Source organism: Flammeovirga sp. OC4, from assembly GCF_000812565.1.
Taxonomy (GTDB): Bacteria; Bacteroidota; Bacteroidia; order Cytophagales; family Flammeovirgaceae; genus Flammeovirga.
In genome coordinates this window covers 57,672-104,146 of record NZ_JTAM01000029.1, presented here as the reverse complement: position 1 = coordinate 104,146, position 46,475 = coordinate 57,672, and the positions used below count along the sequence as shown (strand labels likewise).

The window sequence follows — 46,475 nt, the reverse complement described above, 5'->3', positions numbered from 1 at the left end:
TATCCGAAAAAATGTTGCAAATCCAGTTTTTTATAATCGTCATAAACTTCTATGACTAGTTTTGGGAATCCTGAAAAGTGATTAATTCCCTTTGTCAAAATATTCATACTAGGTCTTTGATGAGCATATACAACCCAACCGGAATATAAACAAAGAACAGATATACAAAGAATTACTAAACTAGTAATATATAATACTTTTTTCATTAATATTTAAACATATAACTTTCTCTAAAAGATTAGTTTCCCTATTTATAGGATCATTTTCACAAATTGTATTTTTTGAAATTTCATGTTCTAATAAATATCCAAGTAACCTTTTCCATATTTTTTTTCAAGTCCTTCTTTTATTTCTAATATTCTCTCAGGAATTGGTTCAGCAGAATAATCAACACCTTCTTTCTTTAAGTAATTTACCAATTCCATTTTCATTTGATATCTCTTAGAATCAAGAGGAAAAAGCATTTGTCTTAAAGCCCATGTTATACCATGATCAAACTTATAAATCTTTTTGACATCGACTTTTTGTTCCATTACTAAATAATTAACAATATCTATCTTATTCCTAGATAATGCATGATTCAAAGGGGAACGAGGGGAAGTTCCATTTTCTTTATAATAGTTTGGATCTGCTCCTGCATCAATCAATAACTTCACTTTATCCAAACCAGTATCACAAGCCATAATAAGAGGAGTTCTTAAACCTCTAATAGAATCTGCTAATTCATAATGAACATTAGCTCCGTTTTCTAAATACAAAAGAATAAACCGATTATCTTCTTTAATCTTACATGCCGTTGTAAAAGCTGAATCCCCATCATAGGAAGATGTTATATTTACATCAGCTCCTGCATCCACTAATGCCCTACAAGCATTGTAATAACCATTTAGAGTTGAAAAAGATAGTAAAGTTTGCCCGTAAAATGGCTCTTGACAGTCAATTAGATTACCGGACAAACCTTTTAATTGATACAACACTTTGTCATAATCGTCAGATGCTAATGTTTTTGCTACTTTATATACTGGAGTATCCTTAAAAATTTTTACATTTCTAGCAGACACTTTACCTAAAGGATTTAAAGCCTTGTTCAAAAAATAACTCATAGCCTTGTCTTTAAACTTTTCCATGGAAATTTGAGAACATGATGTCATACTTAAAATTAAAGAAAATACTACTATTTTTTTTACCATAGTCTTCTGTACAATAGTTACATATTAAACTTTCGTAAATACCAATTTTGTCTTCATCATTACATAATTAGTGTTTACTACGGTTTAATTTGTAGTAAATAAAAAAAATTAAAATATGTCTATTTTAGATAAAAAACTAATAAGTCTGAGATTCGAGCTCATATCTACCATCCTTATAGAATATATATATCCTTGTAGCGGGCCAACCTGTAGCTTCTCTTCGTGCCCCTTGAATTTTTCGATCCCCCATTCTATCGGTCGACCATCTAAACTGACGCTCTACTTTAGCATATAACCTATCACTGATGATAATACTCTGACATTCTCTTATTTGTTTTTTTTCTGAATCTGAAAGATTTTCTCTTTCTTCTTTTAACTCATCATCATAAATTAAAATAACATCACCTCTAAATTCTTCAAAAACAGGGGTTACATCTGAAGTATACTTATAACGATCTTCAATTATTGCAGTGATGTACCATCTCTCATTGCCAACACTATCATGAAATATTCTTAACTCGACTATACCCTTGTCATTTCTAAATAGACCATTCATCACAAAACTTGATATTGTCTCTTTCATCAACCTTCTTGTAGTCGTATCTTCATGAATAAAATGAACTGACTGACAAGGTGTTATAGATACATCTTTTCCCTCCCTTTGGAGAGGCTTTTTACATCCATAAATACTAAATAATAGTATAAAGGCTATGTTAACAATCTGTTGCTTCTTCATTTTTATGACAATTTTTATTTACTGTATTTAATACTCCATTACCATTATATTCTTCAAAAGAGCCATCAGCTCTGATAATATAATAATGATCCATACCACAAATCATTTTGAGTAAAGGGTAATTCGTAACCGCTTGTGGTAGTACTGGGTAAATTTTTGAGAATAGACATTGTAGTTGTACATATAATATTACCAAAAAGTAGAAATATGAAATATACTCGTTTCATACATATAGTTAATTTAAGTTTGTTAAAATTTATATTAGTTTTAGGTACCTCTAATAATTTGCGATGACAAACCTATACGTTTGAACACGGCCAGAAAGGGAGTTAAATTGTTAATTTTAAATTTACCCCCCTATAATTTTAAATCACTCCTCTTTCAATACATTGAAAACTAAGTTTTGGGTTATTTTTTTTAGTTTTTAGAAATCGGGAGATTTCTGCTGATCTGTAGGACATGAATGACGCTAAAGCTTAACATTCGCACCAGTGGACTTTCTTCCCAATTCGTTTTGTAGTGCTTTCATCAACCTTGAAGGGAAAAAGTATGAAGAATTTCATGTATTGAGATATTAAAAATGATTTTCTTATTTGAGCCTTAATGAGTTTAAAATCAGTTAAGTGAAAGAAATAAAATATAGTTTTTACGCTCAAAAGCCACTATCGCTTCACATTTGCGATAGTGGCTTTCGTATTCTAGGTAGAAACCGCTAAGAACTTCCTTCTTTTATAGTTTAAGACCAATCACCGTAATATCGTCTCTTTGATCCTCATCACCTTGATGTCTCTGTAATAAGTGTTCCAGCTGTTCTTTCTGTTTAGACATTTCTAATTTAGAGGTGCCTTGAAGAATGCCTTCAAAAAGTTTCTTTCCGATTTTCTTTCTCAAATGATTATTTTGATCAATATAGCCATCCGTTGAGAGGTAGATTTTATCTCCTTTTTGAAGCTGAATGGAATGTGATGTAAATTTCTTCTCTTTTTTCTTCTTACTTCTACCGCCAATAGAAATATTGTCGCCCTTTAACGAGATCAATTGATTTTCCTTCGCTTTATAGAAATAAACCGTGCTCTTCGCTCCTGTAAATGTCACTTCTGTTGCACCTTCAGCATCAGAAACAACCTTTAAAAGGGATAGGTCCATTCCATCATCAATATCTGAATTTTCCTGTTGGAGGTAATCAATGATAGAAGCATTCAGTTTTGTAAGAATCTCTACAGTGTCATATTCTTTGTGTTCTTTGATGATTTTATTAAGAATTGAAATTCCCAACATTGACATAAAACCACCCGGAACTCCATGACCTGTACAGTCTACAGAAGCGACAAAAGTTGTGTTATCCTCTGGGATTGTCATCCAATAAAAGTCACCCGAAACAATATCTTTAGGCTTGAAAATAATGAAGTGATCCGCAAAGGCTCTTTGAAGCTTTTTAGCACTTGGAAGTAAAGCAAACTGCATTGTTTTGGCATAGCGTATACTATCCGTCATGCGTTTGTTCTTTATTTTCATGTCTGAGTTGATCGACTTCACTTGCTTAATCAAATCAGATACTTCTTCATTTTTGGTATTGAGCTCGTCATTTCTTTCTGAAATTAAATCATTTGTTTCAGAAAGGTAATCTCTTTGTTGCTGTAACTCCTCCGCTTGTTGTTGTAGTTCTTCAGATTGTTGAAGTAGCTCCTCGGACTTCTCATAAATCTCCTTCGTTCTTTCTGTTACTCTTCTTTCAAGCACCATCTCCCTCAGCTTAAAGCGTCTTACTCTCCATCGGTAAATGAAAAATAACGCTACAAAAAATAGGACGGCAAATAAGAGTTGTATTTCTAGTCTTTCATAAAAAGAAGCTAATTTTTTGAATTCTAGCCTTACGGGCTTTTTCAGCCAAACGTTGTCCTGATTCCCCGCTGAAATCACAAAAGTATAGTCTTCAGGAGGTAGATTGGTATATATTGCATTTTGATTTTCTTCTGCATAAATCCAATCCTCATCAAATCCTTCTAACTTATATTTGTAGGTAATTCCTTCTGGATGCAATAAACTAATTCCTTCATAAGCAATCTCCAATCGAGTATTTCCTTCAGGGATTTCAAGATGGTCAACAGTATGAGTCACTGCCTCTCCATTGACCATCACTTTATTGATGATTACCGTTGGAGGTGTTTTTTCGACAATGATATCATTACAATTCACAATGCTCACGCCATCATAAGTATGAAACCAAATTTCGCCATTCTTTCTAACCAAACTTCTTCCATTCGCCATCACACTTTTGGATTTCATACCGTCTTTGGTGCTATACAGTTTTAGCTTCACCTTGTCAAGGTTTCCTCTATACACTTGATTCAGTTCATCAATTTTCAAAGTATATATACCTACATTACAGCTTATCCAGAAAAGGTTGTTTTTACGGTCTTCGATGATATTAAAAACAGAGGTAATTTCGCCTTCAATTTTTCTATGGTAGCTAAAAACTTTATCTCCTTCCACTCTGAAAATACCGTTATTCGTACCATACCAAATCACACCACGATGATCTTGCATTACTTTAAAAACAGGCTCAGAATTGAGTTGATGTAACTTTGTGAAATTATAGAATTTTCCGTTTTTATACGTTGTAACTCCTCCTTTTGTACATATCCACAACTTCTTTTGATTATCCTCAAAAATAGATAGGATAAAATTATTTGTGAGTCCATCTTGTGTGGTGAAGGTTTTAAAGCGACCATCTTTCTGAAGGATGTTGAGGCCGTCAATTGTACCTACCCAAATATTGCCATAGGCATCTTCAAAAGTAAAACGAGCATAATTATTTGATAGTCCATCTTTCTTGGTATAATGAGTTACTTTTTGATAACGATCTATTTTTGTTAGTCCTCTTTTAGAGGCAATCCATGTATTCTCTTTACTATCAACAAATACATCTTTTACACTTTTCGTTTTCAATTGACTGTTGAACCAGTGAGGGGTAAAAGTATTATTTTGATAAACAGTAATACCTCCATTTGTTGCCAAGAGAATCTCATCATTTGAGACACCTTCAGAGATAGAGTATACAAAATTCCCTGTAAGCCCTTGTTCTACACCATAACTTGTAAACTGCCCTAAGTTCAATCGATAAGCACCATGCTGATAAGTACCTACCCAATAGTTGCCTTCATGATCTTCGAGGATACTACATACGATATGTTTTCCAATTTCTTTATTCTTTGAAAAAGAGCTAATAAATTGATTAAAATATCGGGCAATACCATGATCTGTACCAATCCATAATGCCCCTTTAGAATCTTCAAATAAAGCTGTAATGTTTTTAGATGGAAGTTGATCTATTTGACCGAAGCTACTTACTTTAAGTTCTTTGTTCAGCTTTTTTAGATAACCACTACCACCAATCCAAAGGCTTTCATTTTGATCCAAAACCAAGGCTTTGATGTTTTTTATTTTCTTATTGTTATAATCAAATTTCTTTGCGTCGATGTCATACCTAAACAATCCGCTCTTTTTAGTACCAATCCACAATTTACCCGATTGATCTATTTTTAAATCTGATATTGAAGCTTTCTTTAGTACAGAAGGGATACCACTTGAAATAATTTTATTTTTTTCGATATCAAAATAGCATAAGCCCGCAGGAGTACCAATCCATAAATTTCCTTTTCGATCTTCTACAATTTCGTGGATCTCATTATGAATCAGCCCTTCTTTTTCAGTAAAAACTTCCCACTGATGATTACTATATTTAATCAAGCCTGCCTGAGACCCAAACCATCTTGCATTTTTGGTTTCCAGCATGTAGGTAAAACTATGTGTTGTCAACCCATCAGTATTGCCTTGATTGAGTACATGCATAGATACTCCATTATACCTAACGAGTCCATTGTAGGTACTTAACCATAAATATTTATCAGAGGTTTGGTATAAATGTAAAACGCCGTTGGTCGGCAAACCATCTTCAGAGGTCAAAGCCTCAAAGCTGTATTGAGAAAGTTCTTTTTCGTTCAGCTTAGCAAAAAGTAGATTACTTATTAGTAGTAATAAGGTTACAAGAATTGGTCTAAAAATTACCATTATTTAGTCAATAGAAATATGCGAACAAATTGTCGTAATTTTATAAGTGAACCACTCATAATAATTACACTTGTGTAAAAAAATAGAAATGTATGTTATAAAGTTGCAAAAGATATGTAGAAGTACACTAATCTATAAATGAATATTAACAAACGTATTGTTTATCAACGGTTTCATGATGTATAACATTGAGCATTTATTGCTTTTAATACTTTGAAGGAGGTGAAATTTTTCGTGAAAGTCAAATCAACCTTTCTACAAGATTTCTTTGATCTTCTTTCAAGCAGCCCTCTTCTTTATTTGTATCCTAACACAAAAACGAAGTAAAAAAGCTATAAATACTCCCAAAAAATGGGGATAAATGAGTAATTGAACTTAGAGTGAAAATATTTTCCCCTACTCTACAGCTGCTTTAAAATATATTAGAGTATTATTCATTTAAATCAATATTCTATCACAATGGCAAACAGACTAGCAGTAGTATTAGGTGTTTTTCTTTTTCCTTTTTTGGCGTACGGACAAGGTTTCAAAGATGTAAAAATGCATTATGTCACTTTTGAGAAAGGGGAAGCAAACCCACTGAAACCTCTCCCTTTTGAAACTACAGACGAAAACGTAAAATGGGGGCATGAGATTGTACTTTACCCTAACATAGAGCATCAAACTATAGAAGGAATTGGCGGCGCTTTTAATGAGATTGGAGGTGAAGCACTTTTAAGCCTACCCAAAGAGCAACAAGAAGAAGTAATGCAAAACTTATTTGCTTCTGACAAAGCTGGCTTTACATTTTGTAGAACAGCGATTGGTGCAAGTGATTTTGGAATTGATGCTTACAGCTATTCTGAAAAAGCAGATGATTATAAAATGAAGTATTTCTCCATTGAACGAGATCAGAAATATGTACTTCCTTATCTTCAAAAAGCGTTTGAAATTAATCCGAACTTGACGCTTTTTGGTTCTCCTTGGAGTCCTCCGGCATGGATGAAAGAAAATAACTCTATGGTGGGACTTACAGAGAAAAATAATTACTTAAAAACAGACAAAAAAATCTATAAAGCGTACGCTAATTATTTTGTAAAATACATCAAAGCTTATCAACAAAATGGTGTGAGGATTGATAGAATTTGTGTACAAAATGAAAATGATGCAAATACAAAATATCCTAGCTGTACCATGCCTCCTGCTCAGATGCTTGATTTAGCCACTAATTACATTATTCCTACTTTCAAAAAAGAAAATATTGATGCTGAAGTATATGCAGGTACATTGAGAACTGCTATTAAAGCTGATATTTTGGAACTTCTTTCTTTGGAGGGTGTTGATCAATTGGCTGGCGTTGGTATTCAATATACTTCACCTAATATCATTACTGATGCTGTAAGAATGCAGCCTAATTTAAAGATGTTCCATACAGAAGGTCACTGTTATAATGGTAAAAACACTGTAGAACAAGGGGCACATCGATTGGAAGAAGTTGCTGATTATATCAACAGTGGTTTAACCAACTTCTGCTATTGGAATATGATTTTGAATGAAACCACTGAAAGCGGGTGGGATTGGCCTCAAAACTCATTGATCAATATTGATAGAGAAAAGAAAACGATCCAATACAATCCTGATTATAACGCTATGTATATCATCAGTCACTTCATAAAGCCGGGTGATGTACGAATTGCTTCCAACAGCAAGAAGCCTTTGTTAACTGTAAAAGATAAGGAAGGCAACTTAAAAGTATTGATTCATAATACAGACAATAAGGATGCGGTCTATCAAATTCATTTGAATGGTGAAAAGAAAAAGGTAGTACTGCCTAAAAATAGTATTACGGCAATGGTCATAAGAACACAAGCATAATAATAAGGGAAGAGATAATTGATAACATCTCTTCCCTTTTTAATGTACCTTATAAATTAATGTTGCTATAAGACTTATATATTATCTCTTTAAACTTCCTTCTTCTTCATTTTTTCCATTGCTGAAAAAACGAAGCAAAAAAAGCGAAAACGACATTCGTGTCCAATACGAAATCTCCTGATTTCTAAAAGGCCTCTCCTAACGTGATATAAATCCCATTGTTTTTATCGATCAAGCTCCAAGCAAAATCAATTCGAACATTCGCAGGATCTTTTCTATTAATATTAAAACGAAGCCCTGTACCCAATGCTGCCTTTAGAAATTGAAGGTCAGAAAGCTCATCATAAACAGTGCCTGTCCCGAAAAAAGTGGTCATTCCTAGTCTTCCTACTACATTGAAACGATACTCTGCTTGAGCCTGAATAGAATGTTGATCTCTATACCTTCCAAGGGTATATCCTCTCAAAATCTGTTTTCCACCAAGCAAAGCCAATTCTGTATACGGAACATTACCAAAAGTATTTTTTGCGACTACCTGCAGAGCCAAAACTCTTTTGCTGTCTTTTCGAAAATCAATATAACGTCTGCCATCAATTTCTACAGTTCCAAAAGCTCCTCCGTTAGAGTTCAAATAAGCAGTAGCTGAAATGTCTAAATAATAATCTTTGGTCGGGGTCAAGATGCTATTTCTTTTGTCCAACATCCACACCGGCCCAATTCCAGGATAATAACCACCTGCATTTCCTTTTAAGTGAGGCGCCGGTATCTCATTATTATCACGATCTTGATAGCTGACATTAAAAATGTGCATGTATCTTATTTTTAATCCAAAAAATTTCGATTGTTGATACTGTCTCAAAATCCGTTCTTTGACCTCAAAAGAGTAATAATTGACATTGAGGTATTCCTCTGAAGAGGATTGATTTCCAATTCCATAAAATGGTTCAGGTGTGTTTTTATATTCAATAATCCCTTTCAAAAAGTATTTCTCTTGAAGGGTTAAAAATGTGTGTTCGGTTAGCAGAAAAGTATGTCCTTTATAGGAAGTACCATAATAGAAACTGAGATTAGAAGGGCGTGCTAAATTGTCTTTTTTATCAAATTTAAATTGATACAAACAATAAACACCTACCACTAAATCGGTACGTGGGCTGTAAGTGAAAGAAGGAGAAGGAAGAATGTTGTTCTTGTATATTTTTTGAGATATTGAGTCTGTTTGTGCCTTTACTTTTGATGTAAATAGCAAAATAGAAAGTAATAAAATATAGAGAATGCCTTTCCACATTGAGTGCTTATTTTAAAAAGTAAATTGGGTCGTTATCATGAAGAAATGTTGGGTATGTGCTTTACCTGTTTGCGTATCCCAAAAATATTGACCGGGTGCCCATAAGTTGTAAGTAGCACATATTTCCCAGTGTCGATTGATAGAAATGATGGTTGATATCTGAAATGAATCCCCCAAGTCTCTGGCACTAGATGCTCCACTTCTTAATATTCCATTTGATGTATTATAAACTGCATCATTCAAACTCGACCGCATAAAATTCCAATACGTCAATCTTGTTTTTACTTTTTTGAAGGCCGTGAAATCTACATTAGCAGAAAAAGAGGTTAAGTTCTTACGATCCATGGCACCATGCTCTCCAAAAAACTGTGCTACCTGAGGAAATAGAGGGTTAAAAGTATTTAATGTACCATCCCCTTTGTTTTGATCTCCAGAGGAATAATCAAACCCTAACCAAATATGAGGTTGAAGTGCTACTTTAGGGAAACTCACCCCAAACTCTGTCGTGATAGAATATGCACTAATATTTTTGTCTCCAAAAGTACCAAATTGATACATGGCTTCTACTTCATAATTGAAGACTCTTTTGATGGGGCCTGATAGCAAGAAACCTACTGTATAACGGTTTTCATCCGCTACACCTTCTTCATACACTGCATTCTGTCGATGAAGTCCATAAAAATAAGGCTCGAAATAAGTTTTACTAAACGACGACCAACTTGGCACTCCAAAGCCTGCATGAGAGTTGTAAGCTACATCAAAACTTTCATATCTCAAACCCCAAAAAGTAGTATTTTGATCTCTAGTAGTATAACCATCCGGCACTGGAATGACAGGCTTTGAAATAAAACCTGTTAACTTATTATTGTCATTGCCTATATAAAAACCCGCCCCATCAAAAGTACGGCGTGTAATCAGCCAATTCCCTGGAGACAATAAACGTTCGTGACCAGCTTGTAATTCTCTTCGTCCTACCCAAACACCAAGGTCGGTCTGCTTGTAAAGGTCGAATTTATATTCTGCAAAAAGATTTAGAAAAGCACCTTTAGTAACTGGAGTCCCTGCCCCTAGTCTTTCCGAATTATCTTTGGTGGTGTTAGAATAAATACCTTCTGCAAATACTCTAAAGTTTTCTCCGAAATGTATGTCTGCATGAGCCCGCGTACGTAAAGTAAACAGCCCCGAATTTTGAGGTAAGAACTCCTCATTGACCGTAGGCATATAACGGACACGTACCTGCCCACCGAAAGAAGCCCATATCTTTCTGTTTTTAGATAAGGGGACATTTTTAATTATATCAGACCAATCTTGAGCTCTTGCGTCACGGTCTGACCACTCTTCTAGTTTCCATACTTCCTTGTACCGTCTATCAGCATAAGACGGTAATGGATAAATAGTTTCTAACTCTTGTCCTATCACAACAATGGCATCTAACAAAAGTATCAAAACCAAAGCGGAAGACTTTAGTAGTTTTGGCATATTTTACACGTTAAATTGCTCAATCAAAATACGTTCTTCCAATGATTGATCCTGATCAAATAACAGATGCCTCATATCGTTTTTATCTTGCCATACTTTCGCTCTGACGGCATTTTTCACTTCTTTGGAATCTGCTGCTGCACCAATGGGTCTTTTGACTGGATCAAGATTTGTAATTTCTATGGTTACATTGTCAGGAAGCAACGCTCCTTTCCATCTTCTTGGTCGGAATGGACTGACAGGTGTCAATGCTAAAAGATTAGAGTTTAATGGAATAATGGGACCGTGTGCTGAGAAGTTGTAAGCTGTACTCCCTGCAGGTGTTGAAACTAATACTCCATCTGCATGTAATGCCTCTAGCATTGTCTTACCATTGACCGCAATTTTCAAATTAGCACTCTGACCAGAATAACGGATCACCGATACTTCATTATAAGCCTTATAATGATAATGCTCTCCCTGATCATCTTCAATGTCCACTGAAATAGGACAAAGGTGAATATCTTTTGAATGATTAATGCGTTCTAAAAGGTCTACATCGTCTTTGTATTCATTCAACAGAAAACCTAAAGTCCCTCTATTCATCCCAAAAATAGGAATGTCTAAATGCGGATAAGTATGTAAAACTTGTAAGAGAAAACCATCTCCTCCTAAAGCCACAATCACATCTGCTTCTTCCGGAGCATGGTTCTCATATTTTGATAACAAAATGTTGTAAGCCTCTTCTGATTTAGGGCTTCCAGATTTTAAAAAGGCTAATTTTTGATATTTCATAATAAGTACATTGTAAACTAAATTATCGTCAACTTTCAGTCAATCTTTCTACATGTAATTATAGGATCTACTTTCAAACTTCCTTCTTCTTCATTTTTGTCTTGAAACAAAAACGAAGCAAAAAATTCAAGGCTTAGAAGTCAAAAGCTAAATTTCATTTCTTTCGCCTAAATGATTTTAAACTCGCTTTGCTCAAACAAGAAAATCATTTTTAACGGCTCACTTCATGAAATTCTTCACGCTTTTCCCTTCAAGGCCGATGGATAAACTATCAAATGAATAGCTTCATTACATCAAGGAAATGATGCTTTTGCAGAGTAGTTACTTTTATCCGTAAATAATTTCGTACTTCACATCTGCAAAATGCTGTTCACCCAAGCTTGTTTTCACAACTACAAGCGGATATTGATGCCAATCCTCTACATACACTTCTTCAACAACTCTTGCTTCATCTCCTAGAAATGCTTCTCCGATAATAAATTCCTTTTCCTTACCGTCTGTATCAATAATTGATACGCCTTTAAATGATCCCATTACTTTCTTTCGTTAAATGAATAAAGATTTCTGATTATATATTGTGCACCATCATCACTTTAATGGTGCATAATATGCATCCATTCTATGCCGTCATCTCGTCTGTAGCTTCCTCTTCTTGATTTCCTAGCTTCATTCCAGGAAGGAAGAAACTTAAGAGTAATGAAATGACTGTGAAAATACTTACAATCCAAAACGTGTGTCTGAAAGCATCTTCAGCAGAGTTATTTACGATTTCTTGATAAGCCGCTTTTGTCTTTTCTGGTAATTGATCAGCTACCCACGCTTTTTCTTGCTCAGGAGTGATCTCCATAAAAGTATCTTCTAACTCGATAATAATTTCTTCCTTATCTCCAGAAGTTAACTGCAGATCTTCCGTAGCTTCATACCCATCTACCATATTTGAATATACCGCTCCGAATAAGATTGATCCAGCAAAAGCGATCGCGAAGCCTTGACCGACAATTTCTTTCATCGTTTCAGACAATCCTGAAGCTTCTCCATCTTGTTCTGATGGTACCTTGATCATCGTCAAGTTCGCAATTTGAGCCATGACTAAACCTGCTCCTGCACCAAATACCAACGATCCTGTCATCGTAGTGAAAGGTGTCATATCTACTGAGATTTGCTCTGTAATCAGGTAAGTACCCGCCAATACAATCACGAAACCAACAATAGTGATGATTTTTGGAGAAATCTTGCTTCCAAGGTTCGCCGTAAAAAAGGCTGCTGCTGCTACACTGATAGAAATCGGAAGTGTAGTCAAAGCGGTATCGAATGAATCTAATCCTGCTGCTGACTGCACAAATACAGAAACTGTAAATAATACTGCTGCGATTAGGAAGTAAAGTAATGCTTGTATCGTCATTCCGATTGTAAATGGAATGTTTTTCAAAATCGATGCACTTAATAATGGAGTCTCTCCTTTTGCCGTAAGCGTTGCTCCTCTTTTAAAGAAAATAACCAATAGAACAATCGCAATAACATACATCACAGGAACAATAGATAATCCTCCTAAAGGAATCACTGAACCACCAATTTCAAAAGGTCTTTTCTCCATCAACCAACCGTATTGTGATGCCATTGTTGTAGCGATAAGGAATGTACCAAAGGCAATCACTGACAAGAACACTGATAAGATATCTATTTTGATCGATGAATCTTTTTCTGTTTCAGGCAATGTAAATGCTGCAATGATCGTCAATACTCCAAATGCTGGAGACAATCCTAAAGCAATTCTCCATGAAACGATAGAGGCTAAATACCCTACTACTACTGGAGCAACTGCTGATACAATTGACAATACTGCACCATAGATACCGAAGGCCATAGCACGTTGAGAACCTTCATAGAAGTACATAATAATGGCAATTGAAGTAGGTATAATCAATACCATTCCGAAAGGCCAAATTAATGCCCAAGCAATACTGAAAACCGTAGAGTTTGGTGCCAATACCACGATGGTTAAACCGACAGTATAGATAATTGAACCTATCAAAAACACCTTCTTCTTTCCTATTTTATCTCCTAATCTACCGGCAGTCACCATGAGTGTCCCGGCAATTAAAGAAGCAGATACAATTACCATTTGTAATCCTGAAACCGACCAGTTTAATTCCTGTACAATCGGTCCTATCAATACATTAATACTAAAAGATGTAATGTACATCATCACCATTGAGAGAATAATTACGATCAATGGTTTCCAATTCATTTTTTCTTGTGTACTCATTTGTTTAGTCTATTAAGGTCTCACAATTTCTTTTTTTCTATTGATGTAGTATTCTTTAGTCTGATCAATCCATGTTCTTAAATAAGGACGGAATGCATCCAGCATTTCTTCTGTTCTATCTGGACTTTCCCAAGCCTCATTATCATGTCTCTCATACTTCATTTCCTTCACTTGTTCCAGTCTTTCCAAGAGCATATCAATAATCTGAGGTGCTTTTTCTACGGACCAAGTAGGTTTTCCATCTACCTCTATATATATGGGGGAAGTGTGAGCTTGAATTCTTTTGGTAAAATCACTTTGGAAAACGATATCATGTGATTTTTCACCATGGACTTTCACCGCTACCCAACAGCTTTTATCTGCTGGCAATTCTAATTCGATATCAATTTCTTTCTGCCCTTTCTCCAATTTGATTTCTTTCACTACATCTCCATTAACGATAATGCTCGCATAGTTCAGTAGATCCCAACTTGGTACGATATATCCTTTGGCTTTAATAGAAAGTGTCTCTCCATTTTTCACTTGAAGCGTAGAACCAATGTCCTGACCATTGATATTGAAATCGATCATCGGGCCATTCGATACAAACGACTTTCCGTCTTTCAATGCTTTATTCCAAGCATCTGGCGTAAACTCCTCCTCTATTTTCACAAAAGTTCTTACCGCACCCGGCAATGACATATAAGGCCAATCCGACCCTGCCGCTGCACTTAGTTTAAAACCTAAGTTCAAGAAGGCATACCAATCATTCAGATTTAAAGAGTGATATTGGAATATCTCTACAAAGTCCACTTCATCTTCAGGAGCCAACATTGCCAAAGCAATATTCTGTTGGAATTGAGCAAAATCCATATGAGCCACTCCAAAAACACCTCCTTGTTTATGTACCTCTTTTGAGACTTTATCATAATGGAAATACTCATTCGGATAGCGGACAAACTCATCGTGCCCCATGGCTAAAACATGCCCTAAGAAGTCCGTTCGAGGATCTTCCTGACCTGAAGCGATGTAGTAATCTTTTTCTTTGTACTGTCCCTCTTCTCCCCAAGCGTATTGGTCGAAGTGTGTCGTCACCGAATTACCTAAAGCATAGAGCCAGTGCATATGTAAATCCGCCGCTCTTGCATGTGCAATTTGATTAGGGTTAGCAGTCGCATTTCTTCTTGAAAAGTGGTTGTGTACGTCTCCCGAATACCAACCTTTTTTAGGCATATCCAACACATGTTCCAGTTGAATATTGATCGGGTTATTTACGCCCTCTTTGATTTCAATTTCTTTTTGAAGAATAGGATATTCAGGCCCTTTCATGACGACCAACGTATATTTCCCTGCCGGAATATTCGCTTGGTAAAAACCATCGATATACATGGTATAGTGATTATCATGAGGCCAATATACTTGATCCAATTCCTCTCTGATTTCAACTGTTCTTACTAAGTTTTCAAAAAACTGGAACTCAATTGCACTTTCTGTTGGAAGTGGCATTCTGCCTGATGCATCATACAACCCAATCTGTGCTGCAATTCTTTCTTTCGATTTTTTCTCAAATAGGTTTAACTGAAGATGACCACTTGGGTTTCTTTTTGCTGTTTCTCCGATCAATTCAAATTGGATATCACGTATAAAAAGGAGCTTATTGGACATGTCTAATCCTGATGACAGAGCAAAGTCTGTTTTATCATATCCTCTATTGGCAAAACGAGCTCTTTCCAAAACAAACTCATATTTCTGAAAGCCTTTCGTTCCTTCTGCTATCTCTACTCTATGTACTGATTCTACGACTCCATTTCTGTCGTAAGCGTAGAAAAACTCAGTGAGATTACTCGCATCCAACTCCACGGTCACTTTTACTTTTTGATCAATATCAAAAGCAAACTGATCATTAATACTAAATCCTAATGCAATACCATAAAGGATTTTATCTCCATCAACTTCATTTACTCCTGCTCTTGAAGGGTCATTGTCCACTCTCAATCCCATCGTCTGGAAAACTCCTGTAGCAATGGTTTTATCAATTTGATGAGTATGCCAATCCAACTCAAAAGTACCAGATGCATTATCAGGCTGATGGGCGGTTAACATCAATGGTAAAGTAAAAAGCAAGCAAAAACTTAGTAGTAATTTTTTCATTCTCTTCTTAGTAATCAAATAGAGGTTTTGAATGGGGGTGGTTCGTGAGCCACAACACGCCTTTTTTCCTTACACTATGTTTCAAGTGTTGAGCGATATGAAAGGAAAAAATAACGTACACCATGACTGAAGTCATGGGCAGGTGATACTAAATCCAACAACACTAAAGTGTTGCTTCCTTTACCAACCTTCAAGACTTTAGTCTTGGTGAGGTTGGGTTACCACCTGCCCATAGTTTTAACTATGGTGCACGAAACAACCAATTATTTTTTCTATTCATTAAATATCTTTCAAACGTTCTGGAACAACGTGTCTTGAGAATACCTCATCTTGTGTTTCAGGTCTTTTCACCCATTCTACAGTATCCCCTTTTACCATCACCATACCAGGGCGAGGTAGTGCATTGAAGTTACAAGTGTAAGGCTCAATGTAAGATCCTGTATTTAAGAAGGCCAAAGTATCCCCTTTCGCTAATTGAGGCATTTTGTATTGTTCGGCCAAACAGTCATAGTTACAAGTAATTCCCACAACGTCTACTGGAGTATCATATTTCTGATCTGCTTTATTACAAGCTACCAAATCAAATGGAGGAACAACATTCAAACCGCCAATACTCAAGAACGTCTCTGAAGTATCTGTTTCAGCCCATTGGTAATCCATTCCGTTGGCTGTTTCGTGCTTCATGTTGTGTACTTTAAATAAGTGGATACCACTCTCATTGTACATTGCACGACCCGGCTCAATTTCAAGGATAATTCCATCAGAAGAAAGACCGATTGCTTTCATTCCATTTCTGAACGTTTCAGTAATTACTTTCGCAAAATCTTCTAAATGTGGAGTTTCATAATCTGTTACTGCCACACGAGATTCTTTATCCATTTCAGCAGGGAAACCACCACCAACAGATACAATAGAAGGTGACCAATTATTACCCACACCGTCATGAATTTCTTTGATCATATCTACAATAGACTGTACTAATGACTGCCAGAAAATAGGTTTCTTAGAGTGACGGCCAGCGTGTGTGTGAACACCAACTAATTTTACATTAGGGCAATCTGCAAACTGTGGTAACATCTCTCTTACTTCTGAAGTAGGGATACCATATTTTACAGTTTGAGTCATCTCACGAATCAAACGTGCTGGGAAGAAATCTGATGGCTCATCAAGGTCTTTCATATAAGGCTTGATACGCAACATCACGTGTGCTTCTTTTCCTAGTTCTTTTGCGATTCTTTCACAAGTACTTAACTCGTCTTTGTTATCCAAAACGATATGAATTCCTAAATCAATGGCTTTGCGGATAATATCGTCCGACTTGATAGATCCATTTACCGCAATATCCTCGTAAGGAACTCCACCTCTGATTGCTGTTTCCAATTCTCCAGCACCAAAAGTATCACAACCACAACCTGCTTGTGTCAATACTCTTCTTACTGCTACCGTAGGGTTGGCTTTTACTGCCGCCATTACACGGATGCGTCCTTCAGGATAGTATTGCTGAAAAGTATTTTGAAATGCTAAATAGTTTTGAACTAAAATATTTTCTGATACTACAAACAAAGGAGTACCAAATTTCTCTGCAATTTCAACAGTATTTACGCCTTCGATGTGAAGATCACCATCTTTAACGCTTAACAAAGGATTCATTTTGATATCACTCATGATCTTTATTTTTTATAGTTTTTAATATCATATTAAAGAAATACAACCAGAGCTAAGCGGGCTGTATGATTATCGTCTTTGAAGATTCCTCTATAGAATCCACTCACTTGTAGTTTGTCCGACAATGCATACTGAGCGATAAACTCTTGGATGTATCTGTCATTTCTTTCCATGCCCAGGTTACTTGCTGTATAAATTGGAGTGACTTGTAAGAACATTTTTTCACTCAAAATAATCGGTGCAATCACCTGAAAAGAGATACCATGTTGAGGATCTTGGAATAGTCCTGGTCTTTCAATCACTGGACTTGAAGTATACTGATAAGAGAGAATCGGAAAAGCTTGAATCCAATCTGCAATCATCAATCCTACAGTCACACCTGGCTGTACCAACCAAGCACCCGTTCCTAATCCATGGTCATAATTTCCTGTTGGAGCAAAAATATCTACCGACGGTCCGAATGCTCCCAGGAACTTATCGTAGTTTTTATAAGGCAAGTAAAAGTATCTTGCTCTAAAGTCTCCAATACCTGTTTTGTCTGTACCTGTATTGTATAATAATGGAAGCTCTGCTAAAATTAAATGAGCTTCACTTGGTGCAAACATAAACTCCGCTCTATACCCATAAGTATCAGGACCATTTTTCGAATAGTTATATTCTAAATGATTGTACAACTGTGTATAAAAGTTGGTTGGTTTAGAAGCGTCAATTTCTTCTTGTGCGAAAATGAAATTTGTTGAGAGTAGAAATAATAAACAGATGAATAGATGTTTCATAATAAAAATTTAAAATCCAGCCTTGATGCTGATTCTTGTTAATATATAATTGGCGATAGGCACGAGTACTACCATACCCACTAACCAAGCTGTGAAGGATACGTACGATAGTCCTACACATACTAAGGCTACTACAGGGTCTGCGAGAATTTCATTAGATAAGACCTTGATTCTCTCATCTGACAATTCATCTTTCAACATCCCATTATTCTTAGCATGGTGTAATTTCCAAAAGGAAAAAATCCCTAATAGTCCCCAAACCGCACTGAAAATGGCTCTAGAGTGAGGTTGATCCGAGGTGAATTCAATGTTCATCTCAAAATAAGGGTACAGGCATAAAAGGAAGAAGAATCCAAATGTGATCAATACCTGATTAAAGTCGATATTTTTCATGGAGTGGTGAACTTCTACAAACTTAAACCAGTGGATGACAAGAATGACAAACCCTGCCACATAAGGAAGAAATGGTTTATCCCATATCAATTGAGAATCGATGACTTTATCTCCTTCTACAATTTCCGTTTCCACATCAAACACAACCAAACCTAATATTGGTGTAGTCATACTGATGGCAAACAGTAACATTCCTAAATGTTTTACATAGTCCAGGAAGTAAGAATAATCTCTTAGTTTTTGTGAATTTGCCCTCATACTAATATCTTTCTAACCACTCATCTACACAATGGTCAATCGAATTGAGCCATACTTGACGAGCTATTTCTTTTAACTTAGGAGAACAATCTGCCTCTTCCACAACCAATCTTGAGCCTAAGATTTGAAAGCCTTCCGGCAACCTTTCGTAGTTCGTTTGAGCACCTGCTTCTATACTGTGAGCATCTCTGTATACATAATAGGTTTTGCCTACTTGGCTGAAACAAATTCTCGCCAAACACATCGGGCAAGGTTCCTGAGAAGTAAATAAGGTATAGTCTCTCATTCTTGGTGTCTTATCGTCACAAAGTCTATCTTCCAATTCATTTAAGAGTACCATCTCCGCGTGTAAATCCAATCGGTGATAAGGTGAATTGGCTTTTGACATATTCTCCGCAATCACTTCGTCATGATGTAAAAGACAACCGCCTACAGCCACACTTCCTGCTCTCCCTGCTCTGATTCCTTGACGGATAGATATAATCGAAGGAGCATCGTGTTTGTATCCTTCTGGATTAGCCTCATAATCATTCAGTTGTTGCTCCAACTCATCATAATTGTAATCTGGAGTATCGAATTTCAGTATCGGCTTTTCATTTGTATTACACATAATCGTAGTATCTTAAGTTTACCAATCAATTCTTTCTCTATCGGTGAAAAAACCAGCAGTAGGTCCCTCTTTAGGAAGTGTGGCTAACCATACTGACGTATCTGCACCTTCTCTTAATGTTTTCGGTCGGCTTCCTTCTCCGTAATCCGGCAGGTCTTCGGTATTCATGGCACTGTCTACCCAACCTGGACAACAACTGTTGACTTTGATTCCATATGATTCTAGTTCCTTGGCATACAAAACAGTCATTGCATTTACTCCAACTTTTGAGCTTTGATAAGCGGCACAAATATCCTCCTTGAGTGGTGAATTCATATCTGATAACTGAGCAAGTTGAGCGACTTGTGTTGATAGATTTACAATTCTTCCTGCTTCACTTTTCTTGAGTAATGGAACTAATTTCTGAGTTAATAAAAATGGTCCGATGTAGTTTACTTCCATTACTTTTCTGAAAAGTTCTTCAGATAAATCCGAAGGGTGCTTTCCCATATCCACCAATAGTGCTGCATTGTTGATCAAGGCATCCAAGTGACCAAAACGATCAGAAATGAAATCCACCAAAGGTTGGAAAGTAGATGAATCTGCTAAGTTGAATTCGAAGGAATAAGCTTCTATGCCAATCGCTTTCAATTCTTCTGCTTTCTCAGGTACATTTGTTTGAATATCAGCAAGGATCACACTGTAATTTTGTTCTCCTAATAACTTTGCAGTTTCAAAACCAATGCCCTGTGCGGCTCCTGTGATTAAAGCAATTTTTTTCATTTTATTACTTTATTTGATGGAAGAAGAAAGAGGTATGAGAGAAGCTAGTCCATGTTATGACCTAAGAATCATAACACGAACCATTCCTCTTCACTCTTAATTCTTACCTCTTACCTCTTACCTGATTATAATCCTGGAGCCATACCTCCGTGAACAGGAAGTACAATACCAGTAACATAACTTGCTGCAGGAGATGCTAAGTAAACAATCGCTTCTGCAATTTCACTTGGCTCAGCAGGTCTGCCTAATGGAATACCCGCATTCTCTTTTGCTGCTGCTTCTTCTACAGAACAACCTTCCGCTTCAGCAATAGCTTTATAAGCTTCTTGCAACATGTCCGTATTGATTGCACCTGGAGCAACAACGTTGGCACGAATACCTTTTGCTGCTTGCTCAATGGCTAATACCTTTGTCGCTCCCACTAATGCGTGCTTAGTAGCTACATATGGATAAGGCATACCCATACCTGCTGCAATACCTGCAGTTGAAGCTACGTTTACAATAGCTCCACCACCTGATTTTTCCATCGCAGGGATCGCTCCTTTACATACTGCTAATGCACCTTTTACGTTTACAGCGTAGTTCGCATCCCAGTCTTTATCTGTATTTTCATCCAATAAAGCAGAACCAAATCCTACACCTGCATTGTTTACTACGATATCTAAAGTACCGTAAGCATCTAATACTTGTTGAATCGCAGCATCAACTTGAGCTGCATCAGATACGTCAACCAAAACACCCATTGCTTCACCACCATTTGCTTTGATAGCAGCAACGTTTGCTTCCATTCCTTCTTTTGAGCTATTACGACCCGTTAAAACGACTTTTGCTCCTAATTCCGCTAATTTCTCAGCAATTGCTCTACCTAGACCTTTTGTTTTTGTCGCTCCTGTTACTAATGCTACTTTGTTTTCAAGAAGATTCATATTCAATATTTTTATTCGTAGAAATTTTCAAGTTGGGATGCCGATTTACGACATCCCTTTATAAACAATGAAATAGCTTCCTACGGTTATTTTCTATAATTATTTATTTCTTTGAGCTTCCCACTCTTCTCTTAAGCTTTCTTCAGAAAGACCGTATCTTCCTGCTTGAGTTTTGAAGAATGGCTCCCAGTGAGAATCCAATACCTCAACGATTTCCTCGTCTTTGATGATTGACTCATATCCTCTAGCACCTGGCATACCTGGCTTTCTTTGACCTGGACGAGCTGGTGAATCTTCGATTGCTTGAGCAAAACGATCTGATTTCGCCAATACATCACCCAATGGACCAAATACTGAAGGATCGATACAGATAAAGTAAGAACCACCTACTGAAGTACCGTCTGCTTTTTTGTCCACAATATCACCTAGTGATGGAACCTCTGGAGTGATGATACCACCTGGGTTGATAATACCTGAAAGTAATTCGTTGAATAAGTTCAACATGTATACTCTAGGATTTGATAATTGTTGGAAAGCCGATTGGTTGTACACACGACCGTATCCTTCAATTGGCTGAGCGTAAGGAGCTAAATCATTTGATAATTCACCTGTTTCAGGGTCAATTACATAATCACCTTTCAGCTTAGTACCTTGAAGAACCGCTTGTGCAGTATCTGCATCGTACCACTCACAAAGTTTTGTGGACATCCATACTGGAGGCTTCTCACCTGCTGGACCAATACCATCAAATGGAGGTACTGAAATTGTGTTTGACATACCACCTAGAGGCGAACACATTGGTACTGAGTTGTTCGACGTTAATGCTACACAACCTGCTTTTGACGCCATCCAAGTGTAAGCTCCAAATGAACCTGCATCATTGTGGTTATGACCGAAAACGATAGCAATACCATGCTTTTTCGCTTTTTCGATGGCCATGTTGGCCATCTTAGTCAATGTCCAATAACCTGATGAACGCTTACCGTCAATTGATGCCCAAGTATCGCCTTCACCTACAACTTCCGGCTCTGCATTGATATCCAATAAACCTGATTGGTGCATAATATCAATTGCTTCATACACCCCTAAACCTTGGTTTAATTTTCCTTGGCGGATACCTAACATTAATGCGTCAGCTACTGCATCACCGTGCTCTTCTGATGCACCTGCAGCCATCCAAGTTCTTTTTAAAGCGTAACGTAAGAAGTCTGCATTCGTCGATTTTGTTTTTCCTTGTGCTCCCATCGTAGTGTTTTTTTAATTTTTAGAAACTAATTGTTGATGTGAAGCTGTCGTAAACCTGTTCGAAGTTTATCATCTTTTGAGTTGTTACGACAGCTTCTATATATATTTTGAGATTGCTTATTCTGAAGCTAAAGTGTTGTAAGCATCAATGCTCATGCCTGCAGTGAAACCACCGTCAACACCAATCACTTGACCGTTCACGAAGTCACAGTCTTTAGCCGCTAAGAAGTGAATCAATGATGCCACTTCTTCTGGTTCAGCGATTCTTCCTAGAGGCACTGCTTTGTGCTCCATTCTCAATTGAGGTTGTCCCTCAGGAGTGTTGGCCATTGGAGTATTTACAGAAGTAGGTGCAATTACGTTTGCTCTGATTCCTCTACTTCCCAACTCTACCGCTGCAGTTTTAGTGATTCCTACTACTGCCCATTTTGAAGCAACGTAAGGTGCTAAATAAGCTACACCTTGTACTGCTGCCGCTGAAGCTACATTGACAATTCTACCGCCATCGTTCATTTGAGGAACACCGAATTTGATACCGTGAACCACACCTTTCGTGTTGATAGCGAAGTTTTTATCGAAGTTTTCAATGTCCGTCTCCATCATGGTATCATAACCGAAGTTGGCTCCAGCATTGTTCACTAAGATGTCAATCTTACCATAAACTTCTACTGTTTTGTTGACCATTGCTTCCACAGATTCAGCACTTGACACGTCACATTGAACGAATGTCGCACCAATTTTCTCAGCGATTTCAGATCCGTCTTTACGACCTGAAATCACCACTTTTGCACCTGCTGCAATAAAACGTTCTGCTGTTTTTAAACCGATACCTGAAGTACCACCAGTCACGATAGCAACTTGGTTTTCTAGTGAAAAGAAATTTGCCATAATTATAATTTTGATGATCAATCTGAGTCTAGTCAAAAGGTTACATTCCTATTTTTATAGGCAGTAAAGTGCCATTCTGATTATTTATAAATAATCCAGTATTCAAATTTAAAATGTAATACTTTATTAAATAAACTCAGATTGAGGAGTTGTATTAATGATTAAAGGGTTACGTTACCAAACGCTTGAGGCCAGTTCGTTGGATGATTTTTGCCTCCATTTCTACGTTTTACATCTGCCGCTAACCAGCAAAGGATCTTCCAGCTTAAGCCTGCAGCGATATAACCGAATGTTTTAGCAGGGTCATTTTGAGGAGCGTACTCCACTACATCTGCACCGACTAAGTTTACTTTACCTGACATACGAACTAATTTCAATACATCATGTACCCAGTTTGCATCTAAACCGAATGGTTCTACTGCAGATGAAGCTGAATTGTATACTGGATCTAAAGAATCCAAGTCCAATGAGATATAAGTAGGGCCATCTCCAACAACTTCAATGATCTTATCAGCCATTTCTCTTGGTGACATGATTCTTGCTTCATCAGCAAAAACAACATTAGTACCGAAGTTTTTCGCGTGACCACCTACTAAACCTGTCATTCTACCACGGATACCAATTTGGATCATTCTCTCAGGGTCTACATTACCTTTCGCAAAGTTTTGTGTAAACATGTTACCTGAGTGGTAAGGATAAGGGAAATCTGCTTCAGTCACTAAGTCATAGTGAGCATCAAAGTGAATTACAGAAAGTGGTCCGTAAGTTTCACCTAACGTCAATAAAGGGGCTACTGAAACAGTGTGATCACCACCCCACATAAATGGAACGATATGGTTATCACAAACGATTTTTCTGTAATGCTCGATTGCGTGCTCCATTTCACCAGATAAATCAAACTGACCATACGTATCAATTGTACCGTAGTCAATGATGTTCGCAAAATCGAAAGGAATATCGAACTCTCCATTGATCCATGGCTCAGTAGTACCCATAAAGTTTTTTGAAAGCTCTCTTAATGCCTTTGGACCATATTTGTGGGAAGCATTCATTGGAGCAGACTTTTCAAAAGGCATACCAATTACAGCAATGTCTGCATCCTCTAAGTCTCTAGAGAATGGAGCCATAAAAGCACCCAAATAATCTTTGTTGATATTACTCAAGAACTCAATTCCTTGGCCGTCTCCCATCGTTTTTACTCTTTCTAAATGAGCTTTTACATCCGGGTGAACTCCATCTCTACTCGTAGAGTTTTTCCAAAGGTCTTGGTACTTTTCTAATCTTTCTTGAGGAATTGGTGGATACTTTTTGATTTCCTTTTTCATAGTAATCTTAAATTTATCTTAGTAATAACTTTATTTTAAAGTAGTGTAGGTTTTGTAGTCAAACCAATATTTATTCAATCGTTCGAATTATAATCGAGTAGTTAAAAAACAGATGCCTTTTCGGTGCCTGCAAACTACTTAACGGTACTAGGGAGCATAAAGTTTCAGGGTAAGGTACAAGAATTTTGTGAACAACATCGAATTGATAGGTTTTGGGGTATTAAAATAAGTTTTTATGAGAAATGTAATTGTCTCTATTGGGTTTTACAATACTAAAAACTAATTATCATGATCTCAAAAAAAAGCTCATTTCTTCAAACTAAAATTCATAAACAACTGAAAAACAAATGTTTAAAATTATTTACATTCAAAAAAAAGTATTTAATTTTCGTGATATTTCACTAAAAGAAATAAGACTAACTGTATTTTATTCTACTTGACTTCTGATTTTAATGTCTTTTGTAATAGAGAGTTTTTTCATTTTAGATCTTAATGTCGCTTCATTTATTCCTAAAATTTCAGAAGCACTGTTTTTACCACTGATCTTCCAATTTGATAAATTTAAAATCTCAATGATGTACTTCCTTTCATGATCATAAAGATTCAAATAAGTACTTTCATGCTTTGTTTTCTTATTCATATATTCTTCAAACCCCTTAAGACAAAGTGTTTTTCCTGTTGATGCCAAAACTGCTTTTTGGAGTATATACCTCAATTCCTTGATGTTTTCTGGCCAATCATAAGATTGTAATTTTTTAATACATGCCATAGAAATGGAAAGGGGTTCTATATTATTACTTCTACAAAATTGATCCACAAAGAAATTGGTGAGGTAAGGAATATCAGCCAAACGGTTTTTTAACTGTGGTAGGTGAATTGTATAAATACTCAAATATTGATATAGCTCCATATTGAACTCCTTCTTTCTAACTAAATGCAATAAATCAGTTGTTGTGGTGATAATAAATCTAATGTCATATTGGAGGCGTGCACTTTCTTTTTCCTTTAGGAAGTCTAGTAAATGCTTTTGGTCTTCGACTGACATATTCTCAATGTTAGACAAAGTCAGTGTTCCATGGTTGGCCACATCTAATATACTTTTGTTGGAATATTCAGCCCCTGACTTACTTTCATAATAGCGAGATTGGAAAATAGATTTAATTGAAGAATGACAATTATAAACGATGCTGGGTTTACCCGATCTATTACTTTTCTCAATAATCATATCCGCTACATAATTCTTCCCTGTTCCTTTAGCTCCCTCAATCAGAACTGTGCTTTTATAATTTGCGATGCGTGACACTTCCTGTTCAATACTCGAAGCAAAACTTCCGACAAATAATTCATTCGGTTTGTTCTTTTGAGACTCTACTTTTAGAATCGTGTTCTCTTGCTCTAATTCCTCTGTCAATTGATGCAATTCTATTAAAGTCTCCTGTAGTTTCTTTTGTTCTCGCCTTCTATCTGTGATATCATAACCTAATAAATAGGTTTGCAGATTTCCATTGATATCTAATGTTATTGTGGAGCACTTTAAATATTTAAAAGGGCGACACTTACTTTTATAAACTATTAAATCCCCTCCATCTCCTTCTGGGTGTTCCTCAAGAATCGATTGAATGTTATTACCTAACAACTGACTCCCAAATACATCCTCTGAAAAATTATTTTGAAAATTGATCTCCTTGTGCACATTAAAGCCTATAACGTATAATTTTACTTCTTTGATTAATCGATTAAAATTTTGGGAAATGTGATACAACTCTTCTTTATTTTTTGTCCCTATATAAAGGTCTGAAATGAGGTCAATGTTAAAAAGTAATATTGAAAAGATAATCGCATATTCTGATGTATAAACTGAAACCTCTATGATGCCAACATCAATCAAAACATCATAAATATTACTGACCAAAAATAGAAACAATACTGCAATATGAATTTGAAACTTTAAATCGCTCTTATTGAAATTAGAAATAGAAATCATCCAAATAAAATAAATCACACTACTTCCATAAAATACGAGAACGGATAAATCATAGATTTCAGAGGAGGATCCCTTCAATATGTAATACTTCTGATGCCCTAGCAAAAAGAATTCAATGATTTGAAATTGGCCATCAAACATAAAACTGGTATTCTCAATAAACAACACAAAAATGATGACTAAAGTGATGATCGTAATGCCATAAAATGGTAATTTCCCTCTTCGTTTATTGTAAAGATAAAGGACTAAAAAAATAGACTCCATCAGCATTAAATAGGTAAAAACAACCAATGCGAGAAGTTGTCTATATCTTTCTACCTCACTTTCCATATGCATAAAAGTAGTAGATAACACAAACAAACTTGAAAGTATACACATACCACTATACGTGAGTTGAATTTTCTTTTGCTTCGTTAAAAGGTAGTTCAGGATGTATAAAATTGATAGTGCGATAAAAACACCTGCAAGAATCAGGTTCAAAGTAGAGAGTATTCCCATTTTAAAATTTCGAGATATAGTTAATTGCTTTATTAAAAATAAGAATTTATTGGAATAAAATGTATTTGTCCCTCACATATCATGCACATTGTTAAGGTAATAGTCACTTAACAATAGTGAATAATATAACATGAAACACAACTATCTTATTAATCATTCGTTCGAATTAATAATTTAAAACCATCGTTGACTTAATTCTTTATACCATGTTATGTAAGATCAAACTAAAAAATACGGACGAAAACGCATTAATTTCTATTCAAACGTTTGAGTTTATAGAAAGTAATGAATATTATAAAAAAATTGGATTTCTTGAAAACCTTAGAAAGCATGTCAGTGGTTATGTTTTCTTTCAGAAAAATTATCCTACAAAAAATGGACAGTATCAAAATGTAACGATCTACCTGCACAAACTCGTTGCTGAAACTTTTGTTGAAAAACCAGATGCTGCAAAAAGACTTTTTGTAAGGAATAAAAATGGAGATACGCTGGATTGTAGGGAAGAAAATCTGGAATGGGTGACGATGGCTGATTTAAGAAGACATCAGAAACATAGAAATAAAACAGGCTATAGAGGTGTAGTGCAGGTGAGTAAAAACTCTTTTCGGGCTGTATTGTATTCAGGTGGAAAACGACATGATTTAGGTGTTTATAAAACAGCAAAAGAGGCTGCTAATGCTTATAATAAATATTCTGAAAAGCACTTTGGTGAAACTAAAGGTTTGAATAGAGTGCATGCGGCCTCAAATAAGAATAAGTGATGATGTAAGTGATATATAACAAAGGCCTAGAGTGAAGATCACTTTAGGCCTTGTGTTGTATGTCTTTGGTGTGTTCTTATTGGAAAATCGTAGTCCAATCGTTAATATTTAACGTACCAAACCCTTTCTCTTTACACTCAGAAATGTATTGTTCAGGTTTTGCGTATTCTCCAGATTCTTTATGATCATGAATCACTAAATATGACTTTTTAGTAGCATACTCCATCATTTCATAATCTCCAGCAGAGTTACCAAAAGCAAACATCGGTTGGTACCCTGCCTCTTTTAAATTGAGCACTTTACCTTCGTGTTCATTGACTCTTACGGCCATATTTGTACCTATAACGTCATCGAACATTGGTAGACTTGTCTTTGCGGCAACTTGTGCAAAGTATTCTTCAGATGCTGTGCATAAAATAACTTTAAAGTCGTTCGCCTTTAAATACTCTACTAATTCCAGCATTGGTTGATATACTCTCGCTTGGTGATCAGAAAAGTACTCATCTACATATTGTTTGTAATTTTCATCTTTTGTTAAAGCAACTAATGCCTTCACCAAATCGTCTTTGGATTTGATTTCTGCATCTGAATATTTTTTAGTGAAAAGAGCAATCTCATAAGTAGGAGATTCTGAAATCATAGTCCCATCCATGTCAAATGTGGCTACTCTTCCTTTTTTCGGAGCTTTTTTAATCATTTTGATCAATTCACTACGCATTGGCTCATTCCAACTTTTTAAATCTTGTGCATTTATCATATTTGACACAAGTAAGGAAAATAATGCTACTAGGGAAAATTTTAATTTATTCATCATATCTCAATAACTAGGTAATAGATTTACAACTAACATAACGTTTGATATCAAACTAAGTTTCATTCCATCAATAAAATTTACCAAATACAACGCAAAACCGACTTATACTCCATGAATTGTTTATAGGATCTCTATAGAAATTCACATTCACTCTAATACAATAAATCACTTCAAAAAAAGAACATATCAGCCCATTTCATGAACATATAAGTACATTCCAACCTACTTACTATACCGTTTATCTAAGTGTATTATTTGTACATACGTGATTTAAATTCATTCATTTTTAGATACGGAGATGAAAAAAGTATTATTATCTATCCTAGCGTTTATTACTATCCTTCCTGCGATGGCTGGTGATAAACCAACTAAGAAGTCGCCAAAGAAACCTAACATTGTCATTCTTTGGGGAGACGACATCGGACAATTCAACTTGTCTTTCTGGAACAGAGGACAAATGGGGTATATGACTCCTAACATCGACAGAATCGCTGAAGAAGGTATTGCATTTACAGACTACTATGGCGAGCAATCATGTACGGCTGGTAGATCTGCATTTATGACAGGTCAAAGCCCGATCCGTTCTGGTTTATCTAAAGTAGGTATGCCTGGTGCTCCTGCTGGATTCAAAAACGAGCATCCGTCAATTGCTTGGTTATTGAAAAGAGAAGGTTATGCTACTGCCCAATTTGGTAAAAACCACTTTGGTGACAGAGACGAGCAGTTGCCTACAAACCACGGTTTCGATGAGTTCTTTGGTAACTTATACCACTTAAACGCTGAAGAGGAGCCAGAGCACGAGGACTACCCTAAAGAGGAGTGGTTCAAAGAAAAATTTGCTCCAAGAGGTGTAATCCACTCTTATGCTGATGGCAGAGTATCTGATACGGGTCCATTGACTAAGAAAAGAATGGAAACTGTAGACCGTGAAATCACTGATAGAACTCTAGAGTGGTTAGACGAGAAAGCAGAAGACGATAAGCCTTTCTTCTTATGGTACAACACAGTAGGTATGCACTACCCTACTTACCCTGCGGAAGATATCAAAGGTATTTCTGGAATGGAAGGTGATACTTTCTATGCTGACGCAATGGTAGATCACGATAGAAATATCGGTAAGGTATTAGCAAAATTAGAAGAGCATGGCTTGATGGAAAACACGATCATCATGTACTCTACGGACAACGGCCCTCACTACAACGAATGGCCTGACGGTGCTGTAACTCCATACAGGTCGGAGAAAAACACCAACTGGGAAGGTGGTTATAGAATCCCTTGTCACGTAATGTGGAAAGGTACTATTCCTGAAGGTAAAGTGTTGAACGGTATTGTTTCTCACCAAGACTGGTTACCAACTTTATTATCAGCGGCAGGTGTTGAAAACATCAAAGAAGAGATTGAATCAGGTATTTCTTACATGGGAAGAGACGTTCAAACTACAATCGATGGTTACAACATGCTTCCTTACTTCAAAGGAGAAGTAGAAGAATCACCAAGAGAAACTTTCATCTATACTTCTGATGATGGTGATATCACTGCAATCAGAATGGGTGATTGGAAAGTAGTTTACATGGAGCAAAGAGCAAAAACTTTAGCGTTATGGTTAGAACCATTCGTGGAGTTAAGAGCTCCAAAAGTATTCAATATCAGAAGAGATCCATACGAGCGTGCAGATACAGATTCTAACTCGTACTGGCACTGGTTATCGAAGAGACCATTCTTCTTATACAAAGGTGGTTACACTGCAGGACAGTTTATCCAATCATTATATAAATATCCACAAATCCAATCTATTGACAGCTTTACGATCGATAAAGTAATGGATCAGTACAATAAGTGGAACGAGGATAGATTAAAATCTCAGAAATAGCTTAGAACATGTTTGGAGCCCGAACTTAAAAAAGGGTTCCAAACTTAAGCATCGGTAATTGTAGAATAAAAGACTACTTAGCTAAGAACTGAAACCAGTTTAAATCTACTTGGGAACTTAATGATATTTGAGTTCATAAACATTATACTAACTTTTGAACCTCTAGTTTTATAACTAGAGGTTTCTTTTTAACTTGAAAATATGAAAGTATTAAATTTTAAAGAAGGTTCAATGAAGGGGTTGATTGACCAACTACAAGAATTAGTTGGCGGCAATTACCACAAACAACTTTATAATGTAAATAGTAAATACTTAAAATGTAAAATCAGGTATTTTCAGCTTCATCCAGGACTTGAAGTTTCGACCAACTCCTACACCTTTGAAGAAGATACAAAGATTGTTTTCAAGGGAGACAAAGAATCTCAGCGTTATATATGTTTTCGATTTTCCTATACTGGCGATCTCGTAAAAAGTAAAATATCTGAACAACCCGAACTTTCTCCTTCCGGAGGGATGATTGCTTATGATACTACTGTAAGTACTGAAATATCAATCAAAAAAGGGGTTCATTATCAATGGGTAGCTGTACGTATCAAAAGAGAGATTCTTGACAATGAAGAACATCTATTTAAAGAGTTTTTGGGCGATTTCTTTTCAAATGATAAAGGACAGGAGTGGCTGATCTACGATAATATTCCTTTAGAAACTCATGTACTATTAAAAGATACTTTTGCTATAGATGAAACAAAACCTAACCTTGTTATCAATCCTTTATTAGTGGCTAAAGCAAGTGAGATGCTGAGTATTTTCTATGATAGAATACTGAGCAGAAATCATAAGATTACCTCTAAGAATTTGCATTCAGAAGATTTTGAACAATTGATGAAGGTGAAAGATTACATCCTCTCTTCATTAGATTATGTTCCAACCCTTGAAGAACTTGCAGAATTGTATGGCTACTCTGTTTCAAAATTAAGAAGAGATTTCCAACAAGTTTTTGGAACTTCAATGATCAAATTTCATCTTAATTATAGATTAGAAAAAGCAAAAATACTTTTAGCGACAGAGGCTAATAATATCCAAAATATCTCAAGGATGTGTGGGTTTAAATCAAGCTCAAAATTCTCTTTCTATTTCAAGAAAAAATATGGTATTACACCAAAAGAAATAGCCAAAAGGTATCAAGGTAATCTTCTCTAATCGATTAGTGTCAATAGTTCTTTCATGCTTTTAAACACTTTGATGCCTTTGGATGTGTATTTCTCCTCTTCTTGATGTCCTACATACACCATCACATCAAAGCCTCCATTCTGAGCCGCTACAACACCCGACATACTATCTTCAACCACTAAACACTCTGAGGGGTCCATTCCTAAATGTTGAGCTGCTGTCACAAAAACTTTTGGATCAGGCTTCCACGCTTGAAGATCGTAAGCACTAAACATATTACCTTCAAAATAAGGAAACAAACCTGTAGTTTTTAAATTCAACTCCATTTTACGCATAGGACCATTTGAAGCTACCGCAAAAGGGATTTTCAATTGTGAAACTACCTCTTTTATTCCCTCGATAGGTTGGATATCTTTCTTAAATGCCTCAAATGTTTTTTGGCGAAACTGCTTCTCAAAGTCGTCATTCAACGTAATGCCATATTCCTCCTGAACGTATTCCACAATCTGATCAAAAGCTTTACCCGTAAGGGTTTTAATGGCATAATCATAACTCATCTCTACTCCATAAGAACTAAACAGCTCTAAAAATACATTCATAGTGATGGACTCTGAGTCCACTAATACGCCATCACAATCAAAGATTATCGCTTTCATCTCATTATTTTTTTGTAATAAATTGCTTGCTATGCAAAGGTAATCATTTCATGTCTTGAAAAATTATTTTGACATGAAAGCCTTAAAAAACCGTAATAAGAATTTAATAAGGATCCTATTAGAATATTTTAATCCTTGAATTGATAATTCTGACTATTAACCCTGTGGTTATAATTTAAACCTACCTCCTATTAAAAGTTGCCTTTGATTCAATTGCACTTCAGATGTTGTTGAAGCGATTGATGAATTATTGACTGTGACATAAGTATTGTTATTCAATAAATTTTGAGCTTTCAAATAGATATTGAACTTATTCTTCTTTAAAGTATAATTGATTTCAAAGTCTAAAAAATGATTATTTACGTCTTCTCGAACTAGTGAATAATAAGTATAAGAAGGAGCAAAATCAACTTTTGGATGAATAGCATATTTAAGGTAAAGGAGAATATTAAGTTGCTCAAAAGAGTTAGTCGTATTGTAAAAATGATTAATGTTATTAGATATCAGGTAGTCAACATTCGTTTTTACAGTGATCTTATTGAAGTTCATTCCAAGTTTTAAGTAGCTTTTGATGCTCTCAAAAGTAAATTTTTGTTGTTCCTTATTAATGCTGGAAATATTGTTTCTATTAGAATAGTCAACACCCATTTTGATGATGGTTTTGATCGGTAAAATGTAATAATCAAAACTATTATTAAAAGTAAAGCCATTGAAATCATCTCTAATAAATTGACTCTCATTAATGATGAAATTTTCCGATAAAAACGAATTATTGTAATAAACTCCATCTTGTTGGTCAATTGTAGCAAAGCTATTTATATTAATACCTTTGATGATTTGATCGAATCTATAGCTAAAGATCAATCGGTTTGTTTTTATAGGCTCAAAAATAGGATTAAGTCTTCTATTTGAATTGTAATTATCCCAATACACTAAATCATAGGATTGCATTAAATCTAACTTATTCTCAAGTTGAACACCAATTGAAAATCTATGATAGGCACCTAATTTTTTATTAAGGTATGCATTTAGGTTATAAAATTGATAGTCTTTCTTTTCATCATTTTGAATAGTTTGTAATGCTATTTCATTTTGAATATCATAACTAAAACTTTTCAATTCCTTAGAAAAGTTGACATGAAAAGAGGCATTATTGTAGAATAATGAATTCTCCATTTGATCTTCTCTAGTATTAGACAAAATATTCACATCCTCTGTTAATAATTGATCTTGTAAGGCAAAAGTAAAATTTACCCATTTTGTATTTCTAAGGTATTTTAGTTCGACACCTCCTCCTCTAGAAAGGACTTCTTCTTTTTGATTTATAAATTGAATTGAATCACCATATAAATCAGCACTATTATAATAGACCTCAATGTTTTTATTATCGAATTGAATATTTCCTTTGGTGTATAATGTTCCAAAGTTCAACTTATTTGTAATTTCAAACTGCCCTCTTATTCGATGAATCGTATTTTTATTATCAATCGAAAGAGGATTTTCATTATAAATCAATTGTGCATCACTGTAGAATTGCTCTTTCTCTATTAATAAGGTAGCATTGAAATTTTTCTTTTCATGAATATTGTTTTTGTAGTTTAGTTTTAAGTTAAATAGAGATGGTTCAGTAGAGATTTTTTCCAATTGATTATAACTTCGATTTTCATTGAGATAATTTGTGAAAATAGCATTGCCTTGGTTCAAAAACTCACCAGTACCAGAAACATTCATTTTCAAGAAATCAGTTGGTTTAATATTCGTAACAGCATTCAATGAAAAATGATAATTTCTGCCTATTCTATAACGATAAGGAGCTAAAGGAATAGGTGTAATATCTGTTAAACGACTAAATGTTGATGTATTTTGAAACTTTAAATTACTTAATGTATTTTCTTCATTATAGTTCTTTAAATAGCTTTTTGACTTCCCCAAAGAATTAGAAGAAGCGACAGCTAGATACTTAGATGATTTAGAGAAATTCATCAATGTAGTACCTACCTCATAATTATAATCACTACCAAAACCGGCATTAATATTCCCAAAAATAGCATTCCTCGCTTTTTCGGTTAGTGTTAGATTAATTGCAAAATTTTCAGAAAGGTCAAACTCTTTTAATAGTGCATTTTCATTAAAATTTTGAATGACTTCTATTTTCTCAATTGCCTTTGCTCCTATATTTTGTGTGCCTGTTTTATAGTGATCAAGAATGTCTACACCATCGATATAGACCTTTTTAATTTCTTTGTTTTTGATTTTAATAGTTCCCACATCATCTACACTCACTCCAGGTAAATTCGCCAATACTTCTTCTATCACTTCTTCATTACCATTAGAAAACTTTTTGGGGTCAAAAACAAGTGTATCATTTTGAGCTTTGATGACTACATCTTCCGTTATTACTACTTCATTAAGGTTTTTAACCTCACTAACCATTACAATGGAATAATTGCTTTTGTCTTTATCTAGAGAAATTATTTTTTGTTGATAACCTAAAGAACTAACATGTATAAAGTAGTCTGTCGAATCATTTGGCGTAAAATTAAATTGAAATTTCCCATTCTGATCCGAAACAACAAAACCGATCATAGGACTTGTTTTTAACGTATCTTTCTTCAATAAAATATTGGCATAAGGGAGTGGTTCATTTTGTTCATTAGTAATAATACCTAGGATGTTTTTTTCCTGAGCATAAGAAAAAAATGACAATAGAAGAACAGCCCCCAAAATAAAAAGCTTTTTTGGTAGAATGATCATAGAGTGTGAAGATTAGAAAGTTTATTGGCCTAGAAATTCATATTCTTTTTCCAATGGAGTATCCCCATCAAATTTTATAGTAATATTTACTCCAGCGGGAGCATTTGCATTTGCTCTTGCTTGAGCTGCATCTTGATATTTTTTCTTCAACACAAGAAATTGTTGTAATGAAGTTTCTTTACTGTCTATTGGCGGGATATTCAGTTGACAGTCTTTGCAAGGGTATTCAATGGAAGTCAATGAGAAGCGTACTTCTTTTGCTTTATCCTCAACTTCAATAATTAACCCAGGTAAACCTCTTAGTTTCCAAGGTCCAATATTCACTGGAACTTCAAAAGTGAACCAAGCTTCATAGCTCCTTCCTCTAAAATCACCAACTGCTTTTTGACAATTAAAACTTCCAATTTTCTTTGTTTCCGCTTGTATTTCCCATTGGATAGTTGAAATAGAGTCATAAACAATGAATGCTTTATCTTTTATCTCAATTTTGGAATAACTCTTATTTGAGCTGCTGTTAAAACATACGTAATCATCAATAGTCATAGGATTGATGGTGACTACTTTATCATTATTATCACGGTAGAAACTACTTTTTTCACCATAATGTGGATCTTGTTCTTTATAACGAATGAAGAGAGAAGTTTCTTGATTGAAATACAAATTATAATTTGTAGTATCCGTAGAAAGACCATTTATGATTTTCAGATATTTTGCATGACCAATAGGGCTTTGTGCAAATAGAAGATTGGACAGAGCTACTAAAAATGATAAGAATAATAATTTATTGATTTTCATAGTTTTGTTGGTATGATAGTTTTGCTTTTTGAATAATTTCTTTGGCATTTTCTTCTCCAAAGTAATCTGACATAAATTTCGGATTACAATATTGAACATAAGAATCATGAGAGTATGAGTCCTTTTTAAGTAAATTATAATACTTCATTACTCTCTCTTTTGAGGCACCAATAGATAAATAAGCATTGAATAAATTATAGAAGTCAGCCCCTTCGTATTGAGATTCATCACTTGGGTCTTCGTATTGGTTTTCAATAGATTCAAAAACAACCGTCAATAAGTCTTTACCTTTTTTATACCTTTCCTCAGAAATATGTTCTGCTTTTTCAGGAATGTAATTGTATTGTGCGAATGCAATTTGTGTAAAAAGGATAAGTAGAGATGAAAGTATGATTTTATTTAGCATAGATTTTATGTGAAGTCTGTTAATAATTGAGTGCGGTAAACATATGAATATATAGTGAAACTTTCAAAAATATTTTTCCATGAATAGATGGATCTTATCAGAAGATATATTTGATTTATTGTTACTGAAATTCCACCTTCAAATACGGTAGGTTTTGGCACAAAAAAAAGAGACTGTCCCAACAAATTGTGAAACAGTCTCCTTATTTTCTCTAAAAACTAGAGCTTATAATTTTTTTACTTCTGGTAATTCAGCATCACCTTCTTCCTTGATAATCTCAATAGCAAGGATTTTATCGTTTGCACGGATATCGTCTACAACTTCAACACCTTCAACTACTTTACCGAAACAAGTGTGATTACGGTCTAAGTGAGAAGTTTGTGCACGGCTATGGCAAATAAAGAATTGAGATCCACCAGTGTTTCTACCTGCGTGAGCCATTGATAAAACGCCACGATCGTGGTATTGGTTATCACCGTCTAACTCACATGCAATTCTATATCCAGGACCACCTGCACCTGTACCGTCAGGACAACCACCTTGAATTACAAAATTAGGAATTACTCTGTGGAAAGTTAATCCATCATAGTAGTTATGCAACGCTAAGTCTACAAAGTTTGCTACCGTATTTGGAGCATCTTCTTGGTAGAACTCTACTGTCATATCTCCTTTTTCAGTTTTAATGATTGCTTTCATCTCAATATTTTTTTGAATGATAAATTAATCGATTTGCAAATGTAATAATTTCATGCATTCAATAATAACATTATTCTCAAACATGATGATTACCTTCAATCTAAACTGTTTTTTGATGGTTAGGTCTTAATGGAGTAATATTTATAAGAGCAGAAATGACTACATCTTGACCATCAAGATCAGTATATACTGAGTTTCCTTTTTCTAAGACAAGAACTCTTCTTCCATCTCTCAGAGAAAGCGTATAGGTTTCATAATAAGATTTACCGTTTTTCACGGCCTCTTGAATATTACCCATTGCCAATTTATATTTCTCTTGATCAGTTTCTCTTACAAATGAAGTTAAATCAGAAACTCCTCCAAAGTAACTTTGCCAAACACCTGTTGTTTTCCTAATATCTGTAACGTTCTCTACTGATCTATATGCTATCGAAACTGGCACTTTATCAATACTTTGATCAGCACCAAAATCTTCAAACTCCAACTGAGAAGCAATACTACACATGGCGTATATCTTACCTGAAGAATTGACCATTGGGAATTTGACATATTTGTATTTTGTACCATCTTCTCTCTCCTCAACATACGAAACTTCCGTTTCTTGCTCTGCTATTCCTTGGTCTAATTCCCAAATCATACTACCTTCCTCTTCTCCAAAGATTTCAACATCCGTTTTTCCAATGATATCGTACCCCAGATTTAAGCGCTTAGAGAGTGTCTGATCTACCATGATGTACTTACCGTTGAGATCTTTCATGTAAACCTCTGCCTCGTAAGTATCAAAGATGGCTTTTAATTGTCTTCTAGATTCCTCAAGATCAGCTTCTCTTTTCTTTCTTTCAGTGATATCATGGAACATAATTGTAGCACCAATAATTGCCCCGTCTTCTCCTTGAATTGGATAGTAGCGAGAATCCATAGTTCTCTTACGAATACCAAACTGGAAAGTCATCTCATCTGAGAAAGAATGACCGTCTAATGCTTTTTTACAATTTTCTTTGTAACGATTTCTATTTTCAGGTCTAACAAGATCCAACATCACTGTCTCTCCTTCAATGATTTCGACTCCTCTGGCCTTCAACTCCTCTTTTATTGCATTGTTGGCCAATGTCACTACCATTTTCTGATCTATGGCAATTACAAAATCACTTGTGATATCCAAGAATGCTTTCAAGTTCGCTTCTCGGTTACTCAATTGTTCCTGTGAGATCTTTAAATCAATAGTACTTGAAATATCATTAATAGCACCAGCAAATCGTTGTGCTACACCATTTTCATCATGTTTTACAGCTCCAGAGACATAGAACCATTTGAATGTTCCTGACTTCAATCTTAGGCGTACTTCAATAGAGTTGGGAGCAATTCCTAAATGATCAGCAATTAATCCATTAAATAATTTAATGGCCTTATCTCTATCTTCAGGGTGAATATTAGTTACAAATGATTCGAAATCGTTTTGCAATTCCCCTTCTTCATATTCCAATAATTCTTCAAAGCGATGTGACCACCAGAAGTTAGTATTCTCATCTAAGACACCGTTTTTAAGTACAGCATCCCAAATACCTTCTGAAGTTCCTTTAAAAGCTAAGTCAAATCGTTCTAATGTTTTGGCAAGCTGTTCTGTTCTATCTTTTACCTGATTTTCAAGACTAGTTCGTAATCCTTCCAATTCATTTTGTCTTCTTTCCATCTCCTCTTGCGTCGCTTGAAGTTCTTCATAGTTTTGACGCATTTCTTCTTCCTGACTTCTCAGGTGATCTCTTTGCTGTTGTGAAGACAATAAAAGTTCTTTTGTTCGTTGGTTGTTTTTGGCTGTTCTAAGCGTTGAGGCAATACTTTCTGCTACTCTTTCTACAAACTCAATTTCAAAAGGTTCAATTTCTTTAAAACTAGCTATTTCCAAGGCTCCTTCTACCTCATCATTGATCTTTAAAGGCACAATTAGTACTGCACGAGGTGTAGCGTCCCCTAAACCTGAAGTGATTTCGGTATAACCTTCTGGAACATCATTAAGATATATTGTTTCTCCTAGTAGATATGCCTGTCCTAAAAGTCCCTCACCAAAACGTCCATCAATATGAATCTTCTTTTCAATAATTCTCTTTCTTTCGAAAGCATAAGTAGCTTCAAGATTTAAGAACTTCTTTTGATCTTCTGTTTCATCCAAGAAATATAACTCCCCTTGATTAGCATTGAGATAAGAAACCAACTCACTGATAATGGCATTTGACAACTTCTTTAAGTCTTGATTTGTTCTCAAAATTTCCCCAAAATGAGCCATACCTTTTGTAATCCAGTTTCTTTTTTCATCTTGGTACGCCACATCCTTCAGCTTATTCCTCATTTGTACCAAGGCATTACCTAAGATATCATAATCACTGGCCGGTTTGAATTTAGCTTCAAAATGGCCTTCACCAATACTTAACGCAAATCGACTGGCCCTTCCTAAGTTATCCCTCAGTTTGTTACTTGACAAGATAATATCGTTCATTTCATCACTTGTCTCATCGATATCTTGTCCGAGGTCACCCAATGATAATCGGTCTAATTGATCGACTGGTCGTTGTAAGGAAGTATTTAAGGTTCGTATTACAAGAAGTGAAGAACCAATGGCAAGAATAGAGAAGAAAAAAGTCACAAAGGCAATGGATGAATTGGCCGATTCAATATCTTCATTGATTCTCTTTACATCATCCAACATGGCTTTACGCTGTTGCTGTGATAAAGGACCTAAATATTCTCTGATTTCAGCTTTTAAAGGTGAGATTGTGGTCAATAGATAATCCACAATGTATTCGTCAACTTCAGATTTCTTTTTGAAACTTTCTAGTTTTAAACGTAATGTAAGAGAATCGTACGTTTCTACGTCTTCTTGAATGGCAGCAAAGTCAGTAATATGTTGTTCAAAATACAGCTCTAAATCATCTTGACCGTGTTTATATTCTTTCAAAAGGATACCAAGGGCATCAATTGATCTACGGTCTTGTGAAGTTAGCTGTTTTCCTAGTTCCTCCAGTTTTTCTAAAGCCGGAAGAATATCTGTATCCCATAAAGAGTTTCTTTCATCTTTATAAGAATCATCTTTGGTAATGAAATAACCTCGTTGAGCAGCAGAAACGCGGTCTAAGCCCGCATTAATTCTAGCAGTCATGACAGTGATAGGGTTTCTTGTTTGTATTACCCTATCACCGACATCACTCACCAAGTTGTTTTGATAAACAACAAGGACGGTAAATGTTATTAAGATAAATAAGTAGGAAGTAGTTAATAAAACATTTCTTCCTTGTATAGTTTTGAAACTAAAGTAACGCGAAAATTGACGTCCTAAATTATCTGTATCTATTCTTTTCTGCATCGAGAAGTTTATTTTTCTGCCAAGTCAGTGTAGAGATTAAAGCAAAAAAATAACTTAATAATCTCTACAAATCAAGAGTTTGCACTTCGAGAGGACATGCCTTTTTGATAACATTTTCGACATCTCGCTTCATAAGAATCCGTCTCTCCTAAAAGTACCTGTTCTTCAGAAGCGGTAAGTCGGTATGAATATAGCGCAGGTTCACCACATTTTACACAAATAGCGTGCAATTTTGTTACATATTCTGCAATTGCCATCAATTGTGGCATTGGTTCGAAAGGTTTTCCCTGAAAATCCATATCCAACCCACAAACAATAATACGGTGACCAGCATTGGCTAAATCTACACAGACATCTACCAATTTATTATCAAAAAACTGAGCCTCGTCAATAGCTATAACTTCATTTTTGGCTACATATTGTGTGATTTCCTCAGCAGATTTCACTGGAGTTGAAATAATTGAGTTCGCGTTGTGTGAAACTACATTTTCCTCATGATACCTTGTATCAACAGCAGGCTTGAAAATATGAACGACTTGTTTGGCAATAGTAGCTCTGTTTACTCTACGAATGAGTTCTTCAGTTTTACCTGAGAACATGGATCCACAAACTACTTCTATCCACCCGATAATAGGTTTATTTTCGGTACGGTCTTGAAATCTAGGTTCTACAAACATGATCTTTAATTTAATAATAGGGCCGTAAAGGTAAGTCATAGTTTTCATCTTTACCTACTTTGTTTAGAATTGCTATCTTAATTTTTTCGGTGACCTAGATCGGTTTTCTACTTGAGGTTAACTTTGTATCTTTGTAAAAATTAATTTGATATTGGAAAAAGAAAAAGTTTTAGTAGTTGTAGTAGGTCCTACCGCTGTAGGTAAGACCGATTTTTGTGTAGAATTAGCCCGCGCATTATCCACAGAAATTGTTTATGCAGATTCCCGTCAGTTTTTTAAAGAAATGCAGATCGGAACCGCACGTCCCACCGAAGACGAAATGCAGGAAATCCCTCATCATTTTGTAGGACACTTGTCTATTGAGCAAGAATATAGCTTCGGGCATTACGAAAAAGATACACTACAATTATTGGAACAACTGTTTCAAAAACATAAGTATGTTATACTTTCTGGTGGCTCTGGAATGTATGTCGATGCGATCTGTAATGGCATTGATCCCATGCCTACAAGCGATCCAAAAGTAAGAGAAGCATTGAATGCTCGTTACAAAAAAGAAGGAATACAGCCCTTGTTAGAGGAACTGGAACAGAAAGATCCGGTTTATTACCATCAAGTAGACAGAGCCAATTATCAAAGAGTAATCAGAGCACTTGAAGTAATCGCTATTACGGGCAAAAAATATTCTGATCAACGCGGTCAGTACAAAGCAGAACGTCCTTTTAAAATTGTAAAAATAGGATTGAATCGAGATCGTCAGGAACTTTATGACAGAATCAACTTAAGAATGGATATTATGCTCAATAATGGTCTTTTGAAAGAAGTTGAAAGCCTTTTTCCTCACAAGGATAAAAATGCACTGCAAACGGTAGGTTATAAAGAGATTTTTGATTTTTGGGACGGAAAGCAAGATTGGGATACTACCGTTGAATTGCTCAAAAGAAATAGTAGAAGATACGCCAAAAAACAATTGAGTTGGTTTAAAAGAGATGAATCCACACATTGGGTCAACCCTTCTCAATTGGAAGATGTTATAAAATATATCCATTCCCTCAACTTGTAAGTCATGTCATCAAAAATATTAGAACAAAACAACTTCCTTTCCCCTTTATTTTATGCCGCTTCTGAGGGAATTATTATCTGTAATAAGAAAGGCGAAATTGTGGCAATGAACCCAATGGGATGTACCATTTTTGGTTACGAAGAAGGGGAATTAATTGGCCGAGACTTGGAAACGTTGCTTCCTGATGCTATCAAAAAAATGCATAAGGGATTAAGAAACGCTTACTTTGAAAAACCTGAAGTGAGACCGATGGGACTTGGAAAAGAGTTTATTGCCCAAAAGAAAAGTAAAGAAGTTTTTTATGTGGAAGTGAGTATCAGTCATATGATGATTGAGGATGAGTTTCACGTAGCTGCTTTTGTGAATGATATCACCAAAAGGAAAAATGTCGAACTTCAAGTTGTAAAACAACAGCAATTGTTGGAGTACTATGCTGACTATGCCCCTGCTGCTATTGCTATGCTCGATAAGGATTTAACTTATCTCATTGCTAGTAACAGATGGAAGAAAACCTTAGGTGTAACTGTAAACTTAGAGGGAAAAACGATTCAGGAAACATTACCAAATTTCCAACAGCGATGGTATGAGGTATTTGACAAGGTACTAAAAGGTGATAAGTCTGGTGTTCAAATGGATTACATTGACCGTGTTGACCTTAGCAATATTTGGATAGAATGGGAAGCACACCCTTGGTACAACAGCGATAATCAAATTAATGGTATCATTATTTTTGCTGAAGATGTAACGGAGCGTGTTGAAAACGAGCAGAAAGTGAAGCAATACATGCAAGAATTGATTCTCAAAAACAGAGAATTGGAAGACTTTGCCTATGTGAGCTCACATGACTTACAAGAACCGTTAAGAAAAATTCGAGCATTTGGTGATCGCTTAAGCAAAAAAGAAAAAGAAAACCTCTCTCCAAAAGGACAAGACTATATCAACAGGATGTTGAACTCTGCAGAGAGAATGCAACAGCTCATTACAGATTTATTAAGATTCTCCAGAATATCCTCAAAAGCAAAGCCTTTTGAAGAGATCAATCTCAATGAAGTGTTAAGAGATGTTATTTCCGATCTTGAAATTGCAATTAATGAATCAGAAGCGGTAATTCGTACCGTAGAACTTCCAACAATCAAAGGAGATATAACTCAGCTAAGACAACTTTTTCAAAATCTCATTTCGAATGCTATAAAATTTAGAAACGAAGACACTGCTCCTCAGATCAGAATTGATTCCAGCTTCGATGAAACAAAACCCAATGAAATTGAGATTTCCATTTCGGATAATGGTATTGGTTTTGACGATAAGTACAGCGAACGTATCTTCCAAATTTTTCAACGATTGGAAGGAAGGAAATACAACGGTTCTGGTATCGGTTTGGCTATTTGTAAAAAAATTACACAACGTCACGGTGGTGACATCACCGCAAGCAGTCAGATTGGAAAAGGAACGACTTTCACCTTTACACTTAGGACAGACCTAGAAGAAGAATAAATAAGTAAATCTATAACTTTCAGATTTTTTACACTTAATAATAGAGTATTCATGACAACTACCGTTCTTTACGCTGATGATGATCCAGAAGATCGTATGCTCACCGAAGAAGCTTTTGAAGAAGCCTTTGAAGCCAGTAACCTTTCTGTTCAACTTCAATTTGTTGAAGATGGAGAACAACTAATGGACTATTTACAAAACTCTGGAAAATTCAGCGACAACAAAAAATTTCCAACTCCAGATCTCATTCTATTGGACTTGAATATGCCGAAAAAAGACGGTAGAGAGTGCTTAAAAGAGATTAAAGATAACGTTCACCTAAAAAAAATACCTGTAGTTGTATTAACAACTTCAAATGATGAAGAAGATGTCATAAAAACTTATAACTTAGGGGTCAGCTCGTTTATTACTAAGCCGGTAACTTTTGAATCCATGGTTGAAGTTGTTGAATCACTCAACAAGTATTGGTTTCAAGTGGTAAGATTACCTCATTAATAGTTTTAGAATTTATGCCTTTTTCACAACATACTGATCCGCATAATCAAATAGTGAAGGTGCTTCTCATCGATGATGACGAAGATGATTATATCATTACCGAAGATGTACTGGATGATATACCTTTCAGAAGCTATGAGCTTGATTGGGTCGCTAACTATGACGATGCTGTTGAAATCGTTAGTGAAGGAAACCATGACGTCTACATTGTAGATTATCTTTTAGGTGCTAAAAGTGGATTAGACCTTATCATTGAGTGTCTAAAAGACCACCCTTTTAAACCATTTATACTGTTGACAGGACAAGGAGATGTGAAAGTCGATGAACAAGCCATGGTGGCAGGTGCATCAGATTACCTTGTAAAAGGACAAATCACACCTCAACAACTGGAAAGAGCTATTCGTCACAGTATACTGCACAGTAAGCATTTAAACCACATTCAAGAGCTGAATGAAAAACTGGAGCAGAGAGTACAAGATAGAACTCGTCAGTTGGACAATGCAATCAAAACCTTGCAACGCTCTAACGAAGACTTGGAGCTTCAGATCTTCGAACGTAAAAAAGCAGAAGAAGAACTTGTAAAAAGTCAGGCTATTTATAAAATCATTGCTCATAATTTCCCTTATGGGCTGATCTCGGTATTAGATGAAAACTTAAATTATCTTTTTGCTGATGGTACTGGTTTTAAAGATTTGGATTTAGATGCCGATCGCATTGTTGGTGCTAAGTTCTTTAAGTTCTTATCAGAAAATGACCCTTCAAGAATAGAAGAATATCAAAAATGTTTCAAACTCGCACAGGGTGTCATCAACACGGGAGAAGAAGTTATTTTTGAATTTAAATATAAAAATCTCAACTACTCTACGATCATTGTACCGATCAAGAATAGTAGACAGCAAACAAAACAAGTACTTGTTGTGATGCTCAATATCACACAACAAACTAAAGCAGAAGAAGAGATACGCAAAGCTTTGACCAAGGAGCGTCAACTGAATGAGCTGAAGAGTAGATTTGTATCTATGGCTTCACATGAATTCAGAACTCCTCTTAGCACAATAATGTCTTCTGTTTCACTGATTTCCCGCTACAATTTACCGGAACACGAGGAGAAAAAAGAGAAACACATCAAACGTATCAAGTCAAGCGTTAATAATCTTACACAAATCTTGAATGATTTCCTTTCTATTAGTAAATTAGAGGAAGGTAAGGCATTTGTACATCAATCTACGATAGATATAGATTCTTACATTGAAAACTTGTGCGATGAAATGTCTTCTGTTACTAAACAAGGACAAAAAATTATCATTAATCATGAGGGAATTTCTCAGTTTAAAACTGACCCTCAGATTCTGAAAAATATTATTATAAATTTACTATCAAACGCCATCAAATACTCTGGTATTGGAGATAGGATTTGGGTAGATTCATGCATAGACGAAAATGAGCTACGTGTGAGCATTAAAGACGAAGGGATGGGAATTCCAGAGAAAGATCAAGTTCACCTATTTGATCGATTCTTTAGAGCTGAAAATGCAATCAATATTCAAGGGACTGGCCTTGGACTCAATATCGTGACGAAATATATAGAAATGCTGAATGGCTCAATCTCCTTCGAGAGTAAAGAAGACGTGGGTACAACATTCTCAATTAAAATACCGAAAAAGTTTATTCCAAATGAAAAAAATACTATTGATAGAGGATAATTTAGAAATGCGTGAAAACACGTCGGAAATTCTAGAATTATCAAATTACGAAGTAATTACAGCTGACAATGGTAAGGTAGGCGTTGAAAAAGCAAGAACATCAAGCCCCGACTTGATTATTTGTGATATTATGATGCCTGAATTAGATGGTTATGGTGTATTGTTTGCTTTATCTAAAGACCCTAATACTGCTAGTATTCCTTTCATTTTCTTAACAGCTAAAGCTGAAAAAACGGATTTCAGAAAAGGAATGAGCCACGGTGCTGATGACTACATTGCTAAACCATTTGATGATGTTGAGCTTCTTGATGCAATTGAAAGCCGATTGAAAAAATCAGATACTGTTCGTAAGCATTATGAGCAATCTCCTGAAGGGTTTGATTCATTTATCAGCGATGCTAGAGGAATGAATAATTTGGATAAACTTTCTGAAAATAGAAAATCACGTACTTACAAAAAGAAAAGTGTATTGTTTTATGAAGGAGATCATCCAAACGCACTTTTACAGATCGTAAGCGGTAAAGTAAAAACTTATAAAACAAACGAAGACGGTAAAGAATACATCACAGGTATTCACGGTCCTGGTGAGTTTTTAGGTTATGTGGCTTTATTGAAAGATGTCACTTACCCTGAAAGTGCAATGGTACTAGAGGA

Annotated in this window: 37 protein-coding genes (1 of these 37 only partly in view); 9 read left to right on the top strand and 28 right to left on the bottom strand. The window is 35.5% G+C overall.

Annotated features, from left to right (window positions below):
- The 4 genes from PL77_RS32320 to PL77_RS16970 all read right to left on the bottom strand — a co-directional run.
- Positions 1 to 206: hypothetical protein (locus PL77_RS32320; RefSeq protein WP_216595915.1), on the bottom strand; the 206-nt coding region annotated here is incomplete at its 3' end.
- A gap of 90 nt (positions 207 to 296) precedes the next feature.
- Positions 297 to 1,127, bottom strand: a complete 831-nt coding sequence (locus tag PL77_RS16980; protein WP_172665882.1) for an ankyrin repeat domain-containing protein — start codon at positions 1,125 to 1,127, stop codon at positions 297 to 299.
- Between the two features lie 199 nt (positions 1,128 to 1,326).
- On the bottom strand, positions 1,327 to 1,926 hold the full coding sequence (locus PL77_RS16975) for a hypothetical protein (RefSeq protein ID WP_044207838.1): 600 nt from the start codon (positions 1,924 to 1,926) through the stop codon (positions 1,327 to 1,329).
- 729 nt (positions 1,927 to 2,655) lie between these two features.
- Positions 2,656 to 5,997, bottom strand: coding sequence for a two-component regulator propeller domain-containing protein (locus tag PL77_RS16970; RefSeq protein WP_044207836.1), 3,342 nt, complete (start codon positions 5,995 to 5,997; stop codon positions 2,656 to 2,658).
- 459 nt (positions 5,998 to 6,456) lie between these two features.
- On the opposite strand from PL77_RS16970, the gene PL77_RS16965 reads away from it, so the two are divergent.
- Positions 6,457 to 7,851, top strand: coding sequence for a hypothetical protein (locus PL77_RS16965; RefSeq protein ID WP_044207833.1), 1,395 nt, complete (start codon positions 6,457 to 6,459; stop codon positions 7,849 to 7,851).
- Positions 7,852 to 8,035: 184 nt separating this feature from the next.
- On the opposite strand, the gene PL77_RS16960 is transcribed toward PL77_RS16965, so the two are convergent.
- The 16 genes from PL77_RS16960 to PL77_RS16885 form a co-directional block, all read right to left on the bottom strand.
- Entirely contained in the window at positions 8,036 to 9,136 is a 1,101-nt protein-coding gene (locus tag PL77_RS16960; protein WP_044207832.1) for a hypothetical protein, read from the bottom strand.
- Between the two features lie 12 nt (positions 9,137 to 9,148).
- Positions 9,149 to 10,615, bottom strand: a complete 1,467-nt coding sequence (locus tag PL77_RS16955; protein ID WP_044207830.1) for an alginate export family protein — start codon at positions 10,613 to 10,615, stop codon at positions 9,149 to 9,151.
- Positions 10,616 to 10,618: 3 nt separating this feature from the next.
- Positions 10,619 to 11,389 (bottom strand): NAD kinase, encoded by a 771-nt coding sequence (locus PL77_RS16950; protein ID WP_044207828.1) that lies wholly within the window; start codon positions 11,387 to 11,389, stop codon positions 10,619 to 10,621.
- A gap of 327 nt (positions 11,390 to 11,716) precedes the next feature.
- Positions 11,717 to 11,923: a hypothetical protein gene (locus tag PL77_RS16945; protein WP_044207825.1), complete on the bottom strand. Its 207-nt coding sequence runs from the start codon at positions 11,921 to 11,923 to the stop codon at positions 11,717 to 11,719.
- Between the two features lie 85 nt (positions 11,924 to 12,008).
- Positions 12,009 to 13,655 (bottom strand): MFS transporter, encoded by a 1,647-nt coding sequence (locus tag PL77_RS16940; protein ID WP_044207823.1) that lies wholly within the window; start codon positions 13,653 to 13,655, stop codon positions 12,009 to 12,011.
- 12 nt (positions 13,656 to 13,667) lie between these two features.
- A complete protein-coding gene (locus tag PL77_RS16935; RefSeq protein WP_156152404.1) occupies positions 13,668 to 15,785 on the bottom strand; it encodes a CehA/McbA family metallohydrolase in 2,118 nt (705 codons plus the stop codon).
- Positions 15,786 to 16,064: 279 nt separating this feature from the next.
- Positions 16,065 to 17,450 (bottom strand): alanine racemase, encoded by a 1,386-nt coding sequence (locus PL77_RS16930; protein WP_044207814.1) that lies wholly within the window; start codon positions 17,448 to 17,450, stop codon positions 16,065 to 16,067.
- Between the two features lie 32 nt (positions 17,451 to 17,482).
- Entirely contained in the window at positions 17,483 to 18,226 is a 744-nt protein-coding gene (locus tag PL77_RS16925) for a hypothetical protein (protein WP_044207809.1), read from the bottom strand.
- Between the two features lie 9 nt (positions 18,227 to 18,235).
- Positions 18,236 to 18,877 (bottom strand): TMEM175 family protein, encoded by a 642-nt coding sequence (locus tag PL77_RS16920; protein WP_044207799.1) that lies wholly within the window; start codon positions 18,875 to 18,877, stop codon positions 18,236 to 18,238.
- Position 18,878: 1 nt separating this feature from the next.
- Positions 18,879 to 19,487 (bottom strand): hypothetical protein, encoded by a 609-nt coding sequence (locus tag PL77_RS16915; RefSeq protein ID WP_044207796.1) that lies wholly within the window; start codon positions 19,485 to 19,487, stop codon positions 18,879 to 18,881.
- 18 nt (positions 19,488 to 19,505) lie between these two features.
- Positions 19,506 to 20,249, bottom strand: a complete 744-nt coding sequence (locus tag PL77_RS16910; RefSeq protein ID WP_044207794.1) for an SDR family NAD(P)-dependent oxidoreductase — start codon at positions 20,247 to 20,249, stop codon at positions 19,506 to 19,508.
- Positions 20,250 to 20,374: 125 nt separating this feature from the next.
- Positions 20,375 to 21,175, bottom strand: coding sequence for an SDR family NAD(P)-dependent oxidoreductase (locus PL77_RS16905; protein WP_044207791.1), 801 nt, complete (start codon positions 21,173 to 21,175; stop codon positions 20,375 to 20,377).
- 99 nt (positions 21,176 to 21,274) lie between these two features.
- Entirely contained in the window at positions 21,275 to 22,420 is a 1,146-nt protein-coding gene (locus PL77_RS16900; protein WP_044207790.1) for an Ldh family oxidoreductase, read from the bottom strand.
- 117 nt (positions 22,421 to 22,537) lie between these two features.
- Positions 22,538 to 23,308, bottom strand: coding sequence for an SDR family NAD(P)-dependent oxidoreductase (locus tag PL77_RS16895; RefSeq protein WP_044207779.1), 771 nt, complete (start codon positions 23,306 to 23,308; stop codon positions 22,538 to 22,540).
- A 161-nt stretch (positions 23,309 to 23,469) separates the two neighbouring features.
- Positions 23,470 to 24,633, bottom strand: coding sequence for an arginase family protein (locus tag PL77_RS16890; RefSeq protein WP_044207777.1), 1,164 nt, complete (start codon positions 24,631 to 24,633; stop codon positions 23,470 to 23,472).
- A 427-nt stretch (positions 24,634 to 25,060) separates the two neighbouring features.
- Positions 25,061 to 27,115: a sigma 54-interacting transcriptional regulator gene (locus tag PL77_RS16885; protein WP_044207773.1), complete on the bottom strand. Its 2,055-nt coding sequence runs from the start codon at positions 27,113 to 27,115 to the stop codon at positions 25,061 to 25,063.
- Between the two features lie 206 nt (positions 27,116 to 27,321).
- Between PL77_RS16885 and PL77_RS16880 the strand changes: the two genes are divergently transcribed.
- Entirely contained in the window at positions 27,322 to 27,876 is a 555-nt protein-coding gene (locus tag PL77_RS16880; RefSeq protein ID WP_044207769.1) for a Pathogenesis-related transcriptional factor and ERF protein, read from the top strand.
- A gap of 76 nt (positions 27,877 to 27,952) precedes the next feature.
- On the opposite strand, the gene PL77_RS16875 is transcribed toward PL77_RS16880, so the two are convergent.
- Positions 27,953 to 28,633, bottom strand: a complete 681-nt coding sequence (locus PL77_RS16875; RefSeq protein ID WP_172665881.1) for an HAD family phosphatase — start codon at positions 28,631 to 28,633, stop codon at positions 27,953 to 27,955.
- A gap of 355 nt (positions 28,634 to 28,988) precedes the next feature.
- On the opposite strand from PL77_RS16875, the gene PL77_RS16870 reads away from it, so the two are divergent.
- Positions 28,989 to 30,560, top strand: coding sequence for an arylsulfatase (locus tag PL77_RS16870; protein WP_044207763.1), 1,572 nt, complete (start codon positions 28,989 to 28,991; stop codon positions 30,558 to 30,560).
- 201 nt (positions 30,561 to 30,761) lie between these two features.
- Entirely contained in the window at positions 30,762 to 31,760 is a 999-nt protein-coding gene (locus tag PL77_RS16865) for an AraC family transcriptional regulator (protein ID WP_044207760.1), read from the top strand.
- On the opposite strand, the gene PL77_RS16860 is transcribed toward PL77_RS16865, so the two are convergent.
- From PL77_RS16860 to PL77_RS16830, 7 genes are all read right to left on the bottom strand, one after another.
- Positions 31,757 to 32,386 carry an HAD family phosphatase gene (locus PL77_RS16860; protein ID WP_044207753.1) on the bottom strand — a complete coding sequence of 210 codons (630 nt, stop codon included), beginning with the start codon at positions 32,384 to 32,386 and terminating at the stop codon, positions 31,757 to 31,759. The two genes, PL77_RS16865 and PL77_RS16860, sit on opposite strands and share 4 nt — an antisense overlap.
- A gap of 168 nt (positions 32,387 to 32,554) precedes the next feature.
- A complete protein-coding gene (locus PL77_RS16855; RefSeq protein ID WP_044207750.1) occupies positions 32,555 to 35,140 on the bottom strand; it encodes a carboxypeptidase-like regulatory domain-containing protein in 2,586 nt (861 codons plus the stop codon).
- A gap of 21 nt (positions 35,141 to 35,161) precedes the next feature.
- Positions 35,162 to 35,935 (bottom strand): GLPGLI family protein, encoded by a 774-nt coding sequence (locus tag PL77_RS30725; protein WP_052444502.1) that lies wholly within the window; start codon positions 35,933 to 35,935, stop codon positions 35,162 to 35,164.
- The gene (locus tag PL77_RS32025; protein ID WP_044207747.1) at positions 35,922 to 36,341 is read right to left on the bottom strand and encodes a hypothetical protein; all 420 of its coding nucleotides are present in this window, start codon (positions 36,339 to 36,341) and stop codon (positions 35,922 to 35,924) included. The genes PL77_RS30725 and PL77_RS32025 overlap by 14 nt, the downstream gene beginning before the upstream one ends.
- Before the next feature lie 225 nt (positions 36,342 to 36,566).
- Positions 36,567 to 37,037, bottom strand: a complete 471-nt coding sequence (locus tag PL77_RS16840; RefSeq protein ID WP_044207744.1) for a peptidylprolyl isomerase — start codon at positions 37,035 to 37,037, stop codon at positions 36,567 to 36,569.
- Positions 37,038 to 37,137: 100 nt separating this feature from the next.
- On the bottom strand, positions 37,138 to 40,392 hold the full coding sequence (locus PL77_RS30720) for a PAS domain-containing protein (RefSeq protein ID WP_052444501.1): 3,255 nt from the start codon (positions 40,390 to 40,392) through the stop codon (positions 37,138 to 37,140).
- 71 nt (positions 40,393 to 40,463) lie between these two features.
- Positions 40,464 to 41,069, bottom strand: coding sequence for a thymidine kinase (locus PL77_RS16830; protein ID WP_044207858.1), 606 nt, complete (start codon positions 41,067 to 41,069; stop codon positions 40,464 to 40,466).
- Between the two features lie 151 nt (positions 41,070 to 41,220).
- Here PL77_RS16830 and miaA point away from each other — a divergent pair, with 151 nt between their 5' ends.
- The 5 genes in view from miaA to PL77_RS16805 are tightly spaced (at most 51 nt apart) and all read left to right on the top strand, a layout consistent with a single transcriptional unit that may run on beyond the window.
- Entirely contained in the window at positions 41,221 to 42,129 is a 909-nt protein-coding gene (miaA, locus tag PL77_RS16825; protein WP_371199237.1) for a tRNA (adenosine(37)-N6)-dimethylallyltransferase MiaA, read from the top strand.
- 3 nt (positions 42,130 to 42,132) lie between these two features.
- Positions 42,133 to 43,623, top strand: a complete 1,491-nt coding sequence (locus tag PL77_RS16820) for a PAS domain S-box protein (RefSeq protein ID WP_044207741.1) — start codon at positions 42,133 to 42,135, stop codon at positions 43,621 to 43,623.
- A 51-nt stretch (positions 43,624 to 43,674) separates the two neighbouring features.
- Complete coding sequence (locus PL77_RS16815) at positions 43,675 to 44,118, top strand: response regulator (protein WP_044207737.1); 444 nt, start codon at positions 43,675 to 43,677, stop codon at positions 44,116 to 44,118.
- A 14-nt stretch (positions 44,119 to 44,132) separates the two neighbouring features.
- The gene (locus tag PL77_RS16810; RefSeq protein WP_052444499.1) at positions 44,133 to 45,821 is read left to right on the top strand and encodes an ATP-binding protein; all 1,689 of its coding nucleotides are present in this window, start codon (positions 44,133 to 44,135) and stop codon (positions 45,819 to 45,821) included.
- Positions 45,793 to 46,475, top strand: partial view of a response regulator gene (locus PL77_RS16805; RefSeq protein ID WP_044207734.1) — the 5' portion only. The gene runs 370 nt beyond the window's last position; only the first 683 of its 1,053 coding nucleotides appear in the window; it begins with the start codon at positions 45,793 to 45,795; its stop codon lies off the right edge, out of view. Before PL77_RS16810 ends, PL77_RS16805 begins: the two co-directional genes overlap by 29 nt.

What these genes read in the sequence shown, in the direction of transcription:
- PL77_RS32025 (WP_044207747.1), bottom strand. Translation starts at nt 36,341, where the DNA reads ATGCTAAATAAAATCATACTTTCATCTCTACTTATCCTTTTTACACAA.
- PL77_RS16890 (WP_044207777.1), bottom strand. Translation starts at nt 24,633, where the DNA reads ATGAAAAAGGAAATCAAAAAGTATCCACCAATTCCTCAAGAAAGATTA.
- PL77_RS16975 (WP_044207838.1), bottom strand. Translation starts at nt 1,926, where the DNA reads ATGAAGAAGCAACAGATTGTTAACATAGCCTTTATACTATTATTTAGT.
- PL77_RS16980 (WP_172665882.1), bottom strand. Translation starts at nt 1,127, where the DNA reads ATGGAAAAGTTTAAAGACAAGGCTATGAGTTATTTTTTGAACAAGGCT.
- PL77_RS16955 (WP_044207830.1), bottom strand. Translation starts at nt 10,615, where the DNA reads ATGCCAAAACTACTAAAGTCTTCCGCTTTGGTTTTGATACTTTTGTTA.
- PL77_RS16815 (WP_044207737.1), top strand. Translation starts at nt 43,675, where the DNA reads ATGACAACTACCGTTCTTTACGCTGATGATGATCCAGAAGATCGTATG.
- PL77_RS16905 (WP_044207791.1), bottom strand. Translation starts at nt 21,175, where the DNA reads ATGAATCTTCTTGAAAACAAAGTAGCATTAGTAACAGGAGCGACAAAA.
- PL77_RS16840 (WP_044207744.1), bottom strand. Translation starts at nt 37,037, where the DNA reads ATGAAAGCAATCATTAAAACTGAAAAAGGAGATATGACAGTAGAGTTC.
- PL77_RS16935 (WP_156152404.1), bottom strand. Translation starts at nt 15,785, where the DNA reads ATGAAAAAATTACTACTAAGTTTTTGCTTGCTTTTTACTTTACCATTG.
- PL77_RS16830 (WP_044207858.1), bottom strand. Translation starts at nt 41,069, where the DNA reads ATGTTTGTAGAACCTAGATTTCAAGACCGTACCGAAAATAAACCTATT.
- PL77_RS16950 (WP_044207828.1), bottom strand. Translation starts at nt 11,389, where the DNA reads ATGAAATATCAAAAATTAGCCTTTTTAAAATCTGGAAGCCCTAAATCA.
- PL77_RS16910 (WP_044207794.1), bottom strand. Translation starts at nt 20,249, where the DNA reads ATGAAAAAAATTGCTTTAATCACAGGAGCCGCACAGGGCATTGGTTTT.
- PL77_RS30725 (WP_052444502.1), bottom strand. Translation starts at nt 35,935, where the DNA reads ATGAAAATCAATAAATTATTATTCTTATCATTTTTAGTAGCTCTGTCC.
- PL77_RS16880 (WP_044207769.1), top strand. Translation starts at nt 27,322, where the DNA reads ATGTTATGTAAGATCAAACTAAAAAATACGGACGAAAACGCATTAATT.
- PL77_RS16915 (WP_044207796.1), bottom strand. Translation starts at nt 19,487, where the DNA reads ATGTGTAATACAAATGAAAAGCCGATACTGAAATTCGATACTCCAGAT.
- PL77_RS16875 (WP_172665881.1), bottom strand. Translation starts at nt 28,633, where the DNA reads ATGATAAATGCACAAGATTTAAAAAGTTGGAATGAGCCAATGCGTAGT.
- PL77_RS16885 (WP_044207773.1), bottom strand. Translation starts at nt 27,115, where the DNA reads ATGGGAATACTCTCTACTTTGAACCTGATTCTTGCAGGTGTTTTTATC.
- PL77_RS16855 (WP_044207750.1), bottom strand. Translation starts at nt 35,140, where the DNA reads ATGATCATTCTACCAAAAAAGCTTTTTATTTTGGGGGCTGTTCTTCTA.
- PL77_RS16960 (WP_044207832.1), bottom strand. Translation starts at nt 9,136, where the DNA reads ATGTGGAAAGGCATTCTCTATATTTTATTACTTTCTATTTTGCTATTT.
- PL77_RS16930 (WP_044207814.1), bottom strand. Translation starts at nt 17,450, where the DNA reads ATGAGTGATATCAAAATGAATCCTTTGTTAAGCGTTAAAGATGGTGAT.
- PL77_RS16965 (WP_044207833.1), top strand. Translation starts at nt 6,457, where the DNA reads ATGGCAAACAGACTAGCAGTAGTATTAGGTGTTTTTCTTTTTCCTTTT.
- PL77_RS16895 (WP_044207779.1), bottom strand. Translation starts at nt 23,308, where the DNA reads ATGGCAAATTTCTTTTCACTAGAAAACCAAGTTGCTATCGTGACTGGT.
- PL77_RS16810 (WP_052444499.1), top strand. Translation starts at nt 44,133, where the DNA reads ATGCCTTTTTCACAACATACTGATCCGCATAATCAAATAGTGAAGGTG.
- PL77_RS16820 (WP_044207741.1), top strand. Translation starts at nt 42,133, where the DNA reads ATGTCATCAAAAATATTAGAACAAAACAACTTCCTTTCCCCTTTATTT.
- PL77_RS16925 (WP_044207809.1), bottom strand. Translation starts at nt 18,226, where the DNA reads ATGAAACATCTATTCATCTGTTTATTATTTCTACTCTCAACAAATTTC.
- PL77_RS16900 (WP_044207790.1), bottom strand. Translation starts at nt 22,420, where the DNA reads ATGGGAGCACAAGGAAAAACAAAATCGACGAATGCAGACTTCTTACGT.
- PL77_RS30720 (WP_052444501.1), bottom strand. Translation starts at nt 40,392, where the DNA reads ATGCAGAAAAGAATAGATACAGATAATTTAGGACGTCAATTTTCGCGT.
- PL77_RS16860 (WP_044207753.1), bottom strand. Translation starts at nt 32,386, where the DNA reads ATGAAAGCGATAATCTTTGATTGTGATGGCGTATTAGTGGACTCAGAG.
- PL77_RS16920 (WP_044207799.1), bottom strand. Translation starts at nt 18,877, where the DNA reads ATGAGGGCAAATTCACAAAAACTAAGAGATTATTCTTACTTCCTGGAC.
- PL77_RS16865 (WP_044207760.1), top strand. Translation starts at nt 30,762, where the DNA reads ATGAAAGTATTAAATTTTAAAGAAGGTTCAATGAAGGGGTTGATTGAC.
- PL77_RS16940 (WP_044207823.1), bottom strand. Translation starts at nt 13,655, where the DNA reads ATGAGTACACAAGAAAAAATGAATTGGAAACCATTGATCGTAATTATT.
- PL77_RS16945 (WP_044207825.1), bottom strand. Translation starts at nt 11,923, where the DNA reads ATGGGATCATTTAAAGGCGTATCAATTATTGATACAGACGGTAAGGAA.
- PL77_RS16970 (WP_044207836.1), bottom strand. Translation starts at nt 5,997, where the DNA reads ATGGTAATTTTTAGACCAATTCTTGTAACCTTATTACTACTAATAAGT.
- PL77_RS16870 (WP_044207763.1), top strand. Translation starts at nt 28,989, where the DNA reads ATGAAAAAAGTATTATTATCTATCCTAGCGTTTATTACTATCCTTCCT.